Source organism: Bordetella sp. BOR01 (assembly GCF_019218885.1).
Taxonomy (GTDB): domain Bacteria; phylum Pseudomonadota; class Gammaproteobacteria; order Burkholderiales; family Burkholderiaceae_B; genus Bordetella_A.
The window spans coordinates 395,209-451,957 of the sequence record NZ_JAHUWT010000003.1 but is presented as its reverse complement, the minus strand read 5'-3'; the positions used below and the strand labels follow the sequence as shown (position 1 = coordinate 451,957).

Annotated in this window: 54 protein-coding genes and 1 tRNA gene (2 of these 55 running past the window's edge); 36 read left to right on the top strand and 19 right to left on the bottom strand. The window is 64.7% G+C overall.

Features of this window, described 5'->3' with window-relative positions; translation table 11 throughout:
- The 4 genes from KW845_RS16930 to KW845_RS16915 all read left to right on the top strand — a co-directional run.
- Positions 1-781: the 3' portion of an acyl-CoA dehydrogenase family protein gene (locus KW845_RS16930; protein WP_218370506.1), read on the top strand. 359 nt of this gene lie to the left of the window's left edge; only the last 781 of its 1,140 coding nucleotides appear in the window; its start codon lies off the left edge, out of view; its stop codon occupies positions 779-781.
- Positions 782-800: 19 nt separating this feature from the next.
- On the top strand, positions 801-1,214 hold the full coding sequence (locus KW845_RS16925) for a carboxymuconolactone decarboxylase family protein (protein ID WP_218370505.1): 414 nt from the start codon (positions 801-803) through the stop codon (positions 1,212-1,214).
- Between the two features lie 12 nt (positions 1,215-1,226).
- Positions 1,227-2,153: an NAD(P)-dependent oxidoreductase gene (locus KW845_RS29730; protein ID WP_218370504.1), complete on the top strand. Its 927-nt coding sequence runs from the start codon at positions 1,227-1,229 to the stop codon at positions 2,151-2,153.
- Between the two features lie 64 nt (positions 2,154-2,217).
- Positions 2,218-3,210 carry a tripartite tricarboxylate transporter substrate binding protein gene (locus tag KW845_RS16915; RefSeq protein WP_218370503.1) on the top strand — a complete coding sequence of 331 codons (993 nt, stop codon included), beginning with the start codon at positions 2,218-2,220 and terminating at the stop codon, positions 3,208-3,210.
- 260 nt (positions 3,211-3,470) lie between these two features.
- Here the strand turns inward: KW845_RS16915 and KW845_RS16910 are convergent, their stop codons facing one another.
- Positions 3,471-4,247 (bottom strand): SDR family NAD(P)-dependent oxidoreductase, encoded by a 777-nt coding sequence (locus KW845_RS16910; protein ID WP_218370502.1) that lies wholly within the window; start codon positions 4,245-4,247, stop codon positions 3,471-3,473.
- A 305-nt stretch (positions 4,248-4,552) separates the two neighbouring features.
- On the opposite strand from KW845_RS16910, the gene KW845_RS16905 reads away from it, so the two are divergent.
- From KW845_RS16905 to KW845_RS16890, 4 genes are all read left to right on the top strand, one after another.
- Positions 4,553-6,202, top strand: coding sequence for a long-chain-fatty-acid--CoA ligase (locus tag KW845_RS16905; RefSeq protein WP_218370501.1), 1,650 nt, complete (start codon positions 4,553-4,555; stop codon positions 6,200-6,202).
- Complete coding sequence (locus KW845_RS16900) at positions 6,199-8,325, top strand: 3-hydroxyacyl-CoA dehydrogenase NAD-binding domain-containing protein (protein WP_218370500.1); 2,127 nt, start codon at positions 6,199-6,201, stop codon at positions 8,323-8,325. The genes KW845_RS16905 and KW845_RS16900 overlap by 4 nt, the downstream gene beginning before the upstream one ends.
- A gap of 38 nt (positions 8,326-8,363) precedes the next feature.
- Positions 8,364-9,548 carry an acetyl-CoA C-acyltransferase gene (locus KW845_RS16895; RefSeq protein ID WP_218370499.1) on the top strand — a complete coding sequence of 395 codons (1,185 nt, stop codon included), beginning with the start codon at positions 8,364-8,366 and terminating at the stop codon, positions 9,546-9,548.
- Positions 9,549-9,619: 71 nt separating this feature from the next.
- Complete coding sequence (locus tag KW845_RS16890; RefSeq protein WP_218370498.1) at positions 9,620-10,552, top strand: alpha/beta fold hydrolase; 933 nt, start codon at positions 9,620-9,622, stop codon at positions 10,550-10,552.
- A gap of 28 nt (positions 10,553-10,580) precedes the next feature.
- Here the strand turns inward: KW845_RS16890 and KW845_RS16885 are convergent, their stop codons facing one another.
- Positions 10,581-11,486: a LysR family transcriptional regulator gene (locus KW845_RS16885; protein WP_255592715.1), complete on the bottom strand. Its 906-nt coding sequence runs from the start codon at positions 11,484-11,486 to the stop codon at positions 10,581-10,583.
- A gap of 150 nt (positions 11,487-11,636) precedes the next feature.
- On the opposite strand from KW845_RS16885, the gene KW845_RS16880 reads away from it, so the two are divergent.
- From KW845_RS16880 to KW845_RS16855, 6 genes are all read left to right on the top strand, one after another.
- Positions 11,637-13,109, top strand: coding sequence for a M81 family metallopeptidase (locus KW845_RS16880; protein WP_218370496.1), 1,473 nt, complete (start codon positions 11,637-11,639; stop codon positions 13,107-13,109).
- Positions 13,110-13,129: 20 nt separating this feature from the next.
- Positions 13,130-14,722 (top strand): ABC transporter substrate-binding protein, encoded by a 1,593-nt coding sequence (locus tag KW845_RS16875; RefSeq protein ID WP_218370495.1) that lies wholly within the window; start codon positions 13,130-13,132, stop codon positions 14,720-14,722.
- 94 nt (positions 14,723-14,816) lie between these two features.
- Positions 14,817-15,758, top strand: coding sequence for an ABC transporter permease (locus KW845_RS16870; protein ID WP_218370494.1), 942 nt, complete (start codon positions 14,817-14,819; stop codon positions 15,756-15,758).
- Positions 15,759-15,763: 5 nt separating this feature from the next.
- The gene (locus tag KW845_RS16865) at positions 15,764-16,636 is read left to right on the top strand and encodes an ABC transporter permease (protein ID WP_218370493.1); all 873 of its coding nucleotides are present in this window, start codon (positions 15,764-15,766) and stop codon (positions 16,634-16,636) included.
- Positions 16,637-16,639: 3 nt separating this feature from the next.
- Positions 16,640-17,686, top strand: a complete 1,047-nt coding sequence (locus KW845_RS16860; RefSeq protein ID WP_255592713.1) for an ABC transporter ATP-binding protein — start codon at positions 16,640-16,642, stop codon at positions 17,684-17,686.
- Complete coding sequence (locus tag KW845_RS16855) at positions 17,683-18,672, top strand: ABC transporter ATP-binding protein (protein WP_218370492.1); 990 nt, start codon at positions 17,683-17,685, stop codon at positions 18,670-18,672. Before KW845_RS16860 ends, KW845_RS16855 begins: the two co-directional genes overlap by 4 nt.
- Here the strand turns inward: KW845_RS16855 and dapF are convergent.
- Both dapF and KW845_RS16845 read right to left on the bottom strand, forming a co-directional pair.
- Positions 18,669-19,505, bottom strand: a complete 837-nt coding sequence (dapF, locus tag KW845_RS16850; RefSeq protein WP_218370491.1) for a diaminopimelate epimerase — start codon at positions 19,503-19,505, stop codon at positions 18,669-18,671. The genes KW845_RS16855 and dapF overlap by 4 nt on opposite strands.
- A gap of 132 nt (positions 19,506-19,637) precedes the next feature.
- The gene (locus KW845_RS16845) at positions 19,638-20,495 is read right to left on the bottom strand and encodes a CoA ester lyase (protein WP_218370490.1); all 858 of its coding nucleotides are present in this window, start codon (positions 20,493-20,495) and stop codon (positions 19,638-19,640) included.
- 161 nt (positions 20,496-20,656) lie between these two features.
- Between KW845_RS16845 and KW845_RS16840 the strand changes: the two genes are divergently transcribed.
- From KW845_RS16840 to KW845_RS16820, 5 genes are read left to right on the top strand one after another with little or no spacing between them, the layout of a single operon-like run.
- Positions 20,657-21,637 (top strand): tripartite tricarboxylate transporter substrate binding protein, encoded by a 981-nt coding sequence (locus KW845_RS16840; RefSeq protein ID WP_218370489.1) that lies wholly within the window; start codon positions 20,657-20,659, stop codon positions 21,635-21,637.
- 20 nt (positions 21,638-21,657) lie between these two features.
- Positions 21,658-22,863 carry a CaiB/BaiF CoA-transferase family protein gene (locus tag KW845_RS16835; RefSeq protein ID WP_218370488.1) on the top strand — a complete coding sequence of 402 codons (1,206 nt, stop codon included), beginning with the start codon at positions 21,658-21,660 and terminating at the stop codon, positions 22,861-22,863.
- Positions 22,860-24,566: an amidase gene (locus KW845_RS16830; RefSeq protein ID WP_218370487.1), complete on the top strand. Its 1,707-nt coding sequence runs from the start codon at positions 22,860-22,862 to the stop codon at positions 24,564-24,566. Before KW845_RS16835 ends, KW845_RS16830 begins: the two co-directional genes overlap by 4 nt.
- Positions 24,566-25,276 (top strand): cysteine hydrolase family protein, encoded by a 711-nt coding sequence (locus KW845_RS16825; protein ID WP_218370486.1) that lies wholly within the window; start codon positions 24,566-24,568, stop codon positions 25,274-25,276. Before KW845_RS16830 ends, KW845_RS16825 begins: the two co-directional genes overlap by 1 nt.
- Positions 25,273-25,962, top strand: a complete 690-nt coding sequence (locus tag KW845_RS16820) for a GntR family transcriptional regulator (protein WP_218370485.1) — start codon at positions 25,273-25,275, stop codon at positions 25,960-25,962. The genes KW845_RS16825 and KW845_RS16820 overlap by 4 nt, the downstream gene beginning before the upstream one ends.
- A 6-nt stretch (positions 25,963-25,968) precedes the next feature.
- Here the strand turns inward: KW845_RS16820 and yghX are convergent, their stop codons facing one another.
- Positions 25,969-26,856, bottom strand: coding sequence for a YghX family hydrolase (gene yghX / locus KW845_RS16815; RefSeq protein WP_218370484.1), 888 nt, complete (start codon positions 26,854-26,856; stop codon positions 25,969-25,971).
- Positions 26,857-27,072: 216 nt separating this feature from the next.
- Positions 27,073-27,981, bottom strand: a complete 909-nt coding sequence (locus KW845_RS16810) for a cytochrome c5 family protein (protein WP_218370483.1) — start codon at positions 27,979-27,981, stop codon at positions 27,073-27,075.
- A 207-nt stretch (positions 27,982-28,188) separates the two neighbouring features.
- On the opposite strand from KW845_RS16810, the gene KW845_RS16805 reads away from it, so the two are divergent.
- Positions 28,189-28,263 (top strand) — tRNA-Arg (locus KW845_RS16805).
- 71 nt (positions 28,264-28,334) lie between these two features.
- Here KW845_RS16805 and KW845_RS16800 read toward each other — a convergent pair.
- Genes KW845_RS16800 through KW845_RS16780 form a run of 5 tightly spaced genes read right to left on the bottom strand, consistent with a single transcriptional unit; the run spans position 28,335 to position 33,045 of the window.
- Positions 28,335-29,342, bottom strand: a complete 1,008-nt coding sequence (locus tag KW845_RS16800) for a tripartite tricarboxylate transporter substrate binding protein (RefSeq protein ID WP_218370482.1) — start codon at positions 29,340-29,342, stop codon at positions 28,335-28,337.
- 48 nt (positions 29,343-29,390) lie between these two features.
- Positions 29,391-30,047, bottom strand: a complete 657-nt coding sequence (locus tag KW845_RS16795; RefSeq protein ID WP_218370481.1) for an RraA family protein — start codon at positions 30,045-30,047, stop codon at positions 29,391-29,393.
- The gene (locus KW845_RS16790; RefSeq protein WP_218370480.1) at positions 30,044-30,580 is read right to left on the bottom strand and encodes a 3-isopropylmalate dehydratase; all 537 of its coding nucleotides are present in this window, start codon (positions 30,578-30,580) and stop codon (positions 30,044-30,046) included. The genes KW845_RS16795 and KW845_RS16790 overlap by 4 nt, the downstream gene beginning before the upstream one ends.
- Complete coding sequence (locus KW845_RS16785) at positions 30,581-31,855, bottom strand: aconitase/3-isopropylmalate dehydratase large subunit family protein (RefSeq protein ID WP_218370479.1); 1,275 nt, start codon at positions 31,853-31,855, stop codon at positions 30,581-30,583. It lies immediately after the preceding gene.
- A gap of 50 nt (positions 31,856-31,905) precedes the next feature.
- The gene (locus KW845_RS16780) at positions 31,906-33,045 is read right to left on the bottom strand and encodes a mandelate racemase/muconate lactonizing enzyme family protein (RefSeq protein WP_218370478.1); all 1,140 of its coding nucleotides are present in this window, start codon (positions 33,043-33,045) and stop codon (positions 31,906-31,908) included.
- 235 nt (positions 33,046-33,280) lie between these two features.
- Here KW845_RS16780 and KW845_RS16775 point away from each other — a divergent pair, with 235 nt between their 5' ends.
- A complete protein-coding gene (locus KW845_RS16775; RefSeq protein ID WP_218370477.1) occupies positions 33,281-34,261 on the top strand; it encodes a LacI family DNA-binding transcriptional regulator in 981 nt (326 codons plus the stop codon).
- 56 nt (positions 34,262-34,317) lie between these two features.
- Here KW845_RS16775 and KW845_RS16770 read toward each other — a convergent pair whose 3' ends face one another.
- The 4 genes from KW845_RS16770 to KW845_RS16755 are packed head-to-tail and all read right to left on the bottom strand — an operon-like array spanning position 34,318 to position 38,542.
- Complete coding sequence (locus KW845_RS16770; protein ID WP_218370476.1) at positions 34,318-35,766, bottom strand: PLP-dependent aminotransferase family protein; 1,449 nt, start codon at positions 35,764-35,766, stop codon at positions 34,318-34,320.
- A 9-nt stretch (positions 35,767-35,775) separates the two neighbouring features.
- On the bottom strand, positions 35,776-37,035 hold the full coding sequence (locus tag KW845_RS16765) for a TRAP transporter large permease (RefSeq protein ID WP_218370475.1): 1,260 nt from the start codon (positions 37,033-37,035) through the stop codon (positions 35,776-35,778).
- Between the two features lie 17 nt (positions 37,036-37,052).
- The gene (locus KW845_RS16760) at positions 37,053-37,592 is read right to left on the bottom strand and encodes a TRAP transporter small permease (RefSeq protein WP_218370474.1); all 540 of its coding nucleotides are present in this window, start codon (positions 37,590-37,592) and stop codon (positions 37,053-37,055) included.
- Positions 37,593-37,612: 20 nt separating this feature from the next.
- Positions 37,613-38,542, bottom strand: a complete 930-nt coding sequence (locus KW845_RS16755) for a TRAP transporter substrate-binding protein (RefSeq protein WP_218370473.1) — start codon at positions 38,540-38,542, stop codon at positions 37,613-37,615.
- A 316-nt stretch (positions 38,543-38,858) separates the two neighbouring features.
- On the opposite strand from KW845_RS16755, the gene KW845_RS16750 reads away from it, so the two are divergent.
- The 4 genes from KW845_RS16750 (at position 38,859) to KW845_RS16735 (ending at position 44,392) form a co-directional block, all read left to right on the top strand.
- Entirely contained in the window at positions 38,859-39,974 is a 1,116-nt protein-coding gene (locus tag KW845_RS16750) for a histidinol-phosphate transaminase (RefSeq protein ID WP_218370472.1), read from the top strand.
- 11 nt (positions 39,975-39,985) lie between these two features.
- Positions 39,986-42,064, top strand: coding sequence for a hydantoinase/oxoprolinase family protein (locus tag KW845_RS16745; protein WP_218370471.1), 2,079 nt, complete (start codon positions 39,986-39,988; stop codon positions 42,062-42,064).
- 4 nt (positions 42,065-42,068) lie between these two features.
- Positions 42,069-43,697, top strand: coding sequence for a hydantoinase B/oxoprolinase family protein (locus KW845_RS16740; RefSeq protein ID WP_218370470.1), 1,629 nt, complete (start codon positions 42,069-42,071; stop codon positions 43,695-43,697).
- 62 nt (positions 43,698-43,759) lie between these two features.
- On the top strand, positions 43,760-44,392 hold the full coding sequence (locus KW845_RS16735; protein WP_218370469.1) for an aspartate/glutamate racemase family protein: 633 nt from the start codon (positions 43,760-43,762) through the stop codon (positions 44,390-44,392).
- Positions 44,393-44,401: 9 nt separating this feature from the next.
- Here KW845_RS16735 and KW845_RS16730 read toward each other — a convergent pair whose 3' ends face one another.
- The 4 genes from KW845_RS16730 to KW845_RS16715 form a co-directional block, all read right to left on the bottom strand.
- Complete coding sequence (locus KW845_RS16730) at positions 44,402-45,376, bottom strand: tripartite tricarboxylate transporter substrate binding protein (protein ID WP_218370468.1); 975 nt, start codon at positions 45,374-45,376, stop codon at positions 44,402-44,404.
- A gap of 21 nt (positions 45,377-45,397) precedes the next feature.
- Positions 45,398-46,276, bottom strand: coding sequence for an amidohydrolase family protein (locus KW845_RS16725; protein WP_218370467.1), 879 nt, complete (start codon positions 46,274-46,276; stop codon positions 45,398-45,400).
- Positions 46,277-46,282: 6 nt separating this feature from the next.
- Positions 46,283-47,269, bottom strand: a complete 987-nt coding sequence (locus KW845_RS16720) for a tripartite tricarboxylate transporter substrate binding protein (RefSeq protein ID WP_218370466.1) — start codon at positions 47,267-47,269, stop codon at positions 46,283-46,285.
- A 243-nt stretch (positions 47,270-47,512) separates the two neighbouring features.
- The gene (locus tag KW845_RS16715) at positions 47,513-48,355 is read right to left on the bottom strand and encodes an IclR family transcriptional regulator (protein WP_218370465.1); all 843 of its coding nucleotides are present in this window, start codon (positions 48,353-48,355) and stop codon (positions 47,513-47,515) included.
- A gap of 212 nt (positions 48,356-48,567) precedes the next feature.
- Here KW845_RS16715 and KW845_RS16710 point away from each other — a divergent pair, with 212 nt between their 5' ends.
- From KW845_RS16710 to KW845_RS16660, 11 genes are all read left to right on the top strand, one after another.
- Entirely contained in the window at positions 48,568-49,407 is an 840-nt protein-coding gene (locus KW845_RS16710; protein WP_218370464.1) for an enoyl-CoA hydratase, read from the top strand.
- Between the two features lie 26 nt (positions 49,408-49,433).
- On the top strand, positions 49,434-50,333 hold the full coding sequence (locus KW845_RS16705) for an SDR family oxidoreductase (protein ID WP_218370463.1): 900 nt from the start codon (positions 49,434-49,436) through the stop codon (positions 50,331-50,333).
- Between the two features lie 14 nt (positions 50,334-50,347).
- Positions 50,348-51,028, top strand: a complete 681-nt coding sequence (locus tag KW845_RS16700; RefSeq protein ID WP_218370462.1) for a 3-oxoacid CoA-transferase subunit A — start codon at positions 50,348-50,350, stop codon at positions 51,026-51,028.
- On the top strand, positions 51,012-51,695 hold the full coding sequence (locus KW845_RS16695; RefSeq protein ID WP_218370461.1) for a 3-oxoacid CoA-transferase subunit B: 684 nt from the start codon (positions 51,012-51,014) through the stop codon (positions 51,693-51,695). The genes KW845_RS16700 and KW845_RS16695 overlap by 17 nt, the downstream gene beginning before the upstream one ends.
- A 1-nt stretch (position 51,696) precedes the next feature.
- Positions 51,697-52,662, top strand: a complete 966-nt coding sequence (locus KW845_RS16690; RefSeq protein WP_218370460.1) for a nitronate monooxygenase family protein — start codon at positions 51,697-51,699, stop codon at positions 52,660-52,662.
- A gap of 56 nt (positions 52,663-52,718) precedes the next feature.
- Entirely contained in the window at positions 52,719-53,183 is a 465-nt protein-coding gene (locus KW845_RS16685) for a MaoC family dehydratase (RefSeq protein ID WP_218370459.1), read from the top strand.
- Entirely contained in the window at positions 53,183-53,581 is a 399-nt protein-coding gene (locus KW845_RS16680) for a Zn-ribbon domain-containing OB-fold protein (RefSeq protein WP_218370458.1), read from the top strand. Before KW845_RS16685 ends, KW845_RS16680 begins: the two co-directional genes overlap by 1 nt.
- Positions 53,578-54,735 carry a thiolase gene (locus KW845_RS16675; RefSeq protein ID WP_218370457.1) on the top strand — a complete coding sequence of 386 codons (1,158 nt, stop codon included), beginning with the start codon at positions 53,578-53,580 and terminating at the stop codon, positions 54,733-54,735. Before KW845_RS16680 ends, KW845_RS16675 begins: the two co-directional genes overlap by 4 nt.
- A 68-nt stretch (positions 54,736-54,803) precedes the next feature.
- On the top strand, positions 54,804-55,697 hold the full coding sequence (locus KW845_RS16670; protein WP_218370456.1) for a LysR family transcriptional regulator: 894 nt from the start codon (positions 54,804-54,806) through the stop codon (positions 55,695-55,697).
- 175 nt (positions 55,698-55,872) lie between these two features.
- A complete protein-coding gene (locus KW845_RS16665; RefSeq protein WP_218370455.1) occupies positions 55,873-56,391 on the top strand; it encodes a thiamine pyrophosphate-binding protein in 519 nt (172 codons plus the stop codon).
- 7 nt (positions 56,392-56,398) lie between these two features.
- Positions 56,399-56,749, top strand: the 5' portion of a protein-coding gene (locus tag KW845_RS16660; protein WP_218370454.1) for a thiamine pyrophosphate-dependent enzyme. The gene runs 249 nt beyond the window's last position; 351 of the gene's 600 nt are visible here — the first part of the coding sequence; it begins with the start codon at positions 56,399-56,401; the stop codon falls past the right edge of the window.

The window sequence follows — 56,749 nt, the reverse complement described above, 5'->3', positions numbered from 1 at the left end:
GTTCTTCGAGCGCGACGCGCGCTATGACCTGTCTGCCATCGCCACCACGGCCACGGCTGTCGAGGGCGGCTACCGCCTGGATGGACGCAAGCACCTGGTCACCCACGGCGCCACGGCGGACCTGCTTATTGTGTCAGCCCGCATGGCCAGGCCGGACGGCGCAACCGAGGTGGCGCTGTTCTGCGTGCCGGCGAAGTCAGAAGGCGTCGGCTTGACGGCGTACCGCAGCATCGACGGCCAGCGGGCCGCCGATCTGGTATTGCAGCAGGTGTTCGTGCCGGCCGCGGCCGCATTGCCGGCCGATGGCCAGGCAACGCTGGGGCGGGCCCAGGATATGGCCGCCATGGCGCTGTGCGCCGAAGGGCTGGGCGTCATGCAGGCGTTGAACCAGGCCACCTTCGATTACCTGAAGACGCGCAAGCAGTTCGGCGTGCCATTGGGAACATTCCAGGCACTGCAGCACCGCTGCGCCGACATGTACATGGAATTCGAGCAAGCGCGCGTGCTGACCATGCTGGCCGCTGCCCGCCTGCGGCATGCCGGGTCGCCGGAGCAGCGCCGCGCCGTATCGGCGGCCAAGGTCAAGGTCAACAAGGCGTTGCGCTTCATCGGCGAGCAAGCCGTGCATCTTCACGGCGGCATCGGCCTGACCGACGAGCTGCCGGTATCGCATTACTTCAGGCGCGGCACGCTGATCGCCAAGCAGTTCGGCGACACCGGCCATCACCTCGGCCGCTTCATGCGGCAACCCGGCTTCGATCCCGAGGCCGGACAAGACTGAGCACTGACAGGAGAACACTGTGACGCAGAACACCGAAGGATTCACCGAGATCGGCGACAAGACCCGGCGCACCATCATTGGCGACGAATACGTCGATCCGATGCTTGCCAGCAAGACCGCTTTCGATCACGAATGGCAACTGTATCTGAACAACCAGGTCTGGGGACGAACCTGGGCGCGCGGCATTCTCGAGCACAAGCAAATGAGCCTGATCAACCTGGCCATGCTGGCCGGCATGCATCGCATGGAAGAGTTCGAGCTGCATTTCCGCATTGCGCTCAAGCGCACGGGCGTGCCGCTGATCCAGCTGCGCGAGGTGTTGCTGCACATCGGCATGTACTGCGGCGTGGCGATCGGTCGCGATTGCTTTGCCATTGCCCGCCGCGTGCTCAAGGAAGAACACGTGGACCTTTCGGTGCTGGACGAGAAATAAGCGAGGCGAGCCGTGACTTCAGCTTCCTCGTCCGTGCGCGCGCCAATCGGGTTCATTGGCTTGGGTGACATGGGACGGCCCATGGCGCTGCGCCTGCTGCGCGCGGGCATTGCGCTGGTCGTGTGCGACCGCAATCCCGCCGCCTTGCAGCCCTTTATCGACGGTGGGGCCCAGGTGGCAGATACGCCCGAGGCCGTGGCGTCCATGGCAGAAGGAGTATTGACCTGCCTGCCTTCCCCGGCCGTCAGCGAACAGGTGGCCCTGGGCGAACATGGGCTTATCCACGGATCGCGCATCCGCTGGCACGCCGAAACATCGACGATCGGCCAGGCCACTCTGCAAGCCATCGCATTGCGCATGCAGCAACGCGGCATCCAAGTGCTGGATACCCCGGTCAGCGGCGGCCCGCGGGGCGAGGCCAGCGGCCGGTTGTCGTGTTTCGTCGCATCGTCGGCCGCGGCATTCGAAGAGGCCAGGCCCGTGTTGTCCGTCATGGCTGACAAACTCTTTCATGTGGGCGATCAGCCGGGCCAGTCCCAGGTGCTGAAGCTGGCCAACAACCTGATGAACGCGGCGGCGCTGACCATTTCCAGCGAAATGCTGCAAATGACCGCGGCCGTGGGCATAGACCTGAGCGTGGCGCTGGACGTGATCAACGTCAGTACCGGACGCAGCCGCGCCACGGAAGAGACCTTGCCTGCGCAGGTCCTTAGCGGGGCATTCCATACCGGCGCCAAGCTGGAAATCCTGCACAAGGATGTGGCGCTGGCTATCCAGCAAGCGCGCCAGCTCGGCACCGCCAGCCTGGCGTCCGCCGGGGTGCTGCAAGTCTGGGAGCAGGCGGCTGCAGCCGGCTACGGCGAGCAGGACTTGTCCCGCATCTTCGAGTTCATCGCCCGCCAGGATGGTCGCGCGGCGGCGGACCGCAGCGATTCCTGAGGTTCCGGCGCGCAATGAAGCGCGCCCGGAACTTTTCGACAACATATCCACAAGGAGACTCAATATGTACACCCTTCTGAAACGAATCGGGGCGCCCATGGTGCTGGCCGGGGCCACGCTGGCCTTGCCCGGCATGCAGGCGGCCGCGGCCGAGACTTACCCCAACCGTCCGGTGACGCTGGTGTCGCCCTACCTGGCCGGCGGAGCCGCCGACACCATCGTGCGCTCGATTGCCTCGGCCGCCGCCAGGCAGCTGGGCCAACCCGTCGTCGTGGAAAGCAAGCCCGGCGCCGAAGGGCTGATCGGCTCCACCGATGTGATGCGTGCGCAGCCCGATGGTTATCGGCTGTTGTGGGGCGGCGCGGGGTCGATGATGATCGTGCCGGCGTTGCGCAACAACCCGCCGTTCGACCCGGTCAAGGCGTTCACGCCGGTGGCGGGCTCGGTCGATTTCTCGTTCTTCCTGTATACGCCCGCCGACTTTCCTGCCAACAACATGGCCGAGTTCATGCAGGAAGTGAAGAAGAACCCGAACAAATACAACTACGGCACAGGCAACAACCAGGGTCGGCTGACATTTGCCTACATGAACAAGGAATACGGGCTGGAAATGCAGCATGTCGCGTACCGGGGCGAAACCGCCGTCATCAACGACCTGCTGCCGGGCCGCGTGCAGGCGTTCTTCGGCACCACGGCTGCGCTGCCTTACGTCAAGGAAGGCAAGATCAAGGCGCTGGTGACCACGCTGCCCGAGCGCACGCCTTTGATGCCCGACGTGCCCACCATGAAAGAAAGCGGCCTGTCCGAGGTGCCGTTCTCGCCGGGCGGCGGCTGGCTGGGCATCTTCGGGCCCGCTGGTATGGACGCGTCGATCGTGGCACCGCTGCACAAGGCCTTCAGCGCCGCTTTCGAAGATGAAGACGTCAAGCAGAAGATGTACCAGGCCGGGCTGTCCTATACGCCCATGACAGTGCCCGAGCTGACCGAATTCGTGCGCACGCAGCGCGACCAGTACATCCATGCCGTCAAGGACCTGGGCATTCCGAAGACGGACTGAGGCCACGGCGTTGCCTCAAGCTTCAGGCAGCCTCAGGTGTCAGGCTCCGCAGGTGCCTGACACCTTACGACTGAGACAGTGGTGGCACACCATGGTGTCAGGCACCTGCGGAGCCTGACACCTGGCAATACCGCGCCAAGCACCACACGCGCCGCACGAAACAGGCGCCCCCCGATCGGGGACGCCGCGGAGCCGGCTCTGCCGGTCCGCCAGCGTCGCCCCTTGAGGGGGGAGCGCGAAGCGCTCGGGGGTGGGCCCTTCTACACAGCGCAGTACCCCCCGTCGACCAGCAGGTCCGCGCCCGTCATATATGACGAGGCCGGGCTGGCGAGAAACAGGGCGGCGGCGGCGATTTCGGCGGGGGCCGCGAAACGGTTCAGCAAATACTTGGATTCGGCTTGCCGCTTCTGTTCCGCCGGCATTTCGCCATAGCGAAAGGCGATGCGGCGTGTCTCGACCGCGCCGGGCGACAAGGTATTGACGCGAATGCCCTGGGCCGCATGGTCGACCGCCATGGTCTTGGCCAGCTGCAACATGGCGCCCTTGGCCGATGTATACGAAACGCGTCCCGCGCGTCCCACGCGCGCATGCATGGAAGCAATATGGACGATGGCGCCGCCGCCTGCCCGGATCATGCCGGGCAGGGCGGCGCGCGACATCATGTAGGCACCGCCCAGGTTCACGCGCATCACCTGGTCCCATTCCTGCGGACCGATGTCCAGGATGGTGCCCGACCGATCCAGCATGGCCGCACCGTTGACCAGCACGGTGGGCAGGCCCAGCGTGCGCTCGACCTCGGCTGCCACGGCCTGGGTCTCGGTTTCGCTGGCCACGTCGCAGCGCAGCCCCACGGCCCGGCCGCCGGATTCCCGGATGGCCCGCGCCGCGCTGTCGGCAGCCTGCTCGTCCAGGTCCACGCAGGCGACGTGCGCCCCCACATTGGCGAACAGTTCGCAGATGGCGCGTCCGATGCCGCCGCCGCCTCCTGTCACGATGGCCACCTTGTTGTCCAGCCGGAAGATGCGCTCGTCAGTCATGCCGTGTGTCCTTGTTGTCTCAATGCCGCGATGCGGCGAAGTGCGCGCCCAGGTGCCAGGCGCGCGATATGTACCCAAAGCAAATCCGATGCCAGCCCGCTGTGTATTCTTGCGGGCGGGGACCTGGAATACACAGTGGCCGGCATTGTCCTTTTCAAGGACAGATGCGCGTTCTGAATACAGTGGATGCCGGACGGGATTTCCTGGCGCACACGTACAGCCATGCCGGCCGGCTAGTCGCATGCATGGCATGCTTATTGCTTGATTCCCGTTCGGTACGCAATCCGATCGCACAGGAGACAACTATGTTTGGCCTAATGCAGCAATGGCCGCTTTTATGCCAGCGGGTCATCGAGTACGCCGCGCGCGAGCACGGACAGCGGCGCGTCGTCACGCGCGTGGCCGACGGCAGCCTGCAGGAAAGCAATTATGCGCAGGTCTGCCAGGCTGCCCGGCGCATCTCGAAGCGCCTGGCCGCCGATGGCATTCAGCCGGGCGACCGGGTCGGCACCGTGGCATGGAGCACGGCCCAGCACATGGAGTGCTGGTATGGCATCGCCGGCATCGGCGCCGTTTACCACCCCATCAATCCGCGGTTGTTTTCCGAACAGATCGTGCACATCATCAATGATGCCGCCGACCAGCTGATCTTCGTCGACCCTGCTTTCGTTGCGCTGCTGGAACCGCTGGCCGCCCAGCTTCCCAGCGTGCGCCGCTATATCATCCTGGCCGACGATGCGCAGATGCCGGCTACCGAATTGCCCAATGCGATCTCGTTCAGCGCCTGGCTGGGCGATACCGACGCGGATTTTGCCTGGACGGATTTCGACGAGAACACCGCCGCCGCGCTGACCTACACCTCGGGTACGACGGGCAATCCCAAAGGGGTGCTGTATTCGCACCGATCCATTGTCTTGATGTCGCTGACGGGCTGCGCGCCGGACATGTACGGATTCTCGGCCCGCGACAACGTGCTGCTGGTGGTGCCCATGTGCCACGCCAATGGCTGGACCTGGCCTTTTTCGGCGCCCATGACCGGCGCCGGCCTGGTGTTCGCAGGCCAACACCTGGACGGCGCTTCGGTGGCAGACCTGCTGGTCAACGAACGCGTCACCGTCACCGGCGGCGTGCCGACCATCTGGCAGACTGTGCTGGACCACCTGCACAAGCAGGCGATCCGCCTGACCGATCTGAAACGCGTCTACGTCGGCGGGTCGCCATGCCCGCGGCCCATTCTGGACGCCTTGAATCAAGAGCATGGCGCCGAGGTACGTTCGTCGTACGGCATGACCGAAATGGGCCCGCTGGGTTCGATCTGCACGCTGCGCGTAGAAAACTGCCACCTGGATGGGGATGAGCGCGTGCATCTGCTGCAAAGCCAGGGGCGCCCTCCGTTCCTTGTGGAAACACGTATTGTCGACGCCGAAGCGGCCGACCAGCCGCGTGACGGCAAGCACATCGGCCACTTGCAGGTGCGCGGGCCGTGCATCGTGCAGGCCTACTTCAACCAGGGTGTCGACGCCGTCACCCCGGATGGCTACCTGGATACCGGCGATATTGCCGCCATCGACCCGCTGGGCTATATCCGCCTGAGCGATCGGGCCAAGGACCTGGTCAAGTCGGGCGGCGAATGGATATCGTCCATCGATATGGAGCACGCGGTGATGACGCATCCCGACGTGCAAGAGGCCGCCGTGATTGGCGCGCGCCATGAAAAATGGGATGAGCGCCCGTTGCTGTTCGTGGTGCTCAAGCCGGCAGTCTCGCTGGACAAGGCCGCGCTGTACGAGTATCTGGCCCCGCGGATGGCGAAGTGGTGGCTACCCGACGACATCCTGTTCGTCGAAATCATTCCGCATACCGCTACCGGCAAGCTCAACAAGGCCGCCCTGCGCCAGCAGTTTGGCGACTACCTCATCAATACGCCCGCCATCCATCCCGCCAAAGCACCATGACCCATTCCGCAAGACTTGCCTTCGAAACCGGGATCGCGTTCATCGAGATCGACAGCCCGCCCGTCAATGCGCTGTCGCGCTCGGTATTGCAGCAACTGCGCGACTGCATCGCCCAGGCAGGTGCCCGCGCCGATTGCCGGGCGGTCGTGCTGTATGGGGCTGGCCGCAGCTTCGTATGCGGTGCCGATATCGCCGAGCTCGACAGGGCGCCAGGCGAGGGCGACGCTTTCAACCCCGTGATGGATGCCCTGGAATCGCTGGCCAAGCCAGTGATCTGCTCGATTCACGGCATGGCGCTGGGTGGCGGGCTGGAACTGGCCCTGGCCTGCCATTACCGGGTGGCCCATACGCACAGCACCATGGGGTTGCCCGAGGTAAAGCTGGGCATCCTGCCCGGCGCCGGCGGTACCCAGCGCTTGCCGCGCCTGGTGGGAGCGGCCATGGCGCTGGACATGATATCGAGCGGGAAGCCGATAGATGCCCAGGCCGCGCTGCAGGCGGGGCTGGTCGACCGCCTGTCCGAGCATGATGCCAGAACGGCCGGCCTGCAATACGCGCAAGACTTGCTGCGCGACGCAGCGCCGGCGCGTCCCACGCGGGCCCGCACCGTCGTCGCGGGCGGGCTGGACGCGCCGGCGCTGCAGGCCGCGCTGGCGGATGCGGGCAAGCACGGCGCGTATCCCGCGCGGCTGGCCATCGTGCAATGCATCCAGGCGGCCTTGGACTTGCCCTTCGAAGAAGGGCGGCACGAAGAGCGGCGCCTGTTCGAGCAATGCCGTGCCTCAGAGACTTCGCGGGCGCTGTGCCACTTGTTCTTCGCCGAGCGCGAAGCGGCCAAGTTGCCCGGCCTGCCGGCGCAACTCGCCCTGCGGCCTGTCGAGAAGATCGGCGTGGTCGGGGCCGGGACCATGGGCCGGGGCATCATCATGAACTTCCTGAATGCCGGCATGGCATCGGTATTGCTGGAAACCAGCGCCGAGGCGCTGGAGCGGGGCGTTGAACAGATCCGCGCCACCTACCAGGGGCAGGTCGCCAAGGGCCGGCTCAGCCAAGCCCGGGCCGATGCCGCCCTGGCGCTGCTGCGGCCCACGCTGGACGATGCCGCGATGGCCGACTGCGACCTGGTGATCGAGGCGGTCTTCGAGAACATGGAAGTCAAGCAGCAGGTTTGCCGCAAGCTGGGCCAGTTGTGCAAGCCCGGCGCCATTCTGGCCACCAACACTTCGACGCTCGATGTGGACGAACTGGCAGCGGCAAGCGGCCGGCCCGCCGATTTCCTGGGCATGCATTTTTTCAGCCCTGCGCACGTCATGCGGCTGCTGGAAGTGGTGCGTGGCAGGGATACCGCCACGGATGTGCTGGCCACTGTCATGAAACTGGCCAAGACCATCCGCAAGACCGCAGTCGTGTCGGGCGTCTGCTACGGGTTCATCGGCAACCGCATGCTGGAAAGCTATTTGCGCGAAGCGGATTTCCTGTTGATGGAAGGCGCAACGCCGCGCCAGATCGACCGCGCCATCGAAGCGGCGGGGCTGGCCATGGGGCCGTGCCGCATGCTGGACATGGCCGGTACCGATGTGGCCGCCAAGATCGTGCTCGAGCAAGGCAAGACCGGCATGCTGCCTGACGATCCGTCCTATCGCGCCGTGGTGGGCAAGCTGTTCGAGCACGGCCGCATGGGCCAGAAGGCCGGCCGCGGTTATTACCGCCATGAAGGCCGCAGCCCGGTCGACGACCCCGAGGTCGATGCCCTGTGCCAGGCGCTGGCCGCCCGGCATGGCATCGCGCGGCGCGAGCGCATCGACGACGAAGAAATCGTCGAACGCTGCCTGTATCCCCTTATCAACGAAGGCGCGCGCATCCTGGATGAAGGCATTGCCTACCGGCCCGGCGATATCGACATCGTCTGGACGCATGGCTACGGGTTCCCGGATTATCGTGGCGGCCCGATCTTCATGGCCGATCGCATCGGCCTGCGGCATATCCGCGAGCGCCTGCGCCATTACGGCGCGCGGCATGGCAATGCGCACGGATACTGGACGGTTGCCCCGCTGCTGGACCGCCGCGCCATCGCCAACGAGCCACTGTCGCACGAAAAGGTGCTTCCGGCCTCCCAGGCTTGAATGCCTGCCTGATTGCTCATTGCACATAGGATGTTTCCATGAAAGAAGCTGTCATCGTCTCGACCGCGCGCACGCCCATTGGGCGCGCTTTCCGTGGGTCGCTGAACAACATCAAGTCGCCCACCCTGATGGGGCATGCCATTCGCCATGCGGTGGCGCGCAGCGGCGTGGATCCCCAGGAAGTCGACGACGCCATCGTGGGAGCCGTGCTGACGGCGGGTACGGCGGGCATGAATATCGGTCGGCACGCAGCACTGGTGGGCGGGCTGCCCACCAGCGTGGCGGCCCAGACCATCGAGCGGCAATGCGCGTCCGGCCTGATGGCGATTGCCACCGCGGCCAAGCAGGTCATCGTGGACGGCATGCAGGTCGTGGTGGCGGGCGGTCAGGAGAACATCTCGGCGATCCAGAACACGTATTACCAGCTCGCTTCCGAGGCCCAGGACCCGAACGCCATTGCCGCGGCGCCGCACATCTACATGCCCATGCTGCAGACGGCGGAGTACGTGGCGAAAAAGTATGGCGTCTCGCGCGAGGCCCAGGATCGATACGCCCTGCAGTCGCAGCAGCGCACCGCGGCCGCCCAGGAAGCCGGCCGTTTCGACGCCGAGATCGTGTCCATCGGCGCACAGATGCAGCTCGTCGACAAAGAAAGCGGCAGGGTGTCGCTGCGCGATGTCGAGTTGGCCAAGGACGAAGGCAACCGTCCCCAGACCACTTACGAATCGCTGGCCCAGTTAAAACCCGTCATCGACGGTGGGACGGTCACCGCCGGCAATGCCAGCCAGCTTTCCGATGGCGCCAGCGCGTGCGTGGTCATGGACCGCGCCCTGGCCGAGAAGCGCGGGCTGGCCCCGCTGGGCATCTACCGGGGCATTGCCGTGGCGGGTTGCGCGCCCGAGGAAATGGGCATCGGGCCCATCTACGCCGTGCCCAAGCTGCTCAAGGCCAATGGCCTGAAGGTCTCGGATATCGGTTTGTGGGAACTGAACGAGGCCTTCGCCTGCCAGGCGCTGTATTGCCGCGATCACCTGGGAATCGACCCGGAGATCTTCAACGTCGATGGCGGGGGCATTTCGGTGGGGCACCCCTATGGCATGACGGGCGCCCGCCTGGCGGGCCATGCCCTGATCGAAGGCAAGCGCCGCGGGGCGCGCTACGTGGTGGTCACCATGTGTATCGGCGGCGGCATGGGGGCAGCCGGTTTGTTCGAGGTTGCCTGAGCAGCGTTCGCGATGCCGCCCGTTCAGCTTCAGCCTGCGGCTGCAGATGTTCCCTTATCAGGATAAAGACGATGGAACCGTTCCATAGTTTTGCTGTGCGCTTCATGGGGCTCATTGGACTCATGGGGCGCCGTCTGGCGCCCGCGATGGCCATGCTGCCTATTGCGGTAAGCGCGGCACCCGAGCCGCGCCGCGTCGATGTCGGCGCATCGGTCGAATTGGCGGTCGACATCCGCGGAAGCGGCCCCATCCCCGTGGTGTTCATGCACGGCTACAGCCTGTCGCGCCAGACCTGGGACAAGGTCATCTCCCGGTTACCCGCCGACCGTTATACGACCTACGCCTACGATCTGCGCGGCTTCGGCGACTCGTCCAAACCCGAGAGCGGCCATACCATGCGCCAGCACGCCCAGGATCTGGCCATGCTGATGGACCGGCTGCAGCTGCCGCACGCGGTGCTGATCGGCCATTCGCTCGGCGGCGCCATTGGCCAGGAATTCGCGCTGCGGCATCCTGACCGGGTGCTGGCGCTGGTCAGTTCCGACGCGTTCGCGCGCCATGTGCCGTTGCCGGGTATCAGTGATGCACTGCGCCAGCGTGCTGCCAGCTTCGGCACCCCGGAACAGAACCGGCGCATCCTGGCTTCGGCCGTGCCTCGTTACTTCGATCCGCGCAATGCCTCGGCGAGCGACATCGACATGTTCGTCGGCATGACAATGCAGGCGTCCACGCCGGCGTTGCGCGACCAACTGCTCGATGCCTATTCAGCGCCGACGCTGGACGCGGACCAGTACCGCCAATTGCGTATCCCGGTGCTCGCCATATCGGGTGCAACCGATACCGTGGTGCCCGTGGCCAATGCCATCGCCCTTGGCGACATCGTGCCGGGCTCGGAAATTGCATTGGTGCCGCGCGCGGGCCATACCCCCATGTGGGAACGTCCCGACGACTGGGCGCGGCAAGTGCTGGATTTCCTGGACCGCCGCGTGTCGGCCAGCCCGTGACGCCGGCCGGCGCGGCCTTTGCCGGCCATCAGGCACCGCGCTCGGTGCGTGCCCGCACCGCGTCTTCGATCATGGCCTCGAACTCATCTACCAGGGGCGAGCGGGGGCGGAACGCGGGCCGGTACAGGCTCAGAAAATAATCCACCCCGACCGACAGCGGCCGCACCGCAACCTCGGGGCCGGCGCTGTCCAGCGCGCTGAACGGGTTGATGATCGCCACGCCCAGCCCCTGTTTCACCATTGCGCATACCGCCGCGCTGCTCGATGTCTCGATGCGCAGTATGCGCCTGACGTTCGACTCGGCGAATATCTGGTCGATGCGGCGCCGGTAGGCGTCGTCATCCGGAAAATGAATGCACTCGACGCCGTCGAAGTCTTTGGGGTGCAGCACCTTTTTGCGCGCCAACGGGTGCGACCTGGGCAGAATGCAGACCTCTCGCCCGGCCGGCAGCGTACGCGCGGCGACGTTCTCCACCGGTGGGCCGGGTTCGGCCAGGCCCAGGTCATAGCTTTGCCGGATCAGGGCTTCCATGACCTCGGTCTGCCCGTTGGAATGGATGGTCAGCCTGACACCGGCATGGCCGGCCAGAAACTCGCGGCATACCGGCGGCAGCAAGGTCTGGGCATACGTCGACAGGCAGATGATCTGTATGTGGCCCAGCGTGTGGTCTTTGATGGCCGAGGCGGCGCGCAGGATCTGGTCCAGGCCGGCATACGAGCGCAGCACCTGCGTATGCAATTCGGCGGCTTCCTGCGTGGGGCTCAGCGTGCGGCCCTGGCGGCTGAACAAGCGTAGGCCCAGCGCCCGTTCCAGCGCCTTGAGTTCGCGGCTGATGGTGGGCTGCGAGGTGTGCAGCAATGCCGCCGAACGAGTCACGCTGCCGGTGGTCATGACGGCATGGAATATCTCTATATGTCGAAGGCTGGCAGGCATGGGAAGGGTGGATCGAAAATATATCAGGCTCGGATGGGATGCTGTGAATTTGATATTTTGAGGATGAATATCGCACATGCCATCATAAGTAGCATCGGCGTGTTCCGTGGATACAACGTTCGCGGCCCGGCTACCTAGGATGAATACAAGATGGGAAAGCGTGTGCTGGTCGCTGAATTCATGCACGAGACCAATACTTTCAGCATTCGGCCCACCGGGCTCGAAGCCTTCCAGGCCTGTACCCTGCACTTCGGCGACGATATTCCGCGCCACTATCGCGGCACGCGTTCTTCGATGGGCGCCGCTTTCGAGGCAGCCGACGAATTCGGCTGGACCCTGGCGCACCCGGTGGTGGCCTCGGCCAACCCGTCGGGCCGCGTCACCGACGACTTCTTCGATGATACCTGTGCCCGCATTCTCGCCGCCGCAAGCCAGGCCGACGGCGTACTGCTGCACCTGCACGGCGCCATGAGCGTCGCCAGCCACGACGACGGCGAGGGCGAGCTGCTCGAGCGCCTGCGCAGCCGCATCGGCGCGCAGGTCCCGGTGGTGGCGGTGCTGGACCTGCATGCCACCGTCACGCAGCAGATGGCCGACCACGCCAGTGCCCTTATCGCGTATCGCACCTATCCGCACGTCGACCAATACGAGCGCACCTGGCAGGGCGCGCGGCTGCTGGCGCGTGCCATGGCGGGCGAAATCAGCCCGCGCGTGGCCCTGGCGCGCCGGCCCATCCTGTATGCGCTGGACGGCGGGCGCACGACTTCGGCACCCATGATCGAACTGCTGCGCCGTGGCGATGCCATCGAAGCCGAAGGCCAGGCGCTGGCCGTCAGTATCCAGGCCGGTTTTTCGTCGGCCGACGTCCACGACATCGGCCCCTCGGTGGCAGTCACGGTTGACGGCGACCCGACCGCTGGCCAGGCCATCGCCGAGCAGCTGATGGATTACGTCTGGGACGAGCGCCATTATTCGACCATCCATTTCACGCCCGTGGCAGAAGCGGTGCGCCAAGCCGCCCAGCCCGGCGATACCGGCCAGCCGCTGGTCATTGCCGACTATGCCGACAATCCCGGTGCCGGCGCCTATGGAGACAGCACCACGCTGCTGAAGGCCATGGTCGAAGCCGACCTGCAGAACGTCGCGTTCTACGCCATCTGCGACCCGCAGGCCGCGCGCGAGGCGGCCGCGGCGGGAGTGGGCAGCACCATCACGCTGCAGGTGGGCGGCAAGACCGACCCCACCCAGGGCGGAGGCCCGCTGACACTGACCGGCTACGTGGCCACCATCACCGACGGACGCTTCATCGCCTACGGCCCCATGGGCGGCGGCGTGGCCCGCAACTACGGCCTGAGCGTCCTGTTCCGCGTGGGCGGCATCGACATCGTCTTCATCAGCAACAACGGCCAGGCCACCGATCTTGGCCAGCTCAGTTCCCTGGGCATCGACCCCAACCGCAAATCGACGCTGGTGGTGAAGTCCATGCAGCATTTCCGGGCGGCATTCGAACCCATCGCGCGCCAGGTGCTGGAAGTCGACGCCGGCGCGCTGTGCACCAAGGATTTCAAGGGCCGTCCTTATCAGCGGGTGCGCCGCCCGCTCTGGCCGTTGGACGACATCTAATAAACCAAGGGAGAACAAACATGAAGCCATTGATCCGAACGCTATCGCTGGCACTGGCCGCCAGCCTGACGCTGGCGGCCGCTCCGGCCAGCGCTGCCGGGCAGCCGAAAACCATCAAGGCGGTCATGCATGCCGCACTGACCAACCTGGATCCCATCCAGACCACCGCCGATATCGCGCTGCTGCACGGCATGATGGTGTATGACACGCTGTTTTCCTGGGACGAGAACCTGGTGGCCAAGCCCCAGATGGTCGAGTCCTATACCCTTAGCGATGACAAGCTGACCTACACATTCACGCTGCGCGAGGGCCTGAAATGGCACGATGGCCAGCCGGTCAAGGCCGAAGACTGCGTGGCTTCCATCCAGCGCTGGTGGGTGCGCGACACGCTGGGCCAGCGCATTGCCGCACTGGCCACCGACATTTCCGTGGTCGATGACCGCAGCTTCCGGCTGGTGCTGAAGGCGCCGTTCGGGTACTTGCTGGACGCATTGGCCAAGACGGGCAGCAACTTTCCCGCAATGATGCCCAAGCGCCTGGCGCAGACCAGCCCTTCCGAACAGATCCGCGAAGCGGTGGGCTCGGGCCCGTTCAAGTTCGTACGCGAGGAATGGGTGCCGGGCAGCAAGGCGGTCTATGTAAAGAATGAAGACTACGTGCCCCGCAACGAACCGCCCAGCGGCACGGCCGGTGGCAAGATCGCCAAGGCAGACCGTGTCGAATGGGTAGTGATGCCCGACCAGCAAACCGCCCAGGCGGCGCTGATGAACGGCGAGATCGACTTCATCGAGACGCCCCAGGCCGATTTCATTCCCATGCTGCGCGACACGCAGGGTGTCAAGATCGAGACGACGGCCACCTTCGGCATTCAAGGCATCCTGCGCATGAATCACCTGCAGCCGCCGTTCGATAACCCCGCCGCGCGCCAGGGCCTGCTGGCGCTGGTAAACCAGGAAACGTACCTGCGTGCCATCATCGGCAATCCCGACTTCTACCAAGTCTGCGATTCGATTTTCGTCTGCGGCTCGCCGCTGCAGACCCGCAGCAAGCTGGCCTATGCCGATGACAAGGCGCGCGTCGAGGCGGCCAAGCGCCTGTTCAAGGAAGCCGGCTACCAGGGCGAGCCCATCGTCATCCTGAACCCCACCGACAGCGCGCTGTCCAGCGCGGCGGCGCTGGTCACGGCGCAACTGATGCGAGAAGCGGGCCTGAATGTCGACGTGCAGTCGATGGACTGGGCCTCGGTCGTGGCGCGCCGCCCCAACAAGGGCAAGCCCTCGGAAGGCGGGTGGAACATCTTCATCAGCAACCAGTCGGGCATGACCGCTTCCAACCCGCTGACCAACCTGGGCCTGGCGGCGACCTGCGAGAAGGCCTGGTTCGGCTGGCCCTGCGATGAAAAGATCGAGGCCCTGCGCAACGAGTTCGCCACCGCCGAGACACTGGAAGACCGCCGCAGGATCGCGCAAGCCCTGCAAGACCGGGCCGACGAGTCGGTGCCATATATCTCGTTCGGCCAATGGAGCCAGCCCGTGGCTTACCGCGGCGACCGCCTCAGCGGCATCCTCAAGCTGCCCAACTCCTTCGCGTTCTGGAACATTGCGGTCAAGTAGCCCGCATCCCTCCGGCCTGGCCCATCGAGGCGAGGCCGGCATGCCGGCCCCTGCCTTGCACGGGCCGGCGCCAGCCATCTTGCAGGAGTAGTTCGTGGCGAGTCACATCTTGCGGCGCCTGCTGGCCACGGTGCCGGTGGTCATCATCGTCGCCGTGCTGGTGTTCCTGTTATTGCGCCTGACACCCGGCGACCCCGCCGCGGTGATCGCCGGCGAACACGCGTCGGCGGCCGACATCGATCGCATCCGCGTCAGCCTGGGGCTGGATCGCCCGCTGCTGGAACAGTTCTTCATCTGGCTGGGCACCTTGCTGCAAGGCGACCTGGGGCGCTCCATCATCAGCAACATGCCGATTTCGTCGCTGATCGCGCAGCGCATCGAGCCCACGCTGTCGCTGGCGGTCTCGACCATGCTGGTGTCGCTGCTCATCTCGCTGCCGTTGGGCATCGCGGCGGCATGGGGTTCGCGCACCTGGGTCGATCGGTTCACGATGCTGCTGGCCATCCTGGGTTTTTCGCTGCCGGTCTTCCTGGTGGCCTATACGCTGATTTATTTCTTTTCGATGAAGCTGGGCTGGTTTCCGGTGCAGGGCTACCGGCCCCTGTCGCAGGGTGTGCTGCCCTGGCTGCAGGGGTTGGCACTGCCCACCTTGTCGCTGTCGTTCACCTATATCGCGCTGCTGGCGCGCACGACGCGCGCCAGCATGCTGGACGTGCTTTCTGAAGACTATATCCGCACCGCGCAGGCCAAGGGCGTGCGCACGCGCGCGCTGCTGATACGCCACGCGTTTTCCAACGCGGCCGTGCCGGTGGTCACGATTGCCGGCATCGGTATCACCCTGCTGATCAGCGGCGTCGTCATTACCGAGACGGTCTTCAACATTCCCGGCCTGGGCCGGCTGACGGTCGATGCCATTCTCAGCCGCGACTATCCGATCATCCAGGCCCTGATATTGCTGTTTTCCGCGGTCTATGTGGCGATCAACCTGCTGATCGACCTGCTGTACCTCGTCCTGGATCCTCGCATCGAGTATTGATCGCCATGTCCGCTACTACGAACCTTGCCGTTTCCGGTCCGATGCGCCGCACGTGGATGCCGCAATTCCTGCGCGGCCGGCCCGCGCTGGCCTGTGGTGCCGCGCTATTGATCGTGCTGGTCGGCATCGCCATCGCCTCGCCCTGGCTGAGCGCCAACGCGCAGGCCATTTCGCCGCTGAACCGCCTGCGGCCACCGTCGGCCGACCTTTGGTTTGGCGCCGACCAGCTGGGGCGCGACATCTATGCCCGCACGCTGCAGGGGTCGCGGGTTTCGCTGATGGTGGGCGTCAGCGTGGCCCTGCTCAGCGCCGCCATCGGCCTGGTGGTGGGCGTGTTGTGCGGCTTCTATCGACGCCTGGACGCGGTCGTCATGCGGTTCATGGACGCCCTGATGGCCATTCCCTCGATCTTGCTGGCTATCGCCTTGACGACGCTGGTGCGCGGTGGCGTGCTGCTGGTCATCGTGGCGATCACCGTGCCCGAGATCCCGCGCGTGGTGCGCCTGGTGCGCAGCGTCGTGCTGACGCTGCGCAGCCAGCCTTACGTGATCGCGGCCATTGCGGCCGGCACGCGCCAGCCGCTGATCATGTTGCGCCACATCGTGCCCAACGCCGTATCGCCGCTGATCGTGCAAGCCACTTACGTGTGCGCCTCGGCCATCCTGACCGAGGCCGGCCTGAGCTTCATCGGGGCGGGCGTGCCGCCCGAAGTGCCCAGTTGGGGAAATATCATCGCCGGTGCGCGTTCGTATTTCCAGATCGCGCCCTGGGCCATTTTCTTTCCGGGCATCGGGCTGGCCCTGACGGTGCTGGCCGTCAATCTGCTGGGCGACGGGCTGCGCGACAGCCTGGACCCGCGCGCATCCAGGAGGCTCTGAACGATGGACGCCACGATTGCGACGCCACCCCCGTCCGCGCCGACGCCACCCATGCTGAGCGTGCGGGGCCTGCATACGCGCTTCTACAAGAACGACGCCGTCATCCATGCGGTGAACGGCATGTCGCTCGACCTGTGGCCGGGTGAGGTGCTGGGCCTGGTCGGTGAATCGGGCTGTGGCAAGAGCGTCACCGCGCTGTCCATCCTGCGCCTGATCCCGCGTGCCGCGGGCCGCGTGGTGGACGGAGAGATCCGCTTCGAGGGCCGCGATCTGCTGGCCCTGACGCCGCGCGAACTGGAATCGGTACGCGGCCGCGACATCTCGATGATTTTCCAGGAACCAATGACCTCGCTCAATCCGGTGCTGCGTATTGGCGACCAGGTGGCCGAGACTCTGCAATTGCACAAGGGCATGGGCCGGCGTGCGGCGCTGGCCCGCGCCATCGAACTGCTCGACCTGGTGCGCATCGCCGACCCCGCCCGGCAGGCGCGCGAGTATCCGCATCGCCTGTCCGGCGGCATGCGCCAGCGGGTGATGATTGCCATGGCCCTGGCCTGCGAACCTCGACTGATGATCGCCGACGAGCCCACCACCGCGCTGGATGTGACCGTGCAGGCGCAGATCCTGGAGCTGATGGCAGACTTGAATCGGCAAACCGGCGCGGCAATCATGCTGATCACGCATGATCTGGGCGTGGTGGCCGAGATGGCCAATCGCGTCATCGTGATGTATGCCGGCAATGCCGTCGAAGAGGCTACCGTAGAAGACTTGTTCGCCAACCCGCTGCATCCCTATACCCGTGGCCTGATGGCCGCCATTCCGCGCCGCGGCGCGTGGCGCGATGCGGCGGGCCCGCAGTCGCTGCAAGAAATTCCGGGCATGGTGCCCTCGTTGCGCGCCCCGATCGTGGGCTGTGCGTTTGCGCCGCGCTGCGCCTACGCCACCACGCGCTGCCGCGAGCAGGCGCCGGCCAGGCAGTTGCGCCCGAACGGCCATGCGGTGGCCTGCTGGGAAGCCGACCGCATGCAACAACTGGGGAAACCGGTATGAGCCAGGCACATCACGAGCCGGTGCTGTCGGTAAACGGCCTGAAGATGCATTTCCCGATACGCCGTGGCGTGTTCGGCCGGCAGGCAGGAACGGTGTACGCCGTCGACGGCGTGGATTTCACTCTCGAGCCCGGCCAGACCCTTGGGCTGGTCGGCGAAAGCGGCTGCGGCAAGTCCACCCTGGGCCGCACCCTGGTCAGGTTGATGGAGCCCACCGCGGGCCAGATCCGGCTGGACGGGCAGGACATCAGCCGCCTGACGCCCGGCGAACTCAGGCCTTTGCGCCGCAAGATGCAGATCGTGCTGCAAGATCCTTTCTCGTCGCTCAACCCGCGGCGTTCGGCCGGCGACAGCGTCATCGAGCCGCTGAGCAACTTCGAACGCCTGACGGCCGCCACGCGCCGTGCGCGCATGGCAGAGCTGTTCGCCAAGGTTGGCCTGCCGGCTGATGCCATGCAGAAGTTCCCGCACGAGTTTTCGGGCGGGCAGCGTCAACGCCTGGGCATCGCGCGGGCCTTGTCGGTGTCGCCCCGGCTGATTGTTGCCGATGAGCCGGTTTCCGCGCTGGACGTGTCGGTGCAGGCGCAGGTCATCAACCTGATGGTGCGCCTGCAGCAGGACATGGGCGTGGCCTATGTCTTCATTTCGCATGACCTGGCCGTCGTCGAGCACGTCAGCCATCGCGTGGCCGTCATGTACCTGGGGCGTATCGTAGAAATCGGTAGCCGCAACCAGCTGTTCACCACGCCACGGCATCCGTATACGCAGGCGCTGCTGGCGGCCGCACCCGTGCCCGATCCATTCAACAAGGTGCCGCGCCAGGTCGTGCCAGGAGATGTGCCCAGCCCGGCCAATCCGCCCACGGGCTGCCATTTCCATACGCGCTGCGCGCAGGCCGGACCCCGCTGCCGGCGCGAGGCGCCGGCGCTGCGTGACACGGCGGGCCATGCGGTGGCCTGCCACTTGTACACAGGCGGAACGGCCTAGATTGCCATCGCGCTGCCATGGCCGGCTGCCGCGATACGGCCCGTGAACACGGCATGGGCCGGTCCGGCCAGCCGCAGCCGGGGAACTGATGCCGTCACCGGTTCTATTGCGATACTGAGCACGCCGCCATGGCGGGTGTGCACCCGCACCTGGGTCGATGCGTAGCCGCGCAGCCAGGCCAGCAGGGCGGCGGCCGAGGCACCGGTGCCGCACGCCTGGGTTTCCGCCTCGACCCCACGCTCGAATGTGCGAATGGCCAGCCCATCGGCCGTGCGGGCAACAAAATTCACGTTGGTGCCGTGCGGAAACAGCGGGTGATGGCGCAAAGCGGGTCCCAGGCCGGGCACGTCGACGCGGTCCAGCGGTTCGTCGACCCAGATGACCGCATGCGGCACGCCAGTATTGGCGTAATCCAGGGCCCAACTGCGGCCTGCCGCCGAGACTTGCTGGTTCAGCGCCACGCCGGTCGGGGCGGTCAGGGTGATGCCGACTTCGCCGTTGTCGAGCAGGCGCGCCCCGATCCGCCCGGCCAGCGTGGCGAAATGATGTTGCGGCGGCGCGATGCCGTGCTTGATCGCATAGAGGGCGACGCAGCGCGCGCCGTTGCCGCACATTTCGGCCGGCAGGCCCGACGCGTTGATGATGTCGACTGCATAGGCGGCGTCGGAATCCGTCGCGGCGCGCAGCACGATCAGCCCGTCCGCGCCGATACCCGTGGTGCGCGCACACAGGCGCCGGCCCAGCCCGGACAGGTCGGCGTCCAGGCGTTGGCTGCGGCCGTCGACCACGATGAAATCATTGCCGCATCCTTCCATCTTGGTGAAATCGATCATGCGCATCCCGGCAGGCCGGCGCAGGGATACCGGCTTGCCGATGATGATACCGAGCCGCCGCCGAGGCGAAAAATATCAAATCCGCGGCGTAATCGCCATGCCTGATATGCCAGAGGCGCGGCGGCGAACCGATCAGATCAAACCCAGGCGGCGGCCCAGTTCCGCCACCTGGCGCGCCCGCACGATGAACGGGCCGTCCACCAGCTTGCCATCGACCACGAAGGCGCCCACGCCCTGCGCCGCGGCCTCGTCGGCCGCGCGCTCGACCCGCACGGCATGCGCCAGTTCTTCGTCGCTGGGGCGGAACACCTGGTTGGCCAGCGGCACTTGCGAGGGGTGGATGCAGCTTTTCCCGCTGAAGCCCAGGGCCAGGGCAGCGCGCGCATCTTCTACGTAGCCGTCGGGGTCGCCGATGTCGACGAAGGCGCCATCGTAGGCGGCAATGCCGGCTTCGGCGGCTGCCAGGCGCACTGCCCAGCGTGTCTGGTCCAGCGCGACAGGGTGGCGCTGGCGGATGCCCAGCGGCGCCAACAGATCGCCAAAGCCGATCTGCAAGCCCATGACACGCGGATGCGCGGCCGCGATGGCCGTTGCCCGCCGCAAGCCGACGGGCGATTCGATGTTGGCCAGGATGCCCACCGGCTGTTGCCGGCCGCGTTCGCGTTCCAGGCGGTCCAGCAGTTGCGCCACCTGGTGGATGTCGTCGGGGCTTTCCACTTTGGGCAGGTTGAGAATGTGCAGGCCGGGCTGCAGCACGGCTTCGACGTCTGCCTGGAAGTGCGGGGTGTCGATGGCATTGACGCGCACCACCACCGTCTTGCCATGTTCGCCGGGTGTGGCCAGGAAGCGGCCCAGCTGGCTGCGCGCCTCGTCTTTGCGGGCCGGATCCACCGCATCTTCCAGATCGAAAGACAGGGCATCGGCCTGGCTGGCCGCCGCCTTGGCGAACAATTCGGGGCGCGAACCGGGTACGAAAAGCTTGCTACGCATGACATCTCCTGGTTAGTGCCGGGAAGTATAGCCCGATTTTGTAATTTGTAGACAATTTACAAAAATCCGCGTAGAGTCGATCTTGCCGGCCGCACAGAGCTGGCGCAGGCCGTGCCCAGGCAGGGCCGCCTGATCCCTAACATCTATCCGGAGTGGCTTCCATGCACAGCAGCAGCCGTACCTTGAAACTCCTTGCGATGCTTTCCCTGGCCAGCGGGTTGCTGGCCGTCCAGTCCGCCGCCCAGGCCGCCCAGCCGGAATGGCCGACGCGGCCTGTCCGCCTGGTGGTGCCTTTTGCGCCGGGCGGCAGCAACGACGTCATCGCTCGCCAATTGGCCCAGTCGCTGACCGACAAGCTCGGCCAGACCGTGGTGGTGGAAAACCGGGCCGGGGCAGGGGGCGTGATCGGCGCCAATGCCGTGGCCACTTCCACCCCCGATGGCTACACCTTCCTGTTCACGTCCGGCTCGATCGCCACCAGCGCGGCCGTGCAGAAAACCCCTTACGACGTCACCAAGGCCTTTGCCGGCGTGTCGCGCGTGGCCACGGCACCGTTCGTCATCATCACGCGCCACGACCTGCCGGCCAAGACCGTGCCCGAACTCGTGGCGCTGGCCAAGTCCAAGCCGGGCGAGCTGAACTACGGCAGCGCCGGCCTGGGCGACAGCACGCAAATGGCTACCGAACTGTTCAAGAAAGCGGCGGGCATCGATGTCCAGCAAGTGGGTTACAACGGTATTGCCCCCGCGCAGCTCGACCTGCAGGCCGGCCGCCTGGACCTGATCATCACGACGGTGGCCGCTATCCGCGGGTCGGCCTCGGACCAACTGCCCAAGCTGGCCTTCACCACCGCTCAGCGCGATCCGGCCTATCCCGATATCCCGACGGTGCGCGAAGCAGGCCTGGATTACACCGTGGAAGTGTGGTGGGGCGTGTTTGCGCCGGCCGGCACCGATGGCGCCGTCATCAAGCGCTTCAACCAGGCCATTGGCGAGGTCGTGGCCGAACCCAAATTCGCTGAATTTCTGAAGCAGTCGGGTGCGCAGGCCACGCCGTCGTCGCCCGACGCGATGCAGGCCTCGCTGTTGCACGATGCCGATCTGTGGACCCGCACGGCCAAGGAACTCGGCATCCAGCCTTGAATCGATACCGGAGCAAACGCATGCCCTTTACCCACGCTACCCCAGACCTGGCAGCCGGCCCGCTGGCCGGCATGCGGATCCTGGATCTTAGCGCCTATATCGCCGGCCCGTACGGTTGCGCCTTGCTGGCCGACCTGGGCGCCGATGTCATCAAGATCGAGCCGCCCGCGGGCGACAACCTGCGCAAATACCCCTCGACGCTGGCCGCCGAGGGCCGTGCCTTCCTGGGCGTGAATCGCGGCAAGCGCGGCATCGTGCTCGACCTCAAGCAGCCCGAAGGGCTGGAAGTGCTGCGCCGCCTGGTGGCCGATGCCGACGTGCTGGTGCACAACTTCCGCCCCGAGGTGCCGGGGCGGCTGGGTATCGACTACGACAGCCTCAAGGCCGTGAACCCCGCACTGGTCTATTGCGCCATGACAGGCTACGGAGAGTCCGGCCCCTATCGCAACAAGGCGGGCTACGACCAGGTACTGCAGAGCATGACGGGGCTGTGCGCCATGCAGGGCCCCGCAGGCGACCCGCAGATCCTGTATGGTTCGGTGGTCGATTACTACGCGGCGTCCTTGCTGTCGAATGGCGTTACCGCCGCGCTGCTGAAGCGCGCACGCACGGGGCAGGGCAGCTACGTGGCGATTTCCCTGCTGCGCGCCGCCCTGGCCATGCAGTCGGCCCGCCTGGTGTGGGCCGACGACGAGCCGCGCGACGTTTACCGCGACATGCGCTCGGGCGGCATTACCGGGCTGCATCCCACGCGCGAGGGCAGCCTTTACCTGTCGGCCAACACGCCGCACTTCTGGCAGGCACTCTGCGAGATGACCGGCTTGCAGGACCTGGCCGTCGATCCGCGCTACGACACGGTGCGCAAGCGCGCCCAGAATGCCGACATCCTGGTGGCCAGGCTGCGCGCCGCGCTGCAGGCGCATACCGCCCTGCAATGGGAAGAGCTGTTTGGCGACCGCGTGCCCTGCGCCGCGGCGCGCGCGGTGGAAGACATGTTCGACCATCCGCAGGTGCAGGCCGAAGCCATGATCACGCATTACGAGCATCCGGTGGCGGGCGGCTATCGCGGCCTGGCGGGCGCTTTCAAGCCGGCGGATGCGGGCGGCGATGCGCCGGCGCCGCGGCCCGCCCCGGTGTTCGGCCAGCATACCGACGATGTGCTGGCCGAGGCCGGCTACGACGCCGGGCAGCGCGCAGCGCTGCGCGAGCGGGGAGCCATCGCATGAGCAACGATACCGCCGGGCCGATCGAGGCGGCGCGCACGTGGGTAACGGCGGCCGCGCCCGCCCTGCACGGCGTGGCCTCGCGTACCGATGCCAGCCATATCGCCGCCGAGCTCGTGCGCTTGAATGACAGCGTGCGTCGCGTGGCCGATGCACGCATGGGCTATGCCGACCAGCCGGGCGACTACGCCGCGCTGCTGCTGTCTTGCGCCGATTCCAGCAACCTGCCGGCGGGACCGCAAGACGGCGCCTTGCCCCCGCCTGCCGTGGGCGGGGCCGCAAGCATCGCCCAGGCCGCGGCCCGCTTGCGCCGTGGCGAGACTTCCGCCGTGGCCCTGGCCGAGGCCGCCTTGCAGCGGGCGCGCGCCACCCAGCCCACGCATAACGCATTCCTGGCGTTGATGGCCGACCGCGCCCTGGCGCAAGCCCGCGAGCTCGACCGCGAAGCGGCGGCCGGCCGCTGGCGGGGGCCGTTGCACGGCATTCCGATGGCGCACAAAGATTGCTTCGACCGCACCGGCCTGACCATGACAGTGGGCGGCCGCGTGAACGACGCCGCGCCCGCCACGCAAGATGCTACTGTGCTGGCACGCCTGCGCGATGCGGGCGCCGTGGACCTGGGCGCCTTGAACCTGAACGAAATGGTATGCGGGCCCACCGGGCAGAATCCGCATCATGGCGATTGCGCCAATGCCTGGGACGCGGCCCGCATCGCCGGCGGCTCGTCCAGCGGTTCGGCGGTGGCCGTGGCCCAGGGCAGCGCGTATGCCTCGCTGGGCTCGGACACCGGCGGCTCGATACGCCTGCCCGCCGCCATGAACGGCCTGTTCGGCCTGAAGCCCACATATGGCCGCGTGTCGCGCGCCGGCAGTTTCCCGCGCGCATTCTCGCTCGATGCCATCGGGCCGTTGGCGCGCACCGCCGGCGATTGCGCGCTGCTGCTGGGTGCCATTTCCGGCCACGACCCGCGCGACCCATCCAGTCTGAATGCGCCGGTGCCCGACTATGCGGCCGCGCTGCAAGCCGGCTGGGCCCGCAGCCACCGCGTCGGCGTGCTGCGGCTGGATCCGCCCTGCGATCCCGGCATCGACGCCGTGTTCCGTGGTTTCACCGATGCGCTGGCACGGCACTATGACGTCGACCCCGCCATCGCCTGGCCGCAGATCGAACCCTGCTACGCCCTGGGTGATGTCATATCCAAGGTCGAGGCCGCCACCTTGCACAGCAACTGGATGCGCACGCGCGGCGATGCTTATTCGCAGGCTGTCTTCTCGCGCACCGAGCCCGGCCTGCACGTGCCAGCCGTGCGCTACCTGGAAGCCCTGGCCTTGCGCGCGCGGGTGCTGCAGGACTTCCTGGACGGACCGATGCGCGGCGTCGACGTGCTGGTGTGTCCCACCGTGCCGCTGCCCGTGCCTTTGCGCACCGAGGCCGACATGGAAAAACCCGGCGCGGTATTCGGCGTGGTGGCCGCCATTACCCGCCTGACCCGCGCATTCAGTTATCTGGGCGTGCCCGTGCTGACCATGCCCATCGGGCTGGATGCCAATGGCATGCCCGTTGGCGCGCAGCTTATCGCCCGCCCGCTGGGCGAGGCGCGCCTGCTGGCGCTGGCGCACGCCCTGTCGCAACATATCGGTTGGCCGCGCATTGCGGCGTCGGCCCGCCGCGCACCCCAGCCTTTCTTGCACAAGGACGCATCCTGATGGATATCTGGAACAGCTATCTTTCCGAGGCCGACCGGGCCACACTGGCACGCGGCCGCTTCGGCCGCCGCATGGGTTTCGGCCAGCGTCCGGCGGTGGTGGTCATCGATGCCCAGAAATACATGGTGGGCGAAGCGGGCAATGATGCATCATGGCCGTCCAGCTGCGGCGATGCGGGTCGCCAGGCCGTACAGGCCATTGCGCGCATCGTGCAGGCCGCGCAGGCCAACGGCGTGCCTTGCTTCTTCACGCTGTTCGAACTGGCGCCCGACGGATCGGATATCGGTGGCTATGGCCGCAAGCGCGACCTGCTCGACAGCCCGCACTGGTGCCTGGCCGGCAGCCGCGGCGCTGAATTGGTCGACGAGCTGTCGCCCGCGCCGGGCGACGTGGTGTTCGTCAAGAAAAAGCCCAGCGGCTTTCACGGCACGCCGCTGCTGGGGTACCTGGTCGACCGCGGCATCGACACCGTCATCGTGGTGGGCGGGGCCACCAGCAATTGCATCCGCGCCACGGTGTTCGACTCGGCTTCGTATAATTACCGCACCATCGTGCCCGCCGAGGCGGTGTTCGACCGCATCGCGGTGTCCCATGCGATTTCGCTGTTCGACATGGACCGCCAGTTCGCCGATGTGGTCGCTGCCGACGAAGTGGTCGATTACCTGCGGCAATGCCCCGCGGCAGCCGCCTCCAACCAGACCCATACATGAACGCGCCGGTTCCAGGAACCATTCCGTATTTTCTGCAGGAACAGATTCGCGAGCTGATCATCGACGGCACTTTCCGGCCGGGCCAGCCCTTGCGGGAACAGGAGCTCGAGAAGCGTTTCGCGGCCAGCCGCGGCCCCATCCGCGAGGCCCTGCGGCTGCTCGAAGTACGCGGGCTGGTCTCGCATATTCCGCGGCGGGGCTTCCGCGTCAAGCTCTACACCGACCGCGAAATCCGCGATCACTACATGCTGCGCGCCGAGCTCGAGGCCTTCGCCATCCAGCAACTGGCCGAAGCCGAAGACCTGCGCCCGCTGCTGGCCGAGCTCGAGCGCTGCCGCACCGACCTGGCCGAGGCCCGCGCCGTGGCCGACCCGCGCCGCTACCTGCACGATATCCGCGCCTTCTACAGCACGATTTCCGCCTACACCGGCAACGCCCCCTTGTGCGAAGTGCTGCAAAAATTGAACGACACCATCGAGCCCCTGCGCTATAACGTGCTGGCTCGCAAGCTGGGCGAAAGCCAGACGCTCAGCTACACGCGGCGCATCATCGACGCCCTGGCCGAGCGGCATTTCGACGAGGCGGCGCGCGCCAAGCGTACCCATGTCATGGCAAACCTGCCCAACATCATCGCGGCCTACGCCGAAGCCCGCTACCCGGGGGCCGACAAGCCCCAGGGCGGCTAGCGGCCGCTACGTCAGGTAGCGCTGAAACCAGGCGATCGTTCGATCCCACGCGAGCTTGGCGGCTGCCTCGTCGTAGCGCGGCGTGGAATCGTTATGGAAGCCATGGTTGGTGCCGGGATAGATGTGCGCCTCGTACGTCTTGCCGGCGCTCTTGAGCGCCGCCTCGTAGGCCGGCCAGGTCGCGTTGACGTTCGGGTCGGTCTCGGCGAAGTGCAGCAGCAGCGGTGCGCGGATGCGCGCCACGTCTTCGGGCTTGGCCTGGCGGCCATAGAACGGCACGGCTGCCGCCAGTTCCGGATAGGCCACGGCCGCTGCGTTGGCGACGCCACCGCCATAGCAGAAGCCGGTAATGCCGACCTTGTCGGTGGCCTGGTCGCTGGCCTGCAGATACTCGATGGCAGCGAAGAAATCGTTCATCAGCTTCTTGGGATCGACCTGCTGTTGCAGCACCCGTCCCTGGTCGTCATTGCCGGGATACCCGCCCACCGAACTCAACCCGTCAGGCGCCAGGGCGACGAAACCGGCCTTGGCCACGCGCCTGGCCACGTCTTCGATGTAGGGATTGAGACCGCGGTTTTCATGCACCACGACGATCCCGGGTACCGGCGCGGACACCTTGGCCGGGCGCACCAGATAGCCCCTTACTTCGCCATGGCCGTTCGGCGACGGATAGCGGATGTACTCGGCATGGATGTCGGGATCGGTGAACGGGACTTGCTCGGCCAGCGCATAGTCCGGGCTGAGCGTAGCCAGGATGGCGGCGGCGGTCAGGCCGCCCACGGCGAACTTCGCCGCGCGATCCAGGAAGTCGCGCCGGCTGAGGCGGCCGTGCACGTAGCCGTCATAGAGTTCGAGCAGTTCGGGAGGAAAATCCTGGGCAGTGAGTCGTTGCATGCGTTTCTCCTGGTGGACAGGGGTGCGGCCCGCGCTACTGCACCCCGGGGCTCGTCGGGGGTGAGGAAATCGTCGGCGATCCATTCTACTGGCACACCTCCGGCAGCGGCGGGGAATCCCGCCCTTCAAACAGCGAATCCCGGCGCCGGGGTGTCCCGAAATGCAAAATCCCCCGGCATGCCGGGGGATTGTTGTGCTGCAGCCCTGCCAGCAGGCTTACTTGACCGCGTGCACCATGTATTCGACCGCGGCGCGCAGGTCTTCTGCCGACGCGTTGGCGGCGCCACCCTTGGGCGGCATGGCGCCCTTGCCCGTCATGACGACCTTCATCATGGCGTCGATGCCGGTCTGGATGTACGGGTCCCAGGCGGCCTTGTCGCCGAACTTGGGCGCGCCGGCGACGCCGGTGCCGTGGCAGGCGAAGCAGGTCGACTTGTACAGCTTTTCGCCGGCCGGGTTGACGGCGGCTTCAGCCTTGGGGGCTTCGGCCTGCGCAGGCGCTTCGGCCTCGGCCTTGGGCGCGGCGGCAGGAGCCGCTGCGGCAGCCGGTGCAGGTGCCGCCGGTGCAGGCGCGGCCGCCTGCTTGGCGGCTTCGGGCTCGGCGCCTTCCTGGGCCGGCGCAGCCGGTTCTTCCAGTGACGCGCCGGATTCGTTGGCCATGTACACCACCGCGCGCGCCACCTCGTAGTCGCTCAGGGCAGGGTTGCCGCCCTTGGCGGGCATGGCGCCCTTGCCGTGGATCGCAACGTTCAGCATGGCCTCGAACCCGGTCTTGATGAACGGTGCCCAGGCGGCCTTGTCGCCGATCTTGGGCGCACCCGCCACACCCGCGGTATGGCAGGCCGTACAGACGGCCTGGAAGACTTGTTCGCCGGTCTTGAAGACCTTGGGCGCATTGGCGTCAACCAGTTCGAAGCCGGCCACCGGAGCGATGCGCCGGGCCACGGCTTCTTCGGACAGCGTATCGGAACCCGAGCCGACCTGGGTACCCGAGGTGACCATGTCCACCAGCAAGAGGATGATGATGATCGGGACCAGGAAGGACAGCACGATCGTGACGATCAGCTGTTTGGGTGTCTTGATGGGCGAGGCGTGTTCTTCGTTGTGTTCCTGCTCGTTGCTCATAACCAAATCCTGCAAATCGGGTACCGGGGCGCCTGGCGGCGGCAACAGACGAATAACTAGTGCGCAAGGATTGGCCAAAAACGAGGCCCACCCCGCATGCAAACGCTGGATTATATAACGGCCTGCAGGGTCGGGGCCGAGGGTGGGTCCTATTTGCGCATGGTAGCGGCGCACGGACTCAAAATTTCGGTACAATACCGCCTCTTTGCGCCCGTAGTTCAATGGATAGAATGAGAGTTTCCGAAGCTCTTGATACAGGTTCGATTCCTGTCGGGCGCGCCAGAATCAGGCAGGGCGGGTAAGTACCCGCCCTGTTGCATTTCCAGCCTGATGATATGCCGCCGCCTGCAAGTTCAATGCGATTTGATATGCGCGTCGGTAACCAGTTTTCCCATTCTCTCGTACTCTGCCCGAACGAACGCGGAAAACTCTGCAGGATTGCTCCCGCGAGGTTCTCCGGCAACGGCGGTGATGCGTTCGATGACATCAGGCATTGCCAGCACCTGCGCCACGCTTTGCTGCCACTTGTCGACGATTTCCTTGGGCATGTTCGGCGGTCCGAAAATGCCGTACCAGGTTTGCATCTCAATGCCCGGATAGCCGGCTTGCGCGGTGGTTGGAATATCGGGCAGCGACGAGGCGCGTGACGGAGCGGCAACGGCAAGCGCCTTCAGGTCTCCGGACTTGATGAACCCAAGCGTAGCCGACACGGGATCGAACCCCATCGCGATCGAGCCGGCCATGACGTCGATGATGGCGGGTGCGCTTCCTTTGTACGGAACATGCACCACCTTGACCTCGGCCTGCAGATTGAACATTTCTCCGGCCAGGTGCTGGATCGAGCCGACGCCGGATGAATAATAGTTGAGCTTGCCGGGGCTTGCCTTGGCCAGATCGACCAGCTGCTGCATGGAATTCGCGGGCGAATTCTTGTTTACCACCAAGACAGTGGGCACTTCCATGACTTGGGTAATGGGCGTGAAGTCGCGCAACGGATCATAGCGAAACGACAGCACGTGCGGCCCGGTCGTGTGGGAGTTGGGTGTGGCCATCAAGACGGTGTATCCGTTCGGCTCGGCCTTCGATACCCATTCCGCCGCGATCGATCCACTTGCACCGGTGCGGTTTTCGACCATGACCGGCTGGCCCCAGATTTCCTGGAGCTTCTGTGCGATCAAGCGGGAGAAGGCATCGGCGCCGCCGCCCGCCTGAGAGCCGACAAGTATGCGCACCGGTTCTTGCGGAAAGCCGGCTGCGTGCGCGCTGGGCACCAGCATGAACGCCGACAGCATCGACAGCATGCCTGCCAATCGCCGCATCGGATGATTCAGGTACCTTGGACAGGTAGATTGTGGCTTCATTGTCTCGCTCCTTGATGTGGTATTTGAAACCGCGACCTTCTTCTTCGGTTAGGCTCTTCCCAGAGATTGCATGACCTGCGATAAGCGTGCTCCCTGCTTCAGTCGAGTAGCGGCAAGTTGATCCCGATGCTCGATTTCGGCGGCTTCTTGCAAGACGGCGTCTTCCAGCCCGCTAGGGATAACGACAACGCCGCTGGCATCTCCCAGGATGAAGTCGCCCGAGTGAACCAGCACGCCGCCGCAGCGCAAGGGAACTTTCACGCCGGTCAGCTCCAGAATGCCTGCCTGTCCGGCGGGTACCGCGCCCGTGCAATAACATGCGCAGCCCAGCTCCTTGATCTCATCGGGGTCGCGCACCGGACCATCGGCAACTATTCCGCCCAGCCCGGCCTGCACCGCCGCCGTGGCCATCAGGCCTCCCCAGAGCGCGGCTTCGTCTTCTGCCCGGACCGCATTGAATACAAGTACGGTGCCTTCATTGGCCTGCTCGATTGCATCGATGAGTAACGAATTCGGCAATACCGGACTCTTGCCGGAACCGATCGGCAGGCGCTCCACCGTCAATGCCCGGCCTGCAATCCTGGGCACGCCAAGCGGCTTGATGCGCTGGTGCATGAATTGCCTGAGGCCACGCTTCATCAGCGCGTCGGATACTGAGGATGTCGTTACCTGTTCCAGCATTGCTATCCACGGCTGTTCGTTCATTGCGCTTTCCTCGACGTTTCGAGACGGGACTTCAGGGCTTCGAGTATTCCGCCCTGGTCGATGATGTTGCGCACCAGGGGGCTGAATTGTTCGAGCGCAAGCCCGGTGTTCTGGGTGACGTTCAGCAGCCGGGACCCCTCGATGTCGATGTCCAGCTCATCACCTTCCTGTACGGCATCCAGGATGCCCGGGACTTGGAAGACATAGAAGCCGATGGCCACTGCGTTGCGAAAGAACAGGCGCGCAACGGATTCCGCGATGACTGCCCGAAACCCCAGGCTGACCAGTGCCTTGTTGGCGGGTTCACGATGCGATCCCAGGCCGAAGTTCTTGCCGGCTACGAGGATGTCTCCTGCATGCACTTGCTTATGAAAGCCCGGACGGATGGCGCGAAAGGCGTTTACTTTGACATCGGTGTCCTCGGTGGCGTCACCCAGCCCAAAAGAGATGGTGTCGGCGGGCGCAATGATGTCGGTGTCGATGTTGTCGCCAAACACCCAGGCCCTGCCATGAATATTCGATGTGCGCTGCATTCAAACCTCCAGGGGATTTCGGATTTCGCCGGCCAGGGCAGAGACCGCCACCGTTGCAGGACCGGCAAGGTAAATATCGGCCTTGGGACTGCCCATTCGCCCTTTGTGATTGCGCGTCGTGGATGTCAGGCAGACATCCCCTTCGGCTAGCGCACCTTGCATGCCCAGGCAAAGGTGGCAGCCCGGGGAAATGACCGTGACCCCTGCGTCGAGCAGCGTATCGACATAGCCATGCTTCATGGCTGCGCGATAGACACCCCACGAATTCGGCTGGACGATGAATCGGGTGTTTGGATGCACACGCTTGCCGTGCACGACATTCGCAACGATCTGGATATCTTCGAGATTGCCATTGGCGCACGAGCCGACCATTGCCTGGTCGATACGCCGGCCGGCAATTTCGGATACTGGAACCACATTCTCGAACGTATGTGGCTTGGCGACCTGTGGTTCCAGTGTGGACAGATCGACATTGACGGTCTGGCAATAGACGGCATCCGGATCTGCCGATACCGGGTTTGCCCACGCCAGCTGGTGCCGCATGCGTTTCCTCTGAGAGAGAAATGCCGCGGTCTTTTCGTCGAACTCGAAGAGGCCGAACTTGCCGCCCAGTTCCACCGCGTGCGATGACAACGTGATGCGCGCATCCATGTTCAGGTTCGCGACGCCCGGTCCGCGAAATTCCAGTGCCTTGTAGAGTGCGAACGATGTGCCGTACTCGCCGGCGAGCCATAGCGCGACGTCCTTTGATGTCACGCCTGGACGCAAGTCGCCGTATAGATTGACGGCGATGGTTTCCGGTACTTTGAACCAGAGTTCCCCGAAGACCAGGCCATAGGCAAGCTCATGCTCGCCCATTCCGGAGCCACAGCAGTTCAGGGCTCCCCAGGCACAGGAATGCGAATCCGACCCCAGCCCGAGTTCGCCGGGCAACACATAATCTTCAAGGGCGATCCTGTGCACGACGCCGGGCAGGGCATCGTCGAAGTACTTTACCTGGTACGCCTGGGCGACCTCCCGGATCTTGCGCTGGCGCAATGCCTGAGTTTCATTGATCACGGGTTGGAAGTGATCCAGCACAACATGGAAACGCTCCCGGTCCCAGATATCCGGCAGCCCGTCTTTCAGGCCCCCCGCCACAGCGACCGCATGTATTCGATAGAATTCTTCGTGCGCGATGATTCGGTCGAGCTTGCAATCGACGTACTGCCCGGGATGTATTTCGCTCAACCCGGCGGCGCGCGCCATCACCTTTTCAACAATCGTGTTGCCCATGTTTGATCCTGTTGGATTCAGAAAGCGATTAACGGGGTACAACCTGCTTCTTATTGCTTGTCCAATCGGTAGCGGTTCACCTTGTCGGTGTCCAGGCAGATGCCAAGACCGGGCCCGTCCGGGACGATGACCTGGCCTTGCTCGATGCGCACCGACTCCTGCACGATGTCTTCGGCGATCATGTCAACCAGGCCGGTTTGGAAATCCCCCACAAGTAGAGAGCCTGGCCAGGCGGCCGCGAGATGCGCCACTGCCGCCACATTCAGGCTGGTCGACGGATGATTGCCGGGAAAGATGCCTATGCCGAGCGCCGCGGCCATGTCCCAGAGCCCGCGGATGGCGTGAATGCCGCCATTCTTTGCCGATTTGGTCTGTACTATCCGCGCGGCGCCGCGCCGCGCTATTTCCAGCAGCGCGTGGCTGTCGGTCAGCGATTCGTCCGCTGAAATAGGAATGCGGACCGCGCGCGCCAAAGCGGCCATTCCGTCCAGGTCCCACGCTGCCAACGGCTGCTCGACAATATCCAGGTCCAGGGCTTCCAGCTTGGCGAGCAGGCGCAGGGCATCGCCATATGACATGGCGCCATTGGCGTCGGCGCGCAAGGTGATGCGGTTGTCGAAATGCTTGCGCAGCGCCGCCAGGTCTTCGAAATCCTGTATGGGATCCAGGCCGATTTTGACGCGCAGGTGTCGATACCCTTGCTCGACAGCGCGTTGTGCGGCGTCGAGCATGGCCGGGCTGTCCCCGGTGATGCCCAGTGCGATCCCCACGTCGATACGGTTTCGGCACATACCTCCAAGCAGGTCATAGAGCGGCCGGTTCAGGGTTCTGGCCTTGACGTCGTACAAGGCGTCGCCGACCGCGGCTTGCAAATACAGGCCCCCGGCAAGCTGCTTGTCCAGCGCATGCATCAAGCTGCTGATTTCAGAGCACGGCTTTCCCAAAAGCAGGGGCGCCGCGTGATCGCGGAGCTTGGCATGAAGCCCGGCCAGCGTTTCTCCACTGCCTTGCCGGCGCCAGGCCTGGGTTTCGCCAATGCCGGTCACTCCGTCTTCCGTGGTGATACAGACGACGAACAGCTCGACTTCGTTGCGCACGGCCTGGTGCGGAGCGGCCATGGTGAAGGACCGGGCAAACGGCAGGCGCAAGGGTATGCCTTCGACGCTGCGGATATGAGAACCCTTTGACAATTGGAGCTCCTTGAACGGCAATGTTAGCGTATGACATTGAAATCGATGTTAGCGCATGACATTTTATGCGTCAACATCTCGCGCACCGCTCGTGCCGGCTTGCGAAGCTGCTTGCGTCACGCCTTGGGAACCGGGCAGGCCGCGTATCGATGGGCGGCCAAAAGGATGAGATAGAATCTGCCAATCTATGGATAAAGGCGATACGACTTCCGACCCACCCCGCGGCTCAGTTCGAATGGAGCACGTGGCGCAGCGCGCCGGTGTTTCTTTGATGACGGTGTCGCGTGCCTTGCGTGAGCCATCCCTGGTGGCACAGCCCACCCGGGACCGGATACAGGATGCCATCACAGAACTGGGCTACGTCGGCAGTGCTTTCGCCGTACAGCTTGCCAGTGGCCGGACCCGCCTGGTCGCGGTGTTGTTGCCCGATCTGCGCAATCCGGCGTTCGCTGTCGAGATGCAAGGCTTGGCCGAAGGGTTGGGCGAGGGGCTGGAACTCATCGTCTCCGGCGTTCGCGGGTCCGGTACCCGGCATGACCAAGTCGCGCGTGCGCTGTTGGGGTATAAGCCCGCCGCGCTGGTCATCCATGGCGGCCGTCATTCTCATGAAATGCGGGAGCTGCTGGTCCGTTCGAACGTTCCCATCGTCGAGCTGGGCTCACTGGTCGCACGCCCCATCAACATTGCTGTCGGGTATTCAAACCGAGCCGCGGGCCGGGTCGCCACCGAGCATCTTCTGCAGCGGGGCTACCGCACTATTGGATTCGTCTCGCAGTCCAGGAAAGACAACAGCCGCGCCGACGATCGCTGGCTGGGCTTTCGTGAAGCGTTGCGAGCAGCTGGCATCACGCCACGCCCCGAATTGGAATTGGAAACGTCACTCGGGTATGAGCGCGGCGCAGAGGCTCTCAAAGAGCTGTTGTGCCGCGAACCCAAAATCGATGCCGTGTTTTTTACCGGAGACGGTTGGGCGCTGGGCGCTCTGTTTTATTGTCAACGGGAAAACATCAGTGTGCCAGGCCGAGTGGCTATCATGGGCTTCGACGACCAGGAGCTCGCCTCTCAGACCGTGCCCTCGCTGACCAGTATCCAAGTGCCGCGCTACCGGATGGGCTGGGAGGCAGGAACGCTGTTGCGTTCTCAGCTAGACGGAAAGGCGCCAGAACGCAAGCGCATTGATCTTGGCTTCAAGCTGGTTCACAGACAAACGACCTGACTTCATGCGCAAGACGCTCGGCTAAAAGGGCCTTGATTTCTCAGGGCCCCAGGGCGCTAAACAATCGACCCCAACCCGCGTGAACGACCCAGCGAAAGCTTTCCGGCTACCCGCTTCAGGGCTTCGTCGAGCACCTGCTTTGTGGCAGCTCGCCCCAGGCTCAGCCGCATGGCGTGCGGGATGGGCGCCTCGCCAACCAGGAAATGGGACGCAGGCGATACCTGTACCCCTTCCCGGTAGAGTTCCGCGGCCATTTCGTCGGATCGGGTATCGCCTGTCGACACCCAGATGTGGTACGTCGCAGCGCTATCCAGCGTCTGCATGGCAGGCCCCAGAATACGCTTTGCCAGCGCGACGCGGCGTTGCGCTTCATTGCGGTGCAGCGCAACGCATTGGTCTGCGCGGCCCGATACGATAAGCCGCGTTGCCACCGCAGCCTGCAAGACGGGTTCAGTCCAGGCAAGCATCAGCATGGCATCGCGCATGCGCGGCATCAGGGACGCCGGCGCGGCCACATAGCCCAGGCGCAAGCCCGGCGCGACGGTCTTCGACAGGCTGGTCACCACGACGACGCCATCCGGCCACAGGGTGGCGAGCGGCGGAGCTTCGTTGCCAAGGAACAATCCGTAAATATCATCTTCGACGATCGGCGTTCCCGCGGCGCGCGCGGTGCTTACCAGCGCGGCGCGCCGGCGGGGAGACATCGTCACGGATGTCGGATTGTGCGTGGCAGGCGTGCAGACGATGGCCTTGGCTTGATGGTGTTCGATCAGGCCGGGAAGCGCGTCGACGTCCATGCCTTCGCTATCGACCTCGACACCCACCAGTTTGATGCGCAACAGCTCTCCAATCCGGCGCAGGCCCGTGTAGTTGAGCCGTTCGCACAGGACCGTGTCGCCGGGCTGCGTGAGCGCAAGCAACGACACAATCAGCCCTTCATGGGCACCCTGGGTAATCAGGATCCGGTCGGTGTCGACCTCGTAGCCGCGCCTGGCGAACCATTGGGCCCCCGCTTCTCGATGAAGCAGGCTGCCCGGAATCGGTTGATAGTCGAACCCGCTAGCCGCGTCCATGATATTGGCAACGTCTTTCAGGTTCTCTTGAAGCAGCGCCGCGGTGATATCCACGGGCGGGGCATTCAGCGAGAGATCAAGCACCGCCGATGTGCCGTCCCGCGGGGCATCGGCCGGCCTGGCGGTGATGAACGTTCCGCTGCCTGCGCGCGCCGTCACCAGCCCGCGGCGCATGGCAATGCTGATCGCCTTGGTGACCGTGGCGATCGTGACATTCAGATAGTTCGCGATGTCTCGTTGAGGGGGAAGCCGCATTCCGGGAAGCAGCACGCCGTCGGCCACGCCGCGCTCGATGGCGGCGACGACGGCGGCGTACTTCGTACTGCCTTCGGTTTCAAGCGTGGGCGTCCAGCCCGCCATGAGCGGCACAACCGACATGGGTGCGGAGGGTTCCGCTTCGGCATGCTTTCTTTGCTTGCCTGTTATTGGCATGCGAGCCTCCTACCAGCCTATGGTCAGCCACGACCCCCCTGGGATATACATCAGGCCAAGTAATACTATGAGGACCGCGCCGATGAACGGAAGTGTACCCCTAAATACCTCCATGACCGGGACCTTGCTGATGGCACTGATGACGAACAGATTCAGCCCGATCGGAGGAGTGATGACCGCGAGCTCCATATTCAGGATCAACAGGATTGCGAAGTGCGTCAGGTCGATATGCGAGGCGTTCAGCAGCGGAATCAGGATGGGCATGGTGATCAGGATGACCGAGATCACCTCCAGGAACATGCCCAGCAGCAGGAAGAACAGCATCAGCGCGGTCGTCAGTTGCCAGCCGCTCAAATCCAGCGCCGAGATGAACTCGAAAATCCGCTGCGGCAGCTGTTCCGCTGTCAGTGCATAGCTGAACAGGCTGGCCGCCGCGATGATCAGCATGATCATGCCTGCCGTGGATGCCGACAGCGTCAGCATCGCAGGTACCTTTTTCCAAGGCGTGCGGTATACCAGCAAGGCGATCAGCAAGGCATAGATGCACGCGACGGCAGAGGCTTCCGTCGGGGTGAAGTAACCCGAATAGATGCCGCCCAGGATGATGATGGGCAAAAGCAGTACGCCGCCGGCTTCGCGCGTGCGCTGCAGGCGCACGGCCCGGGATTGCTTGGGGGATGGCATCACGCCAGAGCGCACGCCCGCGATGAACGCAAACAGCACCAGCATTGCCGACAGTGCGATGCCTGGCAGCAAAGCCGCCTTGAACAAGCCGCTGATCGACGTTTCGGTAATCATCCCGTAGATGATCAGCGGTATGGAGGGCGGCAGCACGATACCCAGGCCGCCCGCGGTGGCGATCAGCCCGACCGAGAAGGGCCGCTTGTACCCTCGGGCCAGCATCTCGGGAATCATGACCGAGCCTACTGCGGCAGCGGTGGCGGTCGACGAACCGCAGATCATCGAGAAAAAGATGGTGGCAAGCACTGCCACCACCGGCAGGCCGCCCCGGTTATGGCCGATCCAGGCATCGACCATATGAACCAGCTTGGCGGTGGCCCCGCTGCGGTTCAAGATCTCTGCCGAGAGAATGAAGAACGGGATCGACAGTAGCGTCGTGGAGTTCAGCGCGCCAAAAAGGTACGACGCGAAGGTGCTGGGGTACTCGCCAGCCGCGGTCATGTAGGCCAGGCCGGACAGCGCCAGCGTGAAGGCCACAGGCGCGCCGATCAGCAGGCCGAAACCCAGGACACCAAAGGTGGATAGCATGAGTTCTTGCTCCTGGCTCAGATGTTGCCGGTGTTGGCCGACAGTTCCGGCGTTGCCGGCGCGCCCGGGGCCCGCGGCCCGGCGTGGAAGACGTCGAGCAAGTGCACAATCGAGTGCACCAGCATCAACACGCCGCCAAGCGGCATGATGATTTGCGGAATCCACATGGGGATGCTGATCATTCCCAGGGTGCGGTCGCCGAAAGTCAGGCTCTCGGCTATCAGCAGGTAGCCCGAATAGCAAAGCATTCCCGACATCCCGACCATCAGCAGGGCGCTCAACAGCCGCAGTACGTAGGCGATGGGTGGCGGACACACCATCAACAGGACATCCACGCGGACATGGACATTGCGCTGGATGCCAACGCCCGCGGTCAGGAACACGCTCCACACGGCGCAGAAGGCCGCTATTTCGTATAGCCCGCTGAAACTCAGCCCCAGTATGCGCAGCACGATCTGCACGAACACCAGCGTGGCAGCGATGAAAAGAAGCACCCCGCCGCTGAGATCCTCGATCCACTCCACCACGGTGAGTGCCCTGCCAAGTAAGCTAGCCATGACTCGCTCCTGTCGCCGCTTCAGCGTTGTTGGCGAATCTGGTCGATCAGGGCCTTGGCGTCGTCGCTTTGCGCGGCTTCTGCCGCATCGGCAACCTGCTGCCATCGGCCCAGTTCCTGGGCGTCCGGCGTGAACCATTGCAAACCGTTGTCGGCCAGGTACTTTTCCCAATGCGCAATATTGCTGAGCGCTTGTTCCCGATTCCAGGCGCTGGCCTCATCGGCCGCGCGCAGGAATCCGGCTTTCTGCTCGGGGCTCAACCTGGACAGGCTCTTGCTGTTCACGACGAAGCCGTAGCCGCCCACGCCGAACATCATCTTGCTGCCCGAGGTCAGTACTTCGTTCCATTTGGCCGGCCCGGCGTACGTGGGCGTGGTCAGCACCGAATCGGCGACCCCTTGCTGCAGCGCCAGGTAGACTTCCGTTGCGGGAATCGACACCGACGTGGCGCGGGCGGCCTCGAGCAGGGCCTCGAGCGGCCGCGATGGCGCCATGCGCACTTTGCGGCCTTGCAGCTTGCCCGGCTCGCGAATCGGCTCGCCCTTGGCGAACAAGTACACGGGGCCGTCGTGCCAGATACCCAGGCCGGTAATGCCGCGTGTGGACAGCGAGGCCAGCAAATGCTTGCCGATCGGGCCCGCGAAAATGTTTATCGCATGCTCGGGGCTCTTGAAGAGCAGCGGCTGGTAAAGCACGTCCCACGACCGGTCGATGCCCGAAAAGTAGCTGGTGTACGGTGCCGCGATATCGATCTGCCCGCGTGCCACGGCGCGGATCTCGTCCATGGTCGGAACCAGTTGCCCCCCTGGGTAGACCTGGATCTTTACCGCCCCGGAAGTGTACTGGTCGACCAATTCGGCAAACTTGTTGGCAGTTTGTCCCTTGATCGCGGTTTCGGGTGCTTCGTGGGCGAACTTCAGGACGACCTGGGCAGCTTGCGCGGCTGGCATTGCCGCCGTCGCGAGACATGCCGCCGCCATCCATCTACGTAGATATCTGTTCATGGGAACCCCCTGTGCTCGGTTGCTGATGTCGGGGGTCCATAAAATCATATTACGAAACCTGCATAAATAGGTATAAATACTAGGCTAATCATTAATCTGGCTGGGATATCCTGATAATTACTCTGTGATTTTCATGTGAAACGACGATTTCACCGGGTCTTTTGGAAAATTATGAACCTCAATGTTCATTAATACTAGTTGACCGTCTGAATTGTACTCTTTAATCTCCGTAATTGAACTAGTTTTATTGGAGGAGTGTGAGATGGTCATCCCTAGCAATCAAGCCTTGATCGACGGTGAGCTCTATGTGCCCGGTTTGCCGGCGGAGTATGTCGCCGAACGTTTTGGCATCGCCCCGGCCGATGTTGCCAAGCTGGGTTCTGCCGAGAATCCTCACGGCGCATCGCCGAAGGCCCTGGCGGCCGTCAAGGAAGCCGAGTCGCGCCTGGCCATTTATCCGGACTGGACAGCACGGGCTTTGCGAACCGCCATCGCCGAAAAATATGGATTCGACCCGGACGGCGTAGTCTGCGGGTCTGGCGAGACAGAAGTCATTTCCATGGTGATCCGGGCGTTTGCCGGGCCGGACGATACCGTGCTGATGCACAAGCCCTGCTTTCCGCTGTATCGCATTTACGCTCATTGCGAGGGCCGGCGCCCGCTTTATGCACCGATGGGGCCCGATTTCGAGTTCTGCATGGACGAGTACCTGGCCTTGCTGGCGCAGCGCCCGCGTATCGCATTCCTGACCAGTCCGCATAACCCTTGCGGCCGCCTGATGGAAATCGACGACATCCGCCGTGTTTGCGAGGCGGCCGACGACGCGACGCTGGTCGTGCTGGATGAGGCCTATATCCACTACAGCGAAACCGAGGGGGGAATGCACTTGCTGCGCGAATACCCGAACCTGATCGTGCTGCGTACTTTCTCGAAGGCATTCGGGTTGGCTGGCTTGCGCATCGGCTTTGGTATTGCCAACAATGTGGGCCTTATCGATCCGCTGCGCCGCATCAAGCCCACCTGGAACATGGGCCAGGTGCAGATCGCTGGCGGAGTGGCCGGCATCAATGACGACGCGCACGTGGCCCGTGCGGTGCAGACCATCGTCGAGAACCGCGCCTATGTGGCTTCGGAACTGGCCAAGAGCGACCGGTTCAGCATGGTGCCCGGTTCGCGCTCGAACTTCTTCCTGACGCGGATACTGGATCCCGAGCTCGGCGCAACCCATGTGTTCAACGAATTGCTCAAGCGCGGCGTCATCGTCAAGGACGGCAACGATATCATCGGCCTTGGCGACAGGTATCTGCGGGTCGACGTGAATCTCAAGAAGCACATGGACCGCTTTCTCTGGGCGCTATCCGAAATTCGCCCCCACTGAGGACGATAGCAATGGCAAAACAAGCACTCGTGATCGGCATAGATGTAGGCGGCACCTTTACGGATGCCATTGCGCTCGACCCGGATGCCGGCCGCATCCTGGCCGCGTTCAAGCTGCCTTCTACGCCATCGGATCCGGCAGAGGCGGTAGTCAGCGCCTTGAGGCGTATTGCCGAAACCTTCGATATCGCCGGCGCCACCGTATGCCACGGCACGACCGTCGGGACCAACACGCTGATCCAGCGCAAGGGCGCCAACGTCGCCCTGGTGACTACCGAGGGTTTCACCGACGTGCTCGAGCTGCGGCGCCAGAATCGCCCCACGCTTTACGATCTGGCGACCGCTGTATCCCAGCCCCTGGTCCCGCCGTCGCGCCGGTTGGGGGCGGCCGAGCGCATGGATGCCCAGGGCGAGCCGGTCAAGCCATTGGCCGACCTGGCAAAGCTGGTCGGCGCGATACGGGAATCGGGGGCCGATGCGGTGGCGATCTCTTGCCTGCACGCCTATGCGAACAGTGCCCACGAACAAGCCATTGCGCAGGCTGTGCAGCAAGCGCTGCCCGACGCCTTCGTTACCGCCTCGCACGACGTATGCCCGGAGTTTCGCGAATACGAACGTACCAGTACCACGGTGGTCAATGCCTACATCGGCCCGGCGGTCGGGCACTATATTCGCCGGCTGGCGCAGGCGGCGGCGTCCATGGGCATCAAGGATCTGATGATCGTCAAATCCAACGGCGGGCTGACTTCGCCCGACAATGCGCAGCGCTATCCGGTGCATCTGATCGAATCCGGACCGGCCGCAGGCATGATCGCCACGACCGCCTATGCCCGGGCCACGGAACGCGGCAATGTCATCGCCTTCGATATGGGCGGCACCACGGCCAAGGCCGGTGTGGTCCAGGACTACCAGCCCAAGATCACCGACGAGTTTCATGCCGATCATCTGGTCAATGGCAAGGAAGTCGGGGGTTATCCGATACGCAGCGCAGTGCTGGATATCATCGAGGTGGGCGCGGGGGGCGGCAGCATTGCCTGGATAGACAACGGGGGCGTGCCCAAGGTCGGGCCCGAAAGCGCGGGGGCCGATCCGGGCCCGGCCTGCTACAGCCGAGGAGGGCAGCACCCCACGGTTACCGATGCCCATGCCGTGATCGGCACCCTGAATGCCGAGACATTCGATGGCACCGGCGTGACGTTTTCCCGTGACCTGGCCGTGGCGGCCGTCAAGACGCACATTGCCGACCCCATGGGCTGGTCGGTGGCACGCGCCGCGCATGCCATTATCGCTATCGCCGTCGCCAATATGACCGAAATGGTGCGTTTGGCAACGGTGCGCCGCGGGCTCGATCCGCGCGAGTTCTCTATCGTGGCATCCGGAGGCGCCGGCCCGCTGCATGCTGCCGACGTGGGTGCCGAGGTCGGCGTCAAGGAAGTGATCGTGCCGCCTTATCCGGGGATCTTTTCCGCGCTTGGCGCGATGCTGGGCGAAATCCGGCACGATCTGTCCAGTACGCTGCTGCGGTCATTGGCAGGCCTGTCAATCGACGAGATGTCGACGGCGTTTCATGCGCTGGCTGAAAAGGCCGCCCGGTTGCTGGAGCGGGAAAGCGGCGGTGTCGGATCCACCTCGCTGACCCGCTACGCCGATCTGCGTTTCGCGGGCCAATTGTCCGAACTGAGGGTCCCGCTGGGCGCCTATGGCGAACCCTTGCCCGGGCTGGCCGATATCGAGGCCCGTTTTCGCCAGGCTTACCAGGGCGAATTCGGGTTCGATCTCGTCGACTCCAGCGTCGAGATGGTCAATATCCACCTGGTAGCGGAACGCCTGATCAAGGCCGACGCCGCAAGCGCGTTCCACGGGCAAGGCCTGCTGGCCGGCCCGGCGCAGGCCTACCAGTCGCGCCGCTACCTGGACGTGGAGGGGCGCGAGCGCATGATCCCGGTCTATCGCAGCGCCGATTGCCCGGGCGCATCGCTGCAGGGGCCCTTGATCATCGACCATGCGGGTTCGACGGTATGGGTTCCCGCTGGCCAGACGGCTTCGGTTGGCGCCGACGGCGGCGTCGTGTTTCGTCTTACGGAGGCTTGAGGCCATGGAACTCACCAAATGCGACGGCTCCATACTCGAACGCGACCCCGTCACGTTCGAAGTCGTCAAGAGCGCGCTGTACGCCATCTGCGGCGAAATGAAGAGCGTCATCATGCGCACTTCGTTCTCGCCCTTGCTCAGCCTGTCGGCAGACTTGTCTTGCGCATTGCTCGACGCGCAATGCAACGTCATTGCACAGGGCGTGGATATCCCCGTGCACCTGGGGGCGGCGCGTTTCACCGGCCTGGCTGCGCTGGCACGCTACCCGGCGCAAACATGGCGGGAAGGCGACGGCGTCTTGCTCAATGACCCCTATGAAGGCGGTACCCACCTGCCGGACATGTCCTTGCTTACGCCGGTGTTCTCCCAGGAGCTGCATGTGGGTTTCGTGCTGAGCCGCATCCATTGGCCGGACGTAGGGGGAATCGCCGCCGGCAGCTCCAGTGTCTGCGACGAGATCATCAAGGAAGGCCTGCGCGTGCCGCCCATCAAGATACTGGACCGAGGCGAGATACGCGAAGATGTGCTGAGGCTGATTCTTGCCAACGTGCGCGTTCCGTCTGACCGCAAGGGCGATTTCCAGGCGGCACTGGCAGGACATGCACGTGCGACGGAACGCGTCCAGCAGCTTTGCGAGCGTTACAGCGCGGCGGCCGTGATCGAGATCATGGCCGATACGCAGCGCTACAGCCGGCGCCTGGTCGAGGCTGCGCTGGCTGGCTTGCCCGATGCCGTGGTCAGCCATGCAGAGCAACTGGACGGCGACGGCATCACGCCAGGCGCCGCGCCTTGGGTCAAGGTCACGATTCGCAAGCAGGGCTCGACGATGGCCTTCGATTTCACGGGTTCGTCTGGCTGCGTTGCGGGGCCGATCAACGCGCCCCTGCCGGTGACGGCGTCGGCCGTGTACTACACCGTGCTGAGCTTTCTGGGTGGAGGCATCGCGCCCAATTCCGGTGTGTACGCGGGTATCGATGTAATAGCGCCCGAGGGCAGCATTGTCAACGCAACCTACCCGGCGCCGGTCGTGGCGGCCAATACCGAGACCGCCAATCGTATTGCGGATATCTTGCTGGGCGCACTGGCCCAGGCCTACCCCGAACGGGTCAGCGCGGGCAGCTATGGTTCTGCATGCGTCTACACCATGGGTGGCTACGATGCCGCGCGTGAGCGTCGGTTCGTCCACTATGAAACGATCGGCGGAGGCATGGGCGCTACCGCCACGCAATGCGGCACCAGCGGCTTGCGCACGCATATGGGCAACACCATGAATCTGCCTATAGAAAGCATGGAGGCGCAGTTGCCGCTGCGTTTCATCAATTACGAGATCGTGCGCGGCAGCGGTGGCAAAGGATTGAATGACGGCGGCAACGGCGTGCGCAAGACCGTCGAGATACTGGGCGATGACGTGCAGGCCTCGGTGCTGGGCGAACGCACGCGCACGCCTGCCGCCGGCGTGGCGGGCGGCAGGCAAGGCGCGCTGGCCGTTTTCCGTCTCCATGGGCCCAACGGGGTGCAAGAGCTCGAGGCCAAGAGCGGGCCTCACAAGTTGACCAGGGGCGCCCGGCTCGAGATGGTTACCGCCGGAGGCGGTGGGTGGGGTATTCCGAACGAAACGAAGGAGAAACCATGAGTGTCCATAGATCTGATCCCCGGGTTCGGGTGGCTTTGCTGGTGCCGTCTTCGAACCGTGTCATGGAAAATGACCTGCACGGGGCATTGCCCAAGACAAAGTTCACCGTCCATACCGACCGCATGTACTTGGTGGAGACGACGCGAGAGAAAGAGATCGAAATGATCGAGCGCTTCGCGCCGCAAGCCGCCGCGGATCTCGGAACGGCCCACCCCGACGTCCTGGTGTTCGGCTGCACCTCGGCGGGATCCTTGTTCGGTCTGGACTACGACGCGAAGATATGCCGCGAACTGGGCGCAAAGGCCGGCTGCGAAGGGATCGGGGTCATTTCCTCTGTGGCACGAGCGCTGCAGCGGCAGGGCGCGAAAAGGCTGGCCGTGCTCACGCCCTATAACGAAGACCTCACGGCGTCCGTGGCAAAGGCTGCCGGCGCGGGCCGCGAAGTCGTCTGCGCGTTCGGCATGGGAATCACCGACAACGCGGCATTGGCCGACCCGACGCCAGAAGACATCGTTTCGTTTGCCAGGCAGAAGCTGCAGGGCCACGACTTCGATGGCTTATTCGTCTCGTGCACGAACTTCCGTGCCCTCGAGGCGCGTGAGGCGCTTCAAGACGCGTTCAAGACCTCGGTCGTGACCAGCAACAGCGCCATCATCGATACGCTGCGAGAATACGGGTCGACGATGGCAGGCTAGACCAAGGCCTTATTGCATATGGTAGATCCCGGCTTGCTGCAGGACGCCCTGCCATTTGACGGTATTGGACTCGATGGTCGAGGCCATGTCCGCGGGTGTGCTGCCCAGCACCACATAGCCCAGCTGTTCGAGCTGTTCGCGGTGCGATTGCAGCGAGCCGGCCAGCGCCTTGTACAACTTCATCTGAACCTCTTCCGGTGTGCCGCCCGGCAGGGAAAATCCGTACCAGGTATCTGAGTCGTAGCCTGCCAAGCCGAGCTCGGCGAGGGTGGGCACATCGGGCAGCATCGGGCTGCGCGTGGGGCTGCCGATGGCAAGGATGCGTACCTTGCCTTGTTGCGCGGCTTCTTTGGCCGACGGTATTTGTCCGAACATCATCGACAGGTGTCCGCCCAGCAAATCGGTCATGGCCGGCGCGCCGCCCTTGTAGGGTATGTGCTTGAGTTCCACGTGGGCCAGCTGATTGAACAGTTCGCCGGCAATATGCTGCGACGTGCCGATGCCGGAAGAGCCGAAGGTCAGCGTGCCCGCCGGGTTGTCCTTGGCGAATTCGATAATGTCCTGCACGCTCTTGAATGGCGAGTCGCTACGCACGATCAATACCACCGGCGCCACTGCCGCAATAGTCAATGGCGTGAAGTCCTTCAGTGGCTGGTAGGCCAACTTCTTGTGAATCGACGGGTTGACGGACATGATCCCGTCCGTCGTCAGCATGAATGTGTAGCCGTCGGGTTGCTGCCGGCGCAAATAGTCGGCCGCAATAATGCCCCCGGCTCCTGGCCTGTTCTCTACGATGATGTTCTGGCCCAAGGTCTCGGAAACAGCCTGGCCCATCAGGCGCGCCAGCGTATCCGTGCTGGCCCCCGCCGAGAACGGCACCACCAGGGTGATCGGACGTTCAGGGTAGGCGGCCAGGGCGGTCGGCGGGTTCGCCATTTGCAGCGACAGTACGGCTGCGGCGCTCAATACCAGTGCTTTCAACATCTTCTTGTCTCCGTTGATTATTCAATCGCCGAACCCGTACAAGCGGGCCGGGTTGTCTACCAGGATGGCATCGCGCAGGGTCTTGTCCGGAACCCATTCATGCAATAGATTCAAAAGATCGCCGTCATTGGGGATCACACCGGGTTCGCGCACGTGCGGCCAGTCGCTGCCCCACACCAATTGATCGGCGGCGGCCGCCACCAGGGCTTGTGCGAAAGGGGTCACGCTGGGGTAGGGGGGCGCAGGGTCGCCCATCCGGTTGGCGCCCGACAGCTTGACCCAGCAGCGCCGCTGTTCAAGCAGGCCGAGCAATGCCCGGAAGCCCGGGTCCTGGATGCCCGCCGAGGTGGGCATGCGGCCCATGTGGTCAAAAACCACGGGCACGGGAAGCCTGGCCAGGAAAGGCAGCAATTCACACAGCCGCCGGGCGTCGACGATCAATTGAATATGCCAGCCCCAATCCGCAATGCGGCGCGCCACTTGCTCGATGCCGTCCAGATTGGTTTGCGTGCCGTAGATAAGATTGAAGCGCGCGCCGCGAAACCCGGCGGCGTGCATATCGGCAAGCGCCTGCGGCGCCACGTCGGGGCTGACCAGCGCAATGCCGCGCCAGGCGCCATTGGCGGCCGCCAGCGCATCGCGGGTTGCCGAGATGTCGGTTCCGTACGCCGCCGAATGGACGATGACAGCGCGTTGCAGCCCCAGCGCCTGCAGCATGCCGCGATACTCGTCGATGCCGGCGCGCGGCGGATCGAAGGTGCGCAAGGGATCCAGCCGATAGCGGTCGGGGGGGCCAAATACGTGGGCATGCGTATCGCATGCACCGGCGGGGACCTCGAAACCCAGCTTCGCGTAAACGGATTGCGGTTCTTGCGTAGGTATCAGTGGTTCAGCGTTCATGGACGATCACTCGATCGAGAGGTTCAACTTCCGGATCAGGTCGCCAAAGCGCTTGATCTCGGACTGATAGAAGGCCTTCAGCTGTTCCTGTGTGCGGTAGGTGCCCTCGGCCGATTGGGCGTCCAGGCTCTTCTGCACTTCCGGGTTCGCCAGGGCAGCCTTGTTCGCCGCGTTCAGTTGCTCGACCACGGCTTCGGGCGTGCCGGCCGGAGCGAACAGGGCATACCACTGCGAAAATTCCAGCCCGGGAAAGCCGGCTTCGGCCATGGTGGGCACGTCCGGCAGCGCACGCGATCGGTTCGGATGGGCCACGGCCAGGATCTTGATCCTGCCCGACGATTGCTGGGCGGTGGCCGAAGCCGTGCCCACGAAAGCCAGGTCGACCTGGCCGCCCATGGCGTCGGTTACCGCGGGGCTGTCGCCCTTGTACGGGACATGGACCATATCCAGGCCGGTGGCGGCCTTGAACGCCTCGCCGGTCAGGTGGCCGGTGCCGCCCACGCCGCTGCTGCCGAACGACAGCCGGTGTTTCTTGCCGTACTGCAGCAGTTCTTCAACGTTGTCGATGCCCAGGCCGGCATTGACCACCATCACGATCGGCACCGAAGCCACCATGGCCACCGGCGTGAAATCTTTGCTGGCATCGTAGGGCTGCTTCTTGTACAGCGTCGGGTTGGTGCCGTGCGTGGCGCTGTTGCCCATCAGCAAGGTATAGCCGTCCGGCTTGGCCTTGGCCACCGAGGCGGCGCCTATCATGCCGTTGGCGCCGCTCTTGTTGTCGACCACGATATTGGCCTTCATTTCCTCGCCCATATAGCGGGCCATGAGGCGCGTCAGGAAATCATTGGCGCCACCGGCGGCGTAGGGTGAAACGAACTGGACCGGGCGGTCGGCGGGGTACTCGGCCATGGCCGGCAGGGCAAGGCCCGCGGCCATCAGGGCCGCTGCGATACGGCGAACGAGTCGGGTTCCAAAGGGGGCAAGTTTCAGCATGGGCGTGTCTCCTCAAACAGTGTGGACATCGTTGGATTTTTTTCGCCGGGCGGTCGTCCGGTTCAGGCTGTCCGCAGTCTAAGCGCGCCCATCGGCGTCCCGATCAGCTCGTCCGCGCCCCGCGCAGATACGAGTCCACGTTATGGAATTCTTGGAAATGGCGGTTTTTCCGCGCAGAGGTATGCGTCAAGTCCGCGGTGATGCGGTCCGCATCGTGGACGCCATGCGTTTGCCGCAGGCGTATCAGACCAGCGCCAAGCTGGGCATGGCGTAGGGCACGCGGTCTCGATCGACGTAGTTGCGCAGGTCGGCCTCGATTGCCATCACCGCGTCGCTCAGGCAGCGCACTACCATTTCAAGGCGGTCCTGGCCCAGGCGCGACGCCAGCGTCGAAACACTGACGCCGGCCGCGGGCGTGCCGTCCGGCGACCGGATCACCATGCCCACGGAATGCACCGGCGGTTCATCCATCACTTTGTTGGTGGCATAACCGCGGCGACGCGTGCTCTCGATGCTGGCACGCAGCGCGGCCTCGGTGAAACGGGGGTTCTTGCGACGGGTGCGTTCGACATTGATGCGGCAGATGCGGTCGATTTCCTCGTCGGGCAGCGCGCTCATCAGGGCCAGGCCGCTGGCGCCGACGTTCAGCGGACGGTGCCGGCCCACGTCATGCACGAACATCTTGATCGGGAAAGAGCCGTCGGCTCGTCCCACGCAGATCCCGTCGAAACCCGAACGCACGGTCAGGAACACCGTGTCGCCGGTGTGTTCCGCGACCGCGTCCAGATAAGGCAGGCAAATATCGCGCATTGCGACTTTGGGTGCGGCGGCAAGCCCCAGCTCGTAAGTCAGGCTGCCCAGGTAATAGCGCTTGGTGACGGAATCCTGGCGGATCAGTTTCTCGGCGACCATGCCCTGCAACAGCCGGTGGACCGTGGGGCGTTCCAGTCCGGTGCGGCGATACAACTCGACCAGGCGGCTGCCGGCACGGTTGTTGACGGCAATGATGCGCAGCAGCGCGACGGCGCGCTGCAGGGATTGCGTGCCGGGGGCCGTCTTGGCATTCGTGGGGCGGGCGTCGGTCATGAAGTCTCCTTGCCGGTGGGCCGGCTTCTTGCGCGTATCCGTAGTCTGCATAGTGGACTCGTTTGCCGGTGAATTGTGCCCCTATCTTATGGGCGATCAAATCAAGAGGTCATAATATGGACTTGTTTTCGTGCCTTGTGGGCCGGCCGGGGCCCGTCGGGCGGCCAAAAGCCTGCAACATACAAGCCCTCGCAACTCGCACTTGGAAGGCCATGGCGCACGAACAGGAACTGATCACCCAGGCGCAGGCCGGTGTGCTGTGGCTGACGCTCAATCGCCCCGACCGCCGCAACGCACTCAGCCCCGCTTTGTATGAAGCCCTGTTCGAGGCCCTGGTCTTGGCCGAAAGCGACGACACCATCGGCGCGGTCGTACTGACGGGCGCCGGCTCCAGTTTTTGCGCCGGTGGCGACGTGGCACGCATGAACCGGCAATCCGAAGCCCATGCGGCCCCGCCGGCTACGCCGGCCGAACGGACCGCTGCCCTGCGTCGTCGTACCCGTATCGTCGAATGCCTGCACGGCATGCCCAAGCCCACCATCGCGATGATCCGCGGCGCGGCGGTGGGGGCAGGCCTGTCACTGGCGCTGGCGTGCGACCTGCGCTACGGCGACTCTTCCGCGAAATTGCGCACCGGCTTTGCCAATGTGGGCCTGCCGGGCGACTTCGGCGGCCATTACTTCCTGCCGCGCATCGTCGGTCCGGCCAAGGCGCGCGAGCTGTACCTGCGCTCGCCGATGCTGTCGGCGGCCCAGGCGGCCGGGCTGGGCCTGCTGAATGAGGTGTTCAGCCCCGAGCAGCTGGAATCCGAAGTCGCCGGCATCGCCCGTGCGCTGGCTTGCGGCCCGCAACCGGCCATCGGCCATACCAAGGCCAACCTGAACGACGGCCTGGCGCTGGGCCTGGCCGACTTGCTCGACCGCGAATGCGCGCGCCACGTCCAGTGCGTCGACAGCCCCGACCACAAGGAAGCCGTGCGCGCTTTCGTGGAAAAGCGTCCTCCTGTATTCCAACGTTCGCTCGCAGCCGCTGCCGGCCGGGATGCGGACTGATGCCAATGCATATCTGAAGGAGTCTCATGTCCAAACTATGTGAAGGCCGTGTCGTCATCGTGACCGGCGCCGGCCGCGGCATCGGCCGCGAATACGCGTTGCAGCTGGCGCGCCAGGGCGCCCGCGTCGTCGTCAACGACCTGAGCGTGTCGCGCTCGGGTGAAGACACCAATGAAAGCACCGCCGAAGCGGTGGCGCGCGAGATCACCGCCGAAGGCGGCCAGGCCATCGCCAACCATGAAAATGTGGCCGATTTCACGGGCGCCAGGCGCATGGTCGATGCGGCGCTCGGGCACTTCGGGGCCCTGCATGGCCTGATCAACAACGCTGGCATCCTGCGCGACCGCACCCTGTGCAACATGACCGAGCAGGAATGGGACGCGGTCATCAACGTGCACCTGAAAGGCGCGTTCGCGCCCAGCCATCACGCGGCCGCCTACTGGCGCGACCAGTACAAGCTGACCGGCGAGCCGGTCAACGCCCGCATCATCAACACGTCTTCGTCGTCGGGCCTGTACGGCAATATCGGCCAGATCAACTATGGCGCGGCCAAGGCCGGCATCGCTGCCATGACCATCATTGCGGCCCGCGAACTCAAGCGCTACGGTGTCACGGTCAATGCGATCAACCCGCATGCCCAGACCCGCATGACTGAAGGTATACGCGAGCGTTCCGCCGAGGAAATCGCCTCGCGCCATCCGCGCTGGATCGCCCCGGCCGTCATATGGCTGGCCAGCGCCGACAGCCAGGACGTTACCGGCCGCCTTTTCGAGCTGGGCGGCGGCCACTTGGCAGCGATGGAGGGGTGGCGCCGTGGCCCGGCCGCCGATCCGATCGACGATGTCACGCAAATCGGGCCCGTGATGCGCGACCTGGCCCGGCGGGCCAGGCGCAATGTCGACATGAAAGGCCATGACCTTGACTGACCCGGGAGCAGGCCGTGATTGACAAGCGTGTAAGTTCATTGGCCGAGGCGGTGGCCGGCATCAAGGATGACGCGGTCATCCTGGTCGGCGGCTTCGGTTCTTCGGGCCGTCCGGCGGACCTGATGGAGGCGCTGCTGGACCTGGGCGCCAGGGGGCTGACCATCGTCGCCAACAACGCCACCGTGGGCGACGATATCGTCAGCGAGCTGATGAGCGCCGGCCGCATCCGCAAAGTGATGTGTTCGTTTCCGCGCGGCCTGAAGGGCCGCACGATCTTCGACGAACTGTATGCCGCGGGCAAGATCGAGCTCGAGCTGGTGCCGCAGGGCACGCTGGCCGAGCGCATCCGCGCCGGCGCGGCGGGCATTGGCGGTTTTTTCACCCGCACCGCTGCCGGCACGCGCCTGGCCGAGGGCAAGGAAACCCGCGTCATCGACGGCCAGACTTATGTCCTGGAGGCTCCCATCAAGGGCGACGTGGCATTGCTCAAGGGCCTGCGCGGCGACCGGTGGGGAAACCTGGTCTATCACCGCGGTGCGCGCATCAACAACCCGGTGATGGCCGGCGCGGCCAGGTTGGTCGTCGCGCAGGTGCGCGAAATCGTGCCACTGGGATCGCTGGACCCGGAACACATCGTCACCCCGGGCGTTTTTGTGGATCGTCTAGTGGAGGTGCGCAATGAGCGCAAAGCTTAGTCGCCAGGACATCGCACGCGTCGCCGCCCACGACATTCCGGACGGTGCATGCGTGAACCTCGGCATCGGCCTGCCTACCCTGATCGCCGATTACGTGCCGGCCGGCCGCGAGCTCATGCTGCACAGCGAGCAGGGCCTGCTGGGCCTGGGGCCGGCCCCGGCGCCGGGCGAAGAGGACTACGACGTCATCAATGCCGGCAAATTCCCGGTGACGCTGCTGCCGGGCGCGTCGGTGTTCAGCCACAGCGAATCGTTCCTGATGATCCGCGGCGGCCACATCCAGATCGCCTGCCTGGGCGCTTTCCAGGTGGCGGCCAACGGCGACCTGGCCAACTGGACCGTGGACGCACCGAACCAGATTCCCGGCGTGGGCGGCGCCATGGACCTGGCTGCCGGCGCCGAAAAAGTATGGGTGCTGATGGAGCACTGCACCAAGGAAGGCCAGCCGCGCATCCTGGAGCAGTGCACCTACCCATTGACCGCGCCGGGCTGTGTCGACCGCATTTATACCGACCTGGCCGTGATCGACGTGACCGAGACGGTGCTGGTCGTCAGGCGCCTGGCCGAGGGCTGGACGCTGCAGGCCCTGCAGGCGGTGACCGGTGCCCCGCTGACGCTGGCGGCGGACTGCTCGGTGTACCGCCAACCCGCAACGCAAGGAGAATAAGTTGCAAACCGCAGTTACCCGCATGCTCGGCATCGAGCACCCCATCGTGCAAGGGGGCATGCAGTGGGTCGCCCGCGCCGAACTGGTCGCGGCTGTCTCGAACGCAGGAGCCCTGGGCATCCTGACGGCGCTGACCCAGCCCAGCCCGGAAGACCTGCGGCGCGAAATCGTCCGGGTGCAGGACATGACAGACCGGCCTTTCGGCGTGAACCTGACTTTCCTGCCCACGCTCAAGCCCGTGCCTTACAACGAGTACCGCGACGCCATCATCGAGTCGGGCGTCAAGATCGTGGAGACGGCCGGCAACAACCCGCACGAGCACATGCCGGCCCTGAAAGCGGCCGGCGTGCGGGTGATACATAAATGCACCACGCCGCGCCATGCTCGCAAGGCGCAGGATATCGGCGTGGATATCGTGTCCATCGATGGCTTCGAGTGCGCCGGCCACGTGGGCGAGAACGACATTCCCGGCCTGATCCTGATCCCGGCCACCGTCGCGCAAGTGACGATCCCCGTGATCGCCTCCGGCGGGTTCGGCGACGCCCGCGGCCTGGTGGCCGCGCTGGCCCTGGGCGCCGACGGCATCAACATGGGTACGCGCTTCATGTGCACGCAGGAATCGCCGGTGCACACGGCCATCAAAGAGGCCATCACGCGTTCCAGTGAAACCGACACGCGCCTGATCCTGCGCAGCCTGCGCAACACCAGCCGCGTCTGGCGCAACGACTTGTCGGGGCAGGTCGTCAGCCTGGAAAAAGCGGGCGCGGGCATCGATCAGATCGGCCCGCTGGTGGCCGGCGCCAAAGGCCGCGGCGTTTATGAAAGCGGCGATGTCGAGGGCGGTATCTGGACCGTGGGCATGATCCAGGGCCTGATCGACGATATTCCCACTTGTGGCGATCTGGTGCGCCGTATCGTCGACCAGGCGCATGCGCTGGTCTCCGGGCGCCTGGCGTCCCTTATTTGAAACCGAGCCGGCATGTCCTTCCCGCGGGGCACGCTCTTCTCTTCCAAGGCAAGCCTATGCTGATCCTCGATACCCCCTACGATCTGGAAGCCCATGTGGGCGAAGTCCTGGGCCAGACCGACTGGATAGAAATCACCCAGCAAATGATCGATGACTTCGCCCGTGTCTCGGGCGACCGGAACTGGATCCACATCGATGTCGAGCGCGCCCGGCGCGAACTTCCCGACGGCAAGACCATCGCCCACGGGATGCTGACATTCTCGCTGATGTCCGGCATGGGCGGCGAGGTCGTGCAGGTACGCGAACGTGGCCGCGGCATCAATTACGGTTCGAACAAGGTCCGCTTCACCTCGCCGGTGCAAGTGGGCTCGCGCATCCGCCTGGAGCGCAGCCTGGTGGCGTTCGAGCGCATGGATGGCGGCGTGCGCCTGACCTACGGCAACATCATGTACCGCGAGGGCCAGGAACGCCCGGTCATGATCGCCGAGACCCTCAACCTGATGTACGAAAGGGGCCAGTGATGCAGACGGATGCACAACCCGGCAATGGCGCGCCCTACGCGCGCTATGTACAGCATCTCAGGGCCGGGGAACTGGCCTATCAGTTCAGCCCGGCGGCCGGGCGCGCGGTGTTCTTCCCGCGCGTGCGCTGCCCGTACTCGGGCCAGGACTGCCTGGAATGGCGCATCAGCGCCGGCCTGGGTACCGTGTACAGCACGTCCGTGGTCTACCCGCGCAAGGGCGATCCTTATAACGTGGCCCTGATCGATCTGGACGAGGGCTTCCGCCTGATGAGCCGCGTCGTCATCGACGATCCGATGCAGGTGGCCATCGGCCAGCGGGTCCGGTTCCAGGCGGCTTCCGAAGAAGGCCTGGACGATCCGATTCCTGTTTTCGCACCTTTGGAGCCCGCACAATGACCACCGATTTCCGACCCGGCCGGGCCGTGCTGGTGGGCGCTGCCGAATCCGACCTGGGCGCTGTGGGCGAGGCATACTCGGCCATGGACCTGATGGCGCAGGGTGTCTACCGCGCGCTGGATGATTGCGGGCTGTCCATCGGCGATGTGGACGGCCTGTTCTGCGCTACGTCCCAGAACCGCCTGGCCGGCCTGGCGCTCGCCGAATACCTGAACCTGCCCGAGGCCCACATCGATTCGACCTCGACCGGCGGCTCGTCGTTCATGGGGCACCTGGTGCGCGCCGAGGCCGCGATCGCGGCCGGCGTGTGCGAAGTCGCCGTCGTGGCCTATGGCAGCACGCAACGTTCGCTGGGCCGCAAGAACACCAGCCGCGCGGAATGGAACCCGTACGAATCGCCATTCAAGCCGTTCTTGCCGCCAACCGCCTACGCCCTGGCGGCCGCGCGCCACATGCACGAGTTCGGCACGACCCGCGAACAACTGGCCGAAGTGGCCGTGGCGGCCCGCCAATGGGCGCTGATGAACCCCGCAGCCTGGGAAAAGAACCCGCTCACGGTCGAGGAAGTGCTGTCCGCGCGCATGGTCAGCTACCCGCTGACGATCCGCGATTGCTGCCTGGTGTCCGACGGCGGCGGCGCGGTCGTCCTGGCCTCGCCGGCCCGTGCCCGGGGGCTGCAGAAGCCGCCGGTCTACCTGCTGGGCGCGGGCCACTGCACCACGCACCAGACCATCTCAAACATGCCCGACCTGGTCAATACCGGCGCACGGGTCTCGGGCTCGCTGGCGTACGCCCAGGCCGGCCTGACTTCGTCCGACATCGATGTGGTGGGCTTGTACGACGCGTTCACTATCAACACGATCCTGTTCCTGGAAGACCTGGGCTTTTGCACCAAGGGCGAGGGCGGCGCCTTCGTCGGCAATGGCCGCATCGCGCCGGGCGGGCCCCTGCCGGTCAATACCAACGGCGGCGGCCTGTCGTACTGCCACCCCGGCATGTACGGAATCTTCCTGTTGATCGAGTCGATCCGGCAATTGCGCGGCCAATGCGGCCGGCGCCAGGTCGAGGGCGCCGAGGTCGCGCTGGCGCATGGCAACGGCGGGGTGTTGTCCTCGCAGTACACGGTGATTCTGGGAGGGGCGACCACGATCTAGGGCGGGCCGGGGAAACTGGCATATATTCGTATGGCTTATTCCTTGGCAGAACTACGCACGGAGCCGCGGTGATCACCATCAAGCAGGTAGAGGCCTTCTACTGGAGCGTGAAACTCGGCACGTTCACCGCCGCTGCCGCCAGGCTTCATACGACACAGTCGGCAATCACCAAGCGGATCCACGAGCTGGAAACCGCTTTCGGGGTTGCCCTGTTCGACCGGTCTGGCCACCGCCTGGTGCTGACCGACCGGGCGCAGGGCATCCATGACTTTGCCCGCGGCATGCTGCAGCAACGCGATTCCATGCTGTTGCACCTGAAAGGCAATCCCACCATGACCGGGTTGCTGAAAATCGGAATTACCGAAATGACGGCGATGACCTGGCTGTCATCGCTCATTCGCAAGACCCGGGCCCGTTATCCGTCCCTGGGGCTGCATCCTCGCCTGGATTTGAGCGGCAAACTCCAGCGGCAATTATTGGCCGGCGAGATCGACCTGGCATTCCTGCCCGAGATGTATCTGCACCCCGATCTCCAGGCCTTGCCTTTGGCCCGGGTCGAATTCGCCTGGATGGGCAGTCCCAGCCTGTTCGATGAGAGCAAGTGCTTCAGCGTCGAAGAGATCGGCGAGATGGCCATCCTGGGCCAATCCAGCGATTCGGTGATCAGCGCCTTGTGCGACCGCTGGCTGCAGGTGGATTCGTCCCAGTCGGACATTCTTGCCATCGATAACCTGATTGCGATCGCAGGCCTGGCCGTGGCGGGCCTGGGGGTGGTGTGTCTTCCCAAAGGCTATTTTTCGCCTTATCTGCACGACGGCAGGCTGGTGCTGCTGCGCACCGAGCAGCCTGCGCCCAGTGCGCAGTACTACGCTTTGTTCCGCAATGAGTTGGGCTCGGTGCTTGCCCGCACGATGGCCGAGCTGGCCCAGGAATGCGTCGACTTCGATACCGAGGCGCACTGACCTGCGGCGCCGCGTCAGCGGCGCTTTCCCCCAGCCGGGATGGATTCCGGGATATTCCTTCGTGGAATCGTCGGCAGGAATTTAATTCCCTTTATTCAGGCCGTTTTTCCTCTCATCATCGGAAGATTGTTGCCGTGCCAGCCGCGCCAGCCCATTTCCATGTAGTGAGAGCAATATGCCGAATCCAGATTGGCCTCGAGAGATATACGACGCATTCAAGGCACTGAACGTGCGCCAGGTTTCATACGTGCCGGATGCGGGCCACAGTGCCTTGATCCGCATGTGCGACCAGGATCCCGGGATCCAGTCGGTGTCGCTTACCACCGAAGAAGAAGGGGTGGCCATGGCCGGCGGCGCCTGGCTGGGCGGAGAGCGGGCGGTGCTGTTGCTGCAGTCCAGCGGCGTGGGCAACTGCATCAATATGCTTTCCCTGCAGCACGAGGCCCGCATGCCGCTCTTCATGATAGTGACCATGCGCGGCGAATGGGGCGAGTTCAATCCGTGGCAGGTCGCCATGGGCAAATCGACACAGCGCGTGCTCGAGGATTCGGGGGTGTATGTGTACCGGGCGGACGCGCCGGACGAGGTGGCGGTCAATGTCTCGGCGGGCGCGCGGTTCGCCTACCAGACCGGGCGCAGCGTCGCGGTCTTGATAGGCCAGCGCGTGATCGGCACCAAGAACTTCGATAAGTGAGCAGACCATGACTACGCAGAATCCATCGACGCTGGATCGTCGCCTGGCGGTTGCCCGCATACTGCGCGACCGCGGTGATGCACTGGCCATTTCCAGCCTGGGCAATCCCACTTTCGACCTGGCGGCGGCCGGCGACTGTGCCCAGAACTTCTACCTGTGGGGCGCCATGGGCGGCGCGGTGATGATAGGCCTGGGCCTGGCCCAGGCGCAGCCCGGCAAGCGCGTCATCGTCTTCGTCGGCGACGGAGAAATGATGATGGGGCTGGGCTCGCTGGCGACTGTCGCGGTGCATGGGGCTGCCAACCTGAGCATCGTGGTGATCGACAACGAACATTATGCCGAGACGGGGATGCAGCCC

Excerpts from the sequence above, each read along its gene's own strand:
- KW845_RS16740 (WP_218370470.1), top strand. The coding sequence starts at position 42,069 with ATGGAACTCACCAAATGCGACGGCTCCATACTCGAACGCGACCCCGTC.
- KW845_RS16845 (WP_218370490.1), bottom strand. The coding sequence starts at position 20,495 with ATGCGTAGCAAGCTTTTCGTACCCGGTTCGCGCCCCGAATTGTTCGCC.
- KW845_RS16810 (WP_218370483.1), bottom strand. The coding sequence starts at position 27,981 with ATGAGCAACGAGCAGGAACACAACGAAGAACACGCCTCGCCCATCAAG.
- KW845_RS16915 (WP_218370503.1), top strand. The coding sequence starts at position 2,218 with ATGTACACCCTTCTGAAACGAATCGGGGCGCCCATGGTGCTGGCCGGG.
- KW845_RS16825 (WP_218370486.1), top strand. The coding sequence starts at position 24,566 with ATGGATATCTGGAACAGCTATCTTTCCGAGGCCGACCGGGCCACACTG.
- KW845_RS16770 (WP_218370476.1), bottom strand. The coding sequence starts at position 35,766 with ATGCCAATAACAGGCAAGCAAAGAAAGCATGCCGAAGCGGAACCCTCC.
- KW845_RS16895 (WP_218370499.1), top strand. The coding sequence starts at position 8,364 with ATGAAAGAAGCTGTCATCGTCTCGACCGCGCGCACGCCCATTGGGCGC.
- KW845_RS16835 (WP_218370488.1), top strand. The coding sequence starts at position 21,658 with ATGCCCTTTACCCACGCTACCCCAGACCTGGCAGCCGGCCCGCTGGCC.
- KW845_RS16890 (WP_218370498.1), top strand. The coding sequence starts at position 9,620 with ATGGAACCGTTCCATAGTTTTGCTGTGCGCTTCATGGGGCTCATTGGA.
- KW845_RS16705 (WP_218370463.1), top strand. The coding sequence starts at position 49,434 with ATGTCCAAACTATGTGAAGGCCGTGTCGTCATCGTGACCGGCGCCGGC.
- KW845_RS16860 (WP_255592713.1), top strand. The coding sequence starts at position 16,640 with ATGGACGCCACGATTGCGACGCCACCCCCGTCCGCGCCGACGCCACCC.
- KW845_RS16695 (WP_218370461.1), top strand. The coding sequence starts at position 51,012 with ATGAGCGCAAAGCTTAGTCGCCAGGACATCGCACGCGTCGCCGCCCAC.
- KW845_RS16775 (WP_218370477.1), top strand. The coding sequence starts at position 33,281 with ATGGAGCACGTGGCGCAGCGCGCCGGTGTTTCTTTGATGACGGTGTCG.
- KW845_RS16675 (WP_218370457.1), top strand. The coding sequence starts at position 53,578 with ATGACCACCGATTTCCGACCCGGCCGGGCCGTGCTGGTGGGCGCTGCC.
- KW845_RS16855 (WP_218370492.1), top strand. The coding sequence starts at position 17,683 with ATGAGCCAGGCACATCACGAGCCGGTGCTGTCGGTAAACGGCCTGAAG.
- KW845_RS16910 (WP_218370502.1), bottom strand. The coding sequence starts at position 4,247 with ATGACTGACGAGCGCATCTTCCGGCTGGACAACAAGGTGGCCATCGTG.
- KW845_RS16750 (WP_218370472.1), top strand. The coding sequence starts at position 38,859 with ATGGTCATCCCTAGCAATCAAGCCTTGATCGACGGTGAGCTCTATGTG.
- KW845_RS16795 (WP_218370481.1), bottom strand. The coding sequence starts at position 30,047 with ATGAACGAACAGCCGTGGATAGCAATGCTGGAACAGGTAACGACATCC.
- KW845_RS16665 (WP_218370455.1), top strand. The coding sequence starts at position 55,873 with ATGCCGAATCCAGATTGGCCTCGAGAGATATACGACGCATTCAAGGCA.
- KW845_RS16820 (WP_218370485.1), top strand. The coding sequence starts at position 25,273 with ATGAACGCGCCGGTTCCAGGAACCATTCCGTATTTTCTGCAGGAACAG.
- KW845_RS16745 (WP_218370471.1), top strand. The coding sequence starts at position 39,986 with ATGGCAAAACAAGCACTCGTGATCGGCATAGATGTAGGCGGCACCTTT.
- KW845_RS16765 (WP_218370475.1), bottom strand. The coding sequence starts at position 37,035 with ATGCTATCCACCTTTGGTGTCCTGGGTTTCGGCCTGCTGATCGGCGCG.
- KW845_RS16905 (WP_218370501.1), top strand. The coding sequence starts at position 4,553 with ATGTTTGGCCTAATGCAGCAATGGCCGCTTTTATGCCAGCGGGTCATC.
- KW845_RS16865 (WP_218370493.1), top strand. The coding sequence starts at position 15,764 with ATGTCCGCTACTACGAACCTTGCCGTTTCCGGTCCGATGCGCCGCACG.
- dapF (WP_218370491.1), bottom strand. The coding sequence starts at position 19,505 with ATGATCGATTTCACCAAGATGGAAGGATGCGGCAATGATTTCATCGTG.
- KW845_RS16710 (WP_218370464.1), top strand. The coding sequence starts at position 48,568 with ATGGCGCACGAACAGGAACTGATCACCCAGGCGCAGGCCGGTGTGCTG.
- KW845_RS16880 (WP_218370496.1), top strand. The coding sequence starts at position 11,637 with ATGGGAAAGCGTGTGCTGGTCGCTGAATTCATGCACGAGACCAATACT.
- KW845_RS16790 (WP_218370480.1), bottom strand. The coding sequence starts at position 30,580 with ATGCAGCGCACATCGAATATTCATGGCAGGGCCTGGGTGTTTGGCGAC.
- KW845_RS16715 (WP_218370465.1), bottom strand. The coding sequence starts at position 48,355 with ATGACCGACGCCCGCCCCACGAATGCCAAGACGGCCCCCGGCACGCAA.
- KW845_RS16755 (WP_218370473.1), bottom strand. The coding sequence starts at position 38,542 with ATGCCAGCCGCGCAAGCTGCCCAGGTCGTCCTGAAGTTCGCCCACGAA.
- KW845_RS16800 (WP_218370482.1), bottom strand. The coding sequence starts at position 29,342 with ATGAAGCCACAATCTACCTGTCCAAGGTACCTGAATCATCCGATGCGG.
- KW845_RS16875 (WP_218370495.1), top strand. The coding sequence starts at position 13,130 with ATGAAGCCATTGATCCGAACGCTATCGCTGGCACTGGCCGCCAGCCTG.
- KW845_RS16785 (WP_218370479.1), bottom strand. The coding sequence starts at position 31,855 with ATGGGCAACACGATTGTTGAAAAGGTGATGGCGCGCGCCGCCGGGTTG.
- KW845_RS16685 (WP_218370459.1), top strand. The coding sequence starts at position 52,719 with ATGCTGATCCTCGATACCCCCTACGATCTGGAAGCCCATGTGGGCGAA.
- KW845_RS16885 (WP_255592715.1), bottom strand. The coding sequence starts at position 11,486 with ATGCCTGCCAGCCTTCGACATATAGAGATATTCCATGCCGTCATGACC.
- KW845_RS16840 (WP_218370489.1), top strand. The coding sequence starts at position 20,657 with ATGCACAGCAGCAGCCGTACCTTGAAACTCCTTGCGATGCTTTCCCTG.
- KW845_RS16830 (WP_218370487.1), top strand. The coding sequence starts at position 22,860 with ATGAGCAACGATACCGCCGGGCCGATCGAGGCGGCGCGCACGTGGGTA.
- KW845_RS16735 (WP_218370469.1), top strand. The coding sequence starts at position 43,760 with ATGGAAAATGACCTGCACGGGGCATTGCCCAAGACAAAGTTCACCGTC.
- KW845_RS16760 (WP_218370474.1), bottom strand. The coding sequence starts at position 37,592 with ATGGCTAGCTTACTTGGCAGGGCACTCACCGTGGTGGAGTGGATCGAG.
- KW845_RS16680 (WP_218370458.1), top strand. The coding sequence starts at position 53,183 with ATGCAGACGGATGCACAACCCGGCAATGGCGCGCCCTACGCGCGCTAT.
- KW845_RS16725 (WP_218370467.1), bottom strand. The coding sequence starts at position 46,276 with ATGAACGCTGAACCACTGATACCTACGCAAGAACCGCAATCCGTTTAC.
- KW845_RS16730 (WP_218370468.1), bottom strand. The coding sequence starts at position 45,376 with ATGTTGAAAGCACTGGTATTGAGCGCCGCAGCCGTACTGTCGCTGCAA.
- KW845_RS16720 (WP_218370466.1), bottom strand. The coding sequence starts at position 47,269 with ATGCTGAAACTTGCCCCCTTTGGAACCCGACTCGTTCGCCGTATCGCA.
- yghX (WP_218370484.1), bottom strand. The coding sequence starts at position 26,856 with ATGCAACGACTCACTGCCCAGGATTTTCCTCCCGAACTGCTCGAACTC.
- KW845_RS16900 (WP_218370500.1), top strand. The coding sequence starts at position 6,199 with ATGACCCATTCCGCAAGACTTGCCTTCGAAACCGGGATCGCGTTCATC.